This window comes from Nocardia sp. NPDC050408, assembly GCF_044458905.1.
GTDB lineage: Bacteria > Actinomycetota > Actinomycetes > Mycobacteriales > Mycobacteriaceae > Nocardia.
Map to the genome: position 1 here is coordinate 1 of NZ_JBITIL010000011.1, position 57,671 is coordinate 57,671.

Genomic DNA, 57,671 nt, shown 5'->3' on the forward strand with positions numbered 1-57,671 from the left:
CCGTCGCCGTGCCGGCGCTTCCTCCGCGCCGGCGCGGGGGGGGGGGGCGGGGGGGCCCCCCCCCCCCCACACCAGGGGGCCGCGAACACGCAGCGCCGAAGGCGCTGCCATTAAACAGAGCCGCGCGCTTCCTCTATGCCTGCGCGCGCATCTACCGCGATCGACTTGATGTTCGCGAAGGCCGTTCGGTAGCGCTCGATTTCGTGATCCTTGTCCAGATATACCGGACCGGTGAACGCCTCGACATAGACCACCGGCGGCTCGCGCAGTTCCGCCTGCGTATCGGCGAATTCGAGTAGTACGAACGGACCCGAATCCATGCCGTCGTGATAGCCGGAGTCCGAGGGCACCAACTGGATTCGCACATTCGGCAGGTCGCACATGCGCCGCAGGTGCGTCAGCTGTTCGACGGTCACCTCGACGCCGCCGACCCGCCGCCACAGCACCGACTCGCTGATCACCACATCCAAATGCAGTGGCGAATCCTTGCGCGTGAGCAACGCCTGCCTGGCCGTACGCAGCTGTACCCGCCGGTCGATTTCGGTCTCGGACGCATCCGGGCGCGCGGACTTCAGTAGCGCGCGGGTGTATGCCTCGGTCTGCAGCAGTCCGGGGATCAGCTCGTTCTCGTAGGTGGCCAGGGCGTGTGCGGCCTCCTCCAGACCGATGTACACCTCGAACCCCTCGGCGATCACATCGCTGTAGCCGGTCCACCATCCCCTGGCCTTGGTCTCCTTGGCCAGTGCGGTCAGCGGTTCGACGAGATCGGTTGGCGCACCGTAGATCTTGCACATGGCCTCGACGTCCAGGCTGCGCAGCGAGGTCTGCCCGGTTTCGATCCGCCAGATCTTGGCCTCGGACCATTCGAGCTGCTGGGCCGCCATCCGAGTGGTCATCCTGGCCCGATTGCGCAGATCACGCAGATGTCGGCCGAGTTGTCTGCGCGGCATGGTCGAGCCGGTCGTGCCCTGCGGTAAAGCCATGGTTCCCCCTCGCGATATCCGAACAGCATTGTTTCACAGTAAATCCGACACGGGCCACGACGAGTGGCCCAGGCACGCCAAAGGCGCAACGGCGACGAATAGGTTCTCGCAGGCGGCGATCCGGCAACTCAGCCCGGTTCTACTTGCGTGCGCCGCGCTTGCGGAAACGCCAGAACTGCACGGCACGAACGTCTTCGGAGAGCTGGTTGACCGGCTCGGCGACGTCCGCGAGCGCCTGGAACAGATCGTCGGCGAGATCGGCGATGTGCTCGACCTTGGTCGCCAGTTTGGACGCGTTCTCCAGGAATTCGAGCAGCAGGCGTACGACGGCCGCGATAGTCAGGCCGAGCGGTATGGCGATCAACGCGGCCAGCACGCCGAGCACCGCGGAGACCTGCCACATCAGCACCGTCAGTGCGATCGGGATGCCGATCGCGAAGGCAAGCCCGAGCATATAGGCAAGGGGCAGTAGCGTCCTGGTCGCCGGACGGTGGAACTGCACGTCGAGCAGGCCGCGGGCGGCATCGGCGGTCCAGGCACGGGGACTTTCGAAGGGTTCGGCCGGTTCGGGCTCCGCCGGGCGCGAGAACCGTTTGGACGCGGTCTCTTTCCAGGCGATCCAGCGTGATTCTGTTTCGAACCCTGCCGATGCCGGCGCGTCGACGCTATTGGCGTCGTCGGCCGCGCCGGTCGAATCGCTTCGTGATGCTGCGTGTCCACCCGTCGCCCGACCGCTCCCCGTCGAATCGCTACCACGATGCTCACTCATATTGCGATCCTTCCCCCAATTCGACGCCCGGCCAATAGGAGTGGGTTCACACAACACGTGCGCCCGCCATGACCCGGGGGCCGATCCCGGAGCCACCGGCACGGCCGATTAAAGGGGTGTCTCGGTGATAGCCGATCACTACCGGGTGAGACGAACCCGACAGTCACCAAGATCTTTTGTACAACCCGTAACGCCCACCCCACCCCGTCCCGATACCACCCACGTATGCAGGACCCAGATCTATCGGGGAATGGAGAAAGACAGTGCGCACCACGTTTCCGACTTCCGCATCGGCGGCAGAGATGACTGCCGCGGCGCAGGACTACATCCAGCGCGGGTGGACGATCGCTGAAACGACCAACGGAATCTGCCTGATCACGGACGAGGATCTGTCGGGTATCGAGATCAGCGGTGAGCTGGCCGGCGAGGTTCGCCGGTTCCTGCGCGCGAACAACCTGACCGGTCCGGTTATCGAGATTCCCGGCGCCGAGCGTCGCGAGATCCACTTGGTCACCGGCCTGCGCAAGGCCGCGATGGCGCTGGAGGCACTGCGCGAGGCGGGAGTCACCGTCTACACCGACGGTGACGGCATCCCGCTGCCGCCCACCCAGCTCACCACCGGCGAGGCTTGCTGGGGCGTGGCTCCCGGCGAGGCGCGCTGGATCCCGCCGGTAGTCGCGATCGGCGCGGCGGTTCGCTCGGCGCTCTCGCGTCGCACGACCGTCAATACCGTCGCCTGCTGAGCTCGTCCACTTAACCGGGCGGGGTCCGCACTGCCCTGACCGACTGAAGACCGGTATCCGTAGGAGTGGATACCGGTCTTTCGTGTTCCGGCTGACGCGGGAAGTTACCGGTCATTGTTGTTTCCTCATGCGCGCAGATCCATCGCGCGCGATGATGGGGGTTATGGCGCAGCTCACTGAAGACTCCCGGACGCTGTTGCGGACCTGCCCGCTATGCGAGGCGGTCTGCGGACTCGAGATCACCCTCGACTCGAACGACCATGTGACCTCGGTTCGTGGGGATCGACAGGATCCGTTCAGCAAGGGATTCATCTGCCCCAAGGGGGCCAGCTTCGGGCATCTCGACGAGGATCCGGACCGGCTGACCGAACCGATGATCCGCGACCGGTCCACCGATACCTGGCGCTGCGCCTCTTGGACCGAGGCATTCGATCTCATCGCCGCACGTTTTCCGGCGATCGTGGCCGAACACGGAAATCAGTCGGCGGCACTGTATCTCGGCAACCCGAACGCGCATACGGTCGCCGGAGCGCTGTATGTGCCGGTGCTGGTTCGCGCCCTCGCCACCAAGAATCTGTTTTCGGCGAGTACCGCCGATCAAATGCCCAAACAGGTGGCGAGCGGGTTGATGTTCGGCGATCCGCTGACCGTGCCGGTGCCGGATCTGGATCGCACCGATTATCTGCTGATGTTGGGGGCGAATCCGCTGGAATCCAACGGATCGCTGTGCACCGCACCGGATTTCCCGGGCCGGTTGAAGGCGCTGCGCAAGCGCGGCGGCAAATTCGTTGTGGTCGACCCGCGGGAAACGCGGACCGCGAAGCTCGCCGATGAGCATCTGTTCATCCGGCCGGGCAGCGATGCTTATCTGTTGTTCGGTGTCGTGCATACGTTGTTCGAACAAGGTCTGACAGATATTCGGCTGGATGTCGCGGGTCTCGACGAAGTTCGTGCGGCCGCCGCGGATTTCACGCCCGAGGTGGTTTCGGCTCGGACCGGAATTCCCGCCGAGACGGTTATCCGGATCGCGCAGGAGTTGGCGGCGGCGCCGACCGCGGCGGTATATGCGCGCATCGGCACCTGCACCGCCGAATTCGGCACGCTGACCCAGTGGTTGGTCGAGGTGCTCAATGTCCTGACCGGCAACCTGGACTCACCCGGCGGTGCCATGTTCGCCAAGGCTGCGGCGGGTGGTATCCCACGCACCAAGCCGTTCCGGACGGGACGCTGGGCCAGCCGGGTGCGCGAGCTGCCCGAGGCAATGGGCGAACTGCCGGTGGCCACCCTGGCCGATGAGATCACCACACCGGGGGCGGGGCAGGTGCGCGCGCTGGTGACCGTCGCGGGTAATCCGGTGCTGTCCGCGCCGAGTGGGGTCCGGTTGGACACGGCCTTCGCGCAGTTGGACTTCATGGTGAGTGTGGACCGGTATCTGAACGAGACCACCCGGCACGCGGATGTGATCCTGCCGCCACCGCGGCCGACGCAATCGCCGCATTACGACTTCGCGTTGCTGCAGTTCGCGGTTCGCAATTACGCGCGGTACTCGCGGCCGCTGGTCCCACTCGGCGACCGGCCTTCGGAGTCGGAGATCCTGGCCAGGCTCGGTGCGGCGCTCACCGGTAAGCCCGCCGGACCGGAAGCGCTGAGCGGCGTCGATGAACTGATCATCGCGGGCATGCTGCACAAGGCGGGTATACCGGAGCGGCGGCCCGAACTCATCGGGTCCAACAGCACCGAGCAGCGCATCGATCTGATGCTGCGGCTCGGACCGTATGGCGAGTGGAATGCCGGTGCGAGCGACGGCCCCGGAGACGGTAGCCTGCGTGACCACGAAGGGCCCCGGGAACACCGAGATCAATACCGCACGCTGAATCTGCAGGTGCTGCTGGACAATCCGCATGGTGTCGATCTCGGACCGCTGCAACCGCGCCTGCCCGGTGTGCTGCGGACGGCGTCCAAGCAGGTGGAATTGGCGCCGCAGCCGCTGCTCGACGATGTCGCGCGGCTGCGGGCCCGGCTCGCCGATGCGGCGCCGGATGTGGTGTTGATCGGCCGGCGGCAACTGCGATCCAACAACAGTTGGATGCACAATATCCCGGCGCTGGTCAGCGGTTCGAATACCTGCACGCTGCATATCAATCCGGCGGATGTGGCGCGGTTGGGGCTCGGCGATACCGCCGTGGTGAAGTCCGCCGCGGGGACGCTGACGGTACCGCTGGAGCCGACCGAGGCGATCATGCCGGGGGTGGTCAGCTTGCCGCACGGTTGGGGACATACCGACAGCACGCAGACGGTGGCCCGGGCGCATGCCGGGGTGAATGCCAATGTGCTGACCGATGATTCGGTGGTGGATGTGCCGTCCGGAAATGCGGTCTTCAACGGCGTTCCGGTGACCCTGACGCCTGCCTGAGCTGTGCTCGATCTGACCGGTCGCGAACTAAAGAATTCCGGCCGGTCGGATTTCAGCTAATCCGTGGAAACCCTTGCGCTAATTATAGATTCAGTGCATTCTCAACATGGATTTTTGCTGTGTTGCCAGACTAAAATGGACAGGATTTCGGTTTAGTCGCGGGCTCAGCGTCGAACCCGTTGCGGTGTGCCGGATTCCAGCTACCAGAGGGGGCGCCATGCCCGGTACACGTTGTGGCAGTGACGGTGAGCAGGAACTACAGGACAGGTACGGCACGCGGGACCGCGCCGAACGCTTCTACCAAGATCAAGTACTCGATCAACTGAACCCGACGATGATCGAATTCATCGCCAGGATGGATATGGCGTTCATCGCCACCGCGGACAAACACGGCGAATGCGACGCAAGCTTCCGCGCTGGCCTGCCCGGCTTTCTGCATGTGATCGACGAACGCACTCTTGCCTATCCGGAATACCGCGGCAACGGCGTGCACGCCAGCCTCGGCAACATCTTGGAGAACCCGCACGTAGGCATCCTGCTAATCGATTTCGTCCAGGATCTGATCGGACTGCACATCAACGGTTCGGCACGAATCGTCGACGACACCGCGCTGCGCCGCAATGTCCCCGAACTACCCGAGAACCTCAAGGGGCGAGCCGCGCAGCATTGGGTGGTGGTCGATGTGGAAGAGGCCTACATCCACTGCCGCAAACACATCCCGCATCTGGCCCCCGCGGCGCGCGAGCAGCGGGAGTGGGGGACGGACAACATCCGGGCGAAGGGTGGCGACTACTTCGGGGCGAAGGCGGCGCGGGCGGACTTGGTGCCGCGGTGATTCGCTGACGGTTCGTCCGCGGTCGAGGGCTGATGAGCTGCGACAGGCCGCAGCTTTAGTGGAGTTTGAAGATGACCAGGCGTTGCACGACGAAGTTGATGACCGTGGCGGTGCCCTGGGCGATGACGAAGGCGAGGGGCTGACGCCACCAGTCGCCGGGGAGCGTGGCGTAGAGCACGGCGTTGATGCCGACCTGGACGGCGAAGGTGACGGCGTACAGGAGCACCACGGCGATGAAGCGGGCGCGGCTCGGGGGCGCCTGGAAGGTCCAGCGGCGATTGATCAGGTAGGCGGTGGTGGTGCCCGCGATGAAGCTGATCGATTTCGCGACGCTGACCGGCAGGCCGATGAGGTTCAACAGGAAGCTGTAGATCCCGTAGTCGACGATGGCCGACAGGCCGCCGGTGAGGGTGAAGCGGACGATCTGCGTCTTCAGGTCGACGTCAGTTCCTGCCGGCTCGTCGACCAAGGGCAGTTCGGCCGGGAGCGGGAGGTGGGGTTCGGCTTGCACGCCGACGAGCGTAACGGGATGCCGCGGGACACGCGGGCCGAGCACCGATTGGACGTTTGTCCGGGGGAACGCGACCGTTGTCGGACCTCACATACCGGTGAGTACGGCGACGCCGACCGGATATCGGCTCATGCATGTAGCCTCTATGCCGATGTCCACGAAAGCTCCGACCGCCACCACAACCGGTAACTCCGGCAATGTCACCGACGGCACCTATGCGCTGCCGACGCAGACCAAGGCATTGACCGGGTGGGGTCGCACCGCACCAACATCTTCCGAAGTGCTCTCGACGAGCGATCCCGAACTGATCGCCAAGGCCGTCGCCATGGTCGCCGAGGACAACGACTCCAAGCCGGCCCACCTGCGTCGCGGCATCATCGCGCGCGGGCTCGGCCGCTCCTATGGCGATCACGCGCAGAACGCGGGCGGCCTCGTCGTCGATATGACGGCGCTGAACAATATCCACCGGATCGACCGGGATACCCGGATCGTCGATGTGGACGGCGGCGTCAGCCTGGACCAGCTCATGAAGGCCGCGCTGCCGTTCGGTCTGTGGGTCCCGGTGCTACCTGGTACACGTCAGGTGACGATCGGCGGCGCCATCGCCTCCGATATCCACGGTAAGAACCATCACAGCGAAGGCAGCTTCGGCAACCACGTACGCTCGATCGAGCTGCTCACCGCCGATGGCCAGGTGCAGCACATCACGCCCAAGCGCAATGCCAAGCTGTTCTGGGCGACCGTCGGGGGCAACGGACTCACCGGCATCATCCTGCGCGCGACCATCGAGATGGTGCCGACCGAGACGGCGTACTTCCTCAACGACGGCGTGAAGACCACCACGCTCGACGAGACCATCGCCGCGCACAGCGACGGCAGCGAGGCCAACTACACCTACTCGAGCGCGTGGTTCGACGTGATCAGTCCGCTGCCGAAGCTCGGCCGGGCCACCATCACCCGCGGCCGCCTCGCCAAGGTCGACGAACTACCCAAGCGCCTGCGTAAAAAGCCGCTGAAATTCGATGCGCCGCAACTGATGACGGTGCCCGATATCTTCCCGAACTGGACCATGAACAAGTTCACGCTCCAGGCCATCGGCGAGGCGTACTACGCCATGGGCGGCAACTACACCGGCAAGGTGCAGAATCTGACGCAGTTCTACCACCCGCTCGACATGATCGCGGAGTGGAACCGCGGCTACGGTTCCAACGGATTCCTGCAGTACCAGTTCGTGGTGCCGACCGAGGCAGTCGAGGAGTTCAAGCGGATCATCATCGATATCCAGGCCTCGGGGCACTACTCGGCGCTGAACGTTTTCAAGCTGTTCGGACCGGGTAACCCGGCACCGCTGAGCTTCCCGATGCCGGGCTGGAACATCTGCGTCGACTTCCCGATCAAGCCGGGTCTGAACGAGTTGGTGAGCGAGCTGGACCGCCGCGTCATGGAGTTCGGCGGGCGGCTGTACACCGCGAAGGATTCACGCACCACCGCGGAGACCTTCCACCAGATGTACCCGCGGATCGACGAGTGGATCAAGATCCGCCGGAGCGTCGATCCCACAGGCGTTTTCATGTCCGATATGGCGAGAAGGCTGGAGCTCCAGTGATTAATGCCGTAGGCAACCCGCAGACCATCCTGCTGCTGGGCGGTACCTCGGAGATCGGTTTGGCGATCTGCGCCGAGTACCTGCGCAAAAGTCCGGCGCGCATCATCCTGGCCGCACTGCCCGGTGATCCGCTGCGCGAGGACGCCGTCTCCGAACTGAAGGCGGCCGGTGCGACGCAGGTCGATGTCATCGACTTCGACGCACTCGATACCGAGAGCCATCCGAAGGTGATCGACGCGGCATGGGAAGGCGGCGATGTGGATGTCGCCATCGTCGCGTTCGCCCTGGACGGCGATCCGGAAGAGCTGTGGCAGAACCAGCGCAAGGCCGTGCAGGTCGCCGGAATCAATTACACCGCGGCGGTTTCGGTCGGTGTGCTGGTCGGCGAGAAGATGAAGAAGCAGGGCTTCGGGCGGATCATCGCGATGTCCTCGGTGGCCGGTGAGCGGGTGCGTCGCTCGAACTTCGTCTACGGCTCTACCAAGGCCGGGTTGGACGGCTTCTACCTCGGACTCGGCGAGGCACTGCGTCCGTACGGCCCCCGCGTGCTGGTGATCCGGCCTGGCATGGTGCGGACCAGGTTCTCCGCGCACGTCAAAGAGGCTCCGCTCACCGTCAATAAGGAAGATATCGCGGCGCTGGCGGTTTCGGCGTCGCAGCGGGGCAAGGAGCTCGTCTGGGCGCCCGGTACCTTCCGCTTCGTGATGATGATCCTGCGCCACATCCCGCGCCCGATCTTCCGCAAGCTGCCCATCTGATTTCCCCGAGCCGCACTTCGTCGACCGCGTCCCGTTGCGCGGCACGAGTGCGGCTCGTTCATATCCGCGATGCGATCCGGTCGATACCATCGACCCGGCTCCACGGCATGACGCCGAACTGATGCGGCCCATCCGCGACCCCCGAAGTTCGGCCCTGCTCCTGCGCAGGCGGACGACGTGGCAGGTTCGGAGCCGAGCTGATCATGGTCGACCTGGATACGGAGGCTTGGTGCGAGTGAGCGACTACCTGCGGACAACTCGCCGCCGGATCCCCGGCGATCAGCGCCGTGCGAGGCTTTGCCGACGGCCGGGCGGCGTCGGCACGACAGGTGTCGCGGACCGCGCATCGCTGGGCTTCGGCATCGCCCGACTGGCCGCAGACCCGGCGCACCGCATCGAAGATGGAGGACTCCGTTGAGCACCGTAATGACAGAGCGCTCCGGGGAGTCGGTGCCGACGCGCGGACGGGGAACCCTATTGATCCGGCATATCGGCTCCGGGGTGGGCGAAGCGGTGCTGGCCGCAGCGGTCGCGGCCGTGGTGGCTGCCGTTGGGCTGGTGGCGTTTTCGATGGTGCAGTGGCCCGCATTCAACTCGTCCAATGTGACGAGGTCGTTGACCACGGTCGGACAGGTCGGGGCCGCCGTGCTGCTCGGCGTGGCGATCTGGCTGGTGCGGACGCGGCGGTGGCCGTGGCTGGCGAAACTGCTGTCCTGGATCGGGATTTCAACGTTCGTCACGGTGACGTTGGGGATGCCGCTGGCGGCGACCAAGCTGTACCTGTTCGGCGTTTCGGTGGATCAGGAGTTCCGCACCGAATATCTGACACGGCTCACCGATAGCGCTGCGCTGCACGATATGACCTACGCCGACCTGCCGCCGTTCTATCCAGCCGGCTGGTTCTGGATCGGCGGTCGGGTGGCGAATGTGCTCGGGATGGACGGCTGGGAGGCGTTCAAGCCGTACGCCATCGGGTCGCTCACGGTGGTCGCGGTTATCGCACTCGTATTGTGGTCCAAGCTGATTCGCCCCGACTGGGCGATCGGGGTCAGTGCCGCGACGACCGCGGTGACGGTGGCCTATGCCGCGCCGGAGGCCTACAGCGCGGTTATCGTGCTGCTGCTGCCGCCCGCGTTGATTCTCGCGTGGGGTGCGCTGTACCGGCCGCTCGAGCGGTCGGCTACTTCCGCGGGTACTGCGGCATCGAGCGGAGCTGGCGCGTCAGGGGATGCAGCAGCCTCAGCTGGCGCCAGCGGAGCGGACAGTGGTGCGGCAGTCGGCACCGCTACCTCAGATGCCGCCAATTCAGCCAATGCCACCACCTCGGGCGCTGCCGCCACCTCAGGCCCTGCCGTCGCCTCTGGTGACGAAGCCGCAGCGGGCGGCGGCGCGGCGGCAGTCGGCACCGCTGCGGCCAGCGGAGCCGAAACGGCAGGGGGCTGGGGCGCGGTTATCGGGGCCGGACTGTTCCTTGGGATGGCGGCGTCGTTCTACACGTTGTATTTCGCGGTGGCGGCATTCGCTGTCGCGCTGATGGGGCTGCTTTCGGCGGGGCTCGCGGTGCGGGCACAGCGGGTGGCGAACCGAGCGCAACGCGGCGGGGCGGGTGCGGTGTGGCGGGCGGTTGTGCCGCCGCTGGTTCGGCTGGTTGTCATCGCGGCGATCGCGGGCCTGGTGGCACTGGTCGTCTGGCTGCCGTTCGTATTGAAGATGCTCAGCGGGACGATGCCGAGTTCGGGGACGGCATTCCACTATCTGCCCGAAGGCGGGGCGCAATTGCCGTTGCCGATGGCGGAGTTCTCGCTTTCCGGGGCGTTCTTCCTGCTCGGGACGGTGTGGCTGGTGCTGCGGGTGGCGTCGTCGCGGCGGGCGCAGGCGCTCGGGATCGGCGTGGTGGCGATCTACCTGTGGTGTCTGCTGTCGATGACGGCGACCGCGGCGGGTACGACCCTGCTCTCCTTCCGGTTGACGCCCGTGCTCGAAGTGCTGCTGGCGGCAGCCGGAGCATTCGGCTTCGTCGAGGGTGCGCGGGCGGCCTACCAGGCATTCAATGAGCCGGGGCGATTCAAGTTCGCCGTTGTGGTGGTCGCCACAGTCGGCGCGCTCGCGTTCACTCAGGACATTCCACAGGTGCTGAAGCCGGAGATCACCACCGCCTATACCGATACCGACGGCAACGGTGAGCGCGCCGACAAGCGCGCACCAGGCGCGGCGTCGTACTACCGCGAAATCGATGCGGCACTACTCGCACAGACCGGCCGTCCCCGCTCGGATTCAGTGGTCCTCACGGCCGACACCAGCTTCCTGTCCTTCTACCCGTACTACGGCTTCCAGGCGCTCACTTCGCACTATGCGAACCCCTTGGCCGATTTCGCGGGCCGCGCCGCCACCATCGAGTCGTGGAGCAAGCTGAATTCCTCCGCCGCCCTGGTGGACGCACTCGGCAAGAGCCCGTGGCGCGCACCGGACGCCTTCCTCTTCCGCAGCAGCGACGATGCCTACACCCTGCGCCTGGCCAAGGACGTCTACCCGAACGATCCCAATGTGAAGCGCTACACCGTGAGCTTCCCCAAGGAGCTCTTCGCGGACCCGCACTTCACCACGACCAATATCGGCCCTTTCACCTTGGTCGTCGTCAATCGTTGACTCCGTCCCCCGACTCATCGGCGCGGCCGGTGTGCTCGCTCGACGCATGATTTCGCGAGGATATGGGTAACTTCGTCGGGTACCGGCTAACCCAGCCAGCCCCTGACCCGCGGCCTCCAATGGCACTCGAGTCCGGGTCTGAAGGCACGGGAGAGGCGGGGCAGTTCACAGGGAATTCGGTTACGGTGGATCGCTGATCTGACTGACCATTGACTGGGAGAAGTTTGTTTTGCGGGTCGAGGCACCACCGGCAGTAGGCGTCGTCACAAGGGGATCGACACCGGCTGGCGAGGCCAGACCCGAGCAGCGCACCGCCAAGCGGAGACGGATTCGGGTCAACCGGAGTGATCTGGTCGCCTCGGTGACCTATCTCGCATCGGCCGTCACGGTGCTATCGGGACAGTGGCGCGATACACACAGCGGGTACCTGATCAAGAGCGGTCAGGACCAGACCATGTGGGAGTGGTTCTTCGCGGTCACCGCGCATTCGGTGGCACATCTACACAATCCGCTCGGCACGAATCTGCAGAACTTCCCGGCCGGGGTGAACATGATGGCCAATACGGCCATGTTCGGGGTCGGGGTGCCGTTGACACCGGTGACCCTGCTGTTCGGTCCGACCGTCACCTTCGTGCTCGTCCTCACCCTCGGCTTGGCCTCCACCGCGTTCGCCTGGTACTGGCTGTTCTCCCGGGAATTGGTGCAGTCCCGGCTGGCCGCCGGGATCGGCGGCCTGTTCTGCGGTTTCGCGCCCGCGATGATCTCCCATGCCAACGCCCACCCGAATTTCGTGCTGCTGGCACTGCTTCCGGTCATCGCACTGCTGTTGATCCGCATCGCGCGTCGTGCGACAGCTGCGGATACGACCGGGCCGCGCAGGCGAGTTCGCGATGCCGTCGCACTTGCCCTGCTGGTAGCGACGCAGATCGCGCTCGGCGAGGAACCGCTGCTGATCTTCGCGCTCGCCTTCGGACTATTCGGTGTCGTGTACTACCTGCGCACCCCGCGCGCCGGCTGGCGGGTTGTGCGGGCGCTCGCCCCGACCGTCGGATCGGCGGCGGTGATCACCTTGATGCTCACCGAAATTCCGCTGTGGTGGCAGTTCTTCGGACCGCAGAGCTATCGCTCGATCGACCACGGGCCGATGGGCAACGATCTGAAGGCCATCGTGCAGTTCCCCGCCGAATCACTCGGCGGCATGTTCGCGCCCGGCCAGTACGTGGCCATCAACGACACCGAGCAGAACGCCTATTTCGGCTGGCCACTGCTGCTGTTGCTGCTCGTCACGGTGGCACTGCTGTGGCGCGATCGGGTGGTCCGCGCCGCGGCCGCGGTGATGGTGGTCTTCGGGGTGCTGTCGCTGGGTGCGGTGGCCATGTTCGGCAAGCAGTCGACCGGGATCGAATTGCCTTGGCGCTGGGCCGAAAAGATCCCGCTGCTCAATACCGTGCTGGAGACCCGGCTGACCATGGCCGCGATTCCGGCCATCGCGGCGGTGCTGGCCTTGGCGACCCAGCGGGCGGTCACCTGGTGGCGGCAGTCGCCGGTCGACTGGCGCCCGCTCGCCTGGTTCCCGGCACTCGCCCTGGCCCTGGTTCCGCTTATCCCGACTGTCCTTCCGGTGGTCGAGCGCGCGCCGACGCCGGAATTCTTCGCCGAGGGGACGGTAAAGCAGTACGTGAGCGGCGGTTCGGTGGTTCTGGTGCCGCCGCCGCGCCCCGCCGGGGCGGTGGCCTTGCGCTGGCAGGCCGACGCCGGTTTCGATTTCCCGCTCGCCGGAGGCTATTTCGTCGGCCCCACCGGTGCGAACAAGAAGGGCATCTACGGACCGGACTTCCGCCCGACCACCGCCCTGCTCGTCGGTGCACTGGACACCGGTGTCGTCCCACCCATCGACGCCGACACCCGCGCGCAGGCACTCGACGATCTGCGCTTCTGGCAGGCCGACGTGGTGGTCCTGCCCACGACCAAGAACTCCGAGGCGCTACGCACCACCGTGACGCAACTGCTCGATATGGCGCCGCGCCAGGTCGATGACGTGTGGCTCTGGGACGTCCGGCCGCTGCGGTAGCACCGTGGATCATCTCGGTGGCGAGCGTCACCGATGCGGGTGGCTAGCATGGTCCCTCGTGCGACCGGACCGAACTTCTGCAGCGTTCACCCGCAACCGCCTGATCGCCCTCGTCTCCGGGTTGCTCGGATTCGTATTGGCACTGTTGACGCCGTTGCTTCCGGTGAAACAGGATCAGGCCGCGCTCGACTGGCCCCAGGCGGGCAGTGCAAGTGTCGAAGCGCCGCTGGTTTCCTATGTGCCGCTGCGACTGGATGCGACGCTGCCGTGCTCGGTTTTGACCGCGGCGGGATCAGGCACGGTGCTGTCGACCATTCCGCACGCCTCGAGTCAGGCCAGCGCGAAGGGACTGATCGTCTCGATCACCGACGGCACGCTCGCGGTGCTGCAGCGTGATGTGCCGCTGCTGTCCGCGCCGGTCGCGGAAATCACCGGGTGCGAGTCCGTCACCATCAGTACGACGGCGGCCGCGACGTCGGTCGAATTCGTCGGTGCGAAGCGCCAGGACGGTACGCCCTTCCGCAACACCATCACCCGCGATATCCGCCCGCAGGTGGTCGGCGTCTACACCGATCTGGATGCCACGAAGCTCGACGGCGCGAAGCTGCACGCCGATATCGATTCCCGCTTCTCCTCGACTCCGTCCGCGCTGAAGCTCGGTGCGATGATCGTCGCGGCGATCTGCACGATCATCGCGCTGGTTGCATTGCACCTGCTCGACAATGCCGACGGTCGCCGGGCGCGCCGGTTCCTGCCCGCGCATTGGTGGCGGTTCACCCTCGCCGATGCGGCGATACTCGGCATCCTGGTGCTGTGGCATTTCATCGGCGCGAACACCTCCGACGACGGCTACATCCTGAATATGGCTCGCGTCTCGGAGCATTCCGGGTACATGGCCAACTACTACCGTTGGTTCGCGGTGCCCGAGGCGCCGTTCGGCTGGTCCTACGAGGTGCTCGCCTGGATGACCAAGGTCTCCGACGCCAGCCCATGGATGCGGCTTCCCACACTGGCCGCCGGAATCGTGTGCTGGATGGTGATCAGCCGAGAGGTGCTGCCGCGCTTGGGCGCGCGGGTGCGCAGGCACAGGGTGGCACTGTGGACGGCCGGTCTGGTCTTCCTCGCCTTCTGGCTGCCCTATGACAACGGGTTGCGGCCCGAACCGCTTATCGCCGCGGGTGCGCTGCTGACCTGGTGCTCGATCGAACGGGCCATCGCGACCGGACGGCTGCTGCCCGCCGCGGTCGGTGTGCTGATCGCCGCGTTCTCGCTGGCTGCCGGTCCCACAGGGTTGATCTGCGTGGCGGCGCTGATCGCGGGTTCGCGGCCGGTGCTGCAGATCATTATTCGGCGGGCGCGTGATGCGGCGGGCACGCTGGCGGCACCGGATGCTGAGCGCGCCGGGAACCGGCCCCAGCCGGTTTCCGCAGGCAGCGCGAATTCGGTTGGGAGCGAAGGCGGATCGGATGCCGAGCAACCGACGGCCGTCGCTCTTCAGCGAGACCACAGTACGTCGCGCCTGGCCACTGTCTTCCGTTATGCGGCGCTGCTGGCACCTGGGCTAGCCGCGGGAACTCTCGTGCTGATCGTGGTTTTCGCCGATCAGACGCTGGCGACGGTCATGGAAGCCACCCGGGTGCGCACCCTCGTCGGGCCGAATGTGGCCTGGTTCGACGAGCGGACGCGGTGGGATTCGCTGCTGATGCTCTCGCCTGACGGGTCGCTGGCGCGGCGGTTCGGTGTGCTGGTCATGCTGCTGTGCCTGCTGGTGTGTGTGCTGCAGGTGCTGCGCAAGGGGCGGATCCCGGGGACCTCGCGTGGACCGTCGGTGCGGATTCTGGGCATCGTCTTCGCCTCACTGCTGCTGATGATGTTCACGCCGACCAAATGGACCCACCACTTCGGTGTTTACGCCGGGCTGGCCGGGTCGCTGGCGGCGCTGGCGGCGGTTGCGGTGGGCACCAATGGGATTCGCTCGCCACGCAACCGGGCACTGTTCGCGGCGGCCGTGCTGTTCCTGCTGGCGATCACGTTCACCGGATCCAATGGTTGGTGGTACGTATCCAGTTACGGTGTGCCGTGGTGGGACAAGGCGCCGCTGGTCGCGGGTAAGGGCCTGTCCACGCTGTTCCTCGGGCTCAGCGGAGTGGCGCTGATCGTCGCGGTGTGGCTGCACTATCGCGAGCCGTACCGCGAGAAGACCGATGCGCCACGCCATTTCGAGCGTTACGCCTCCGCGCCGTTGACGATCGCGGCGGCGCTACTCGTGCTGTTCGAGGTGGCGTCGCTGGCCAAGGCGGCGGTCACGCAGTACCCGGCGTACTCGATCGCCAAGTCGAATCTCGAATCGCTGAGCGGCAATACCTGTGCACTCGCCAACGAGGTGCTGGTGGAGACCGATACCGCGAATTCGCTGCTGCTTCCCTACACCGGCTCCCCCGCCGACGGATTGTCCGCGGAATCGAAGGGATTCACGCCCAACGGCGTGGCCGCCGACCTCACCGCCGATGCCGAGGAAACGGTCACCGGCGGTGCGAATTCGGTGAACAAGGATTCGAAGAACAAGACCACCAATACAACCGGTGCGGGCACCGGCGGCGGCAGCAGTCAGCAGGCCGGAATCAACGGCAGCACAGTGTCATTGCCGTTCGGCCTGGATTCGGCACGAACCCCGATCATGGGCAGCTACCAGGAGGGGGCCGATCAGCAGCAGGCCGAACTCACCTCGCAGTGGTACCGCCTCGATCTGACCGACAGCATGCGCAACGATCCGGCCTACCAGGTTCTCGCCATTACCGCGGCGGGCCGGATCCGCTCGGTCGACGCCGACGGCGTGCTCACCTACGGACAGGAGCTGCACCTGGAGTACGGCGTGCGCGCAGCGGACGGCGAGGTGCAGACGCTCGGTTCGGTGGATCCGCTCGATATCGGCCCCGCACCGTCCTGGCGCAATCTCCGTGTGCCACTGGACAAGTTGCCCGCCGGAGTGAATGCGGTGCGTTTGGTCGCGGTCGACAACGACATCACCCAGAAGCAGTGGTTGGCCATCACCCCGCCCCGGCTGCCGCATCTGGCCACGCTGAATTCCGTTGTCGGCGAAACCGCTCCGGTCCTGCTGGATTGGCACGTCGGCCTGGCATTCCCCTGCCAGCGCCCGTTCGACCACCACGACGGCGTCGCCGAGGTCCCCAAGTGGCGGATCCTGCCCGACCGCGTCGGCTCCGATGCCTCCAACGCCTGGCAGGACGATATCGGCGGCGGCCCCCTCGGCTGGACCGGTCTACTCCTGAAATCCCAGACCATCCCCACCTACCTCGGCCACAACTGGACCCGAGACTGGGGCTCCCTGGAACAATTCACCCCCTACGACACCACCGCCACCCCCGCGACCATCGCCACCACCGTGAAATCCATCAACGGCTGGAAGAAATCGGACCCGATCCGAGCCCGATAGCCCACTACGCGAAGGGCATTCCAGGGCTAGGGGATGAGAACTTCCGGTCCGACCTGCTCGCTCGCCGGGGCCCGCGACGGATCGATCAGCCGACTAGGTCGCTGGGATCGGTATTGGCTCCACACAGCACGACACCGATTCGTTCACCGTCGCGTGGCTGGTATGCCCGGGTTGCCAGCGCCGCCAAGCCGGTCGCCGAGCCGTGTTCGACGACGAGTCGATACCGCTCCCACAGCTGCCGCCGCGCCCGTACGATCGCTTCGTCGTCGACGACTACCGAGCGCACGTCTGTGGCCTTGGCCCAGGCCAGCGCGGCAGCGGAAACCCTTGGCGCGCCGAGAGAATCGGCCGCGATGGAATCCACGTCCACGTCGAGCACCGTATCGGCAGCCAATGCGGCATTGAGCGCCCGGCTGCCATCGGGTTCCGTGCCGACCACCCGAATGCCGAAATGGTCGGCGACCGCGGCGATTCCGGAGAACATGCCGCCCGCGCCAACCGCGAGGACGATTGTGTCCAACCCAGCAACCGCGTCAACGAATTCGAGCAGAATGGTGCCAGCGCCAGCCGAGGTCAGGGTGTCGTCGTAGGTGTAGGCGTCGATCGCACCGGTGCCGGCCATGAACTCGTGGGCGGATTCCCTTGCGTGGTCCTGCGTTTCGCCTGACAACCGAACCTCAGCGCCCAAAGCACGCAGCCGCGCCACCTTGGCCCGACGCGTTGAACCGGCCAGGAAGACCGTCGCCGGCACGTCGAATACCCTTGCCGCCCAAGCGAATCCGATATCGGCATTGGCGCCGGTAGCGGACACGATACCGGCATCCGGCATGGTCCCGTTTTCGATCAGTACCGCCATCAGGTTGGCCGCGCCGCGAGCCTTGAAAGATCCAGTGTGCTGCAGGAATTCGAGTCCCAGGAAAATCTCGGCGCCGCCCGTCTCGGTCGACGGCCGGAGGGAGCCGGCCGCCTGCTCGTCATCCGATTGCCTGCCCATCGGCGCGATGGTCAAGGGCCGCACTATACCGGCAATACGGTCGGCGGCCGCCTCGACCTCACCAAAGGTAGGAGTGCGCATCCGACGGTTCTCCTCATCGATCACAGGTTTCCGTCGACGCCGCCAGGTCCGGCAAGACCCGGCGTGATCGCACATGCCCCCATCTCAATACCGTCCGGTACTTTAATCGCAGCTAGCCGAGTCGGCACTGTGAGCCTCGAACCGCCGACGCACACCGCCCTCGGCCTGATTACCCCGCGCCGAGGGCGGCTTGCGGCCTTCACACAGTCGCCGTGCCCGCACTCCACCGATCGAGCGCGGCATATGCGGGCTGCCACTGATCGCGATACGCGGCACGCACCGGCTCCGGCAGCGGGGCGAGCAGCACTTGGACCGTCTGCTCGTCGGCACCGTCCAACAGCCACGGAATCAGTTGCGGAGCAGCGGGGCCGATGCGACTGCCGTGCAACTGACCGAACGCTTGCCACTGCTCCGGTGTCACGACCGCCTGAATCAGCGGCAATGCCTCGCCCTCCTCGTGCTTCAGGTGCCCGGTCAACCCGGTCGCCAAGGCGTCGAGCAGACCGCCGAGGCGTTCCGGGCCACTGTCAGGATCGGCGAAGGTCGCATCGATCTGCTCGAGCAGCGGATCGATGACGGCGTGCTCGGCCTCCATCGCGTCCAGTAGTGCCAACTCGTCGGGTCGCTCGGCGAGCGTCTGCCGCATCACCGGCCACAGCGCATCGTCCTCGGCGGTGTGGTGCACCAGAAGGGATTTGGTGAACATTTGCCAACCGGCAGCGGTGGCGAGGATCTTGCGCGGATCGTCGTCGATCCGATCGGCGATTTCGGCGATGTATTCGAGTTCGCGCCGCAGCGCACTGTGCATGGCGTACATCGTCGTCATGTCGAGGGTCACGGGTTTCTCCTGATGGAACGGTATGGATCGGTTGCGCCAACGGGGTCGACGCTCACGGACGCGCCGCTTCCGGCGGCGGTGCGGAGAGCAGGGCGTGCAAGATGCCCCGCCCGATCCGCCAGGTCGCCCCGATCGGGTCGGGACTCGGATCGCGGCGCGCCGTCGGCCGCATCGCCCATGAAGCGGCCGCGAACCCGGCGAGAACCATCGCGGGCATGGCGAATTTGCGTGGATTGCCGTTCGCCAAGTGCGAGGCCGCGCCGCCGAGATAGACGGCGAGGGATCCGGCGTAGGCCCACTCCTTGAGCCGCGGCATTCCCGGGGCCAGCAGCACTGCGGCCATGGGCAGTTTGCAGATGCCTTGAATCGTCAAGAAATACCTGGGGTAGCCCAACTGATCGAAGGTTTCGACCGCGAACGGCTCCCGGGTCAGATCCCACATGCCGCCTTTGACCATCTCGGCGGCGACCGGCATAGTCGTCACCCAGTACGCGGCGGTCCGGATCCGGGAAAGTGCATCTGATCTCGAGTTCTGAGCAGTCATCGCAATATTCCGCTCAGGCCCAGCTGGCGCCCGCGGGCTCCTTGATACTGGTATTGAGGCGATTGAAGAAGTTGGTCAGCGCGATCATGAGAATGACTGCGGAGAGCTGGTTTTCGTCGTAGTGATCGGCGATCTCGTCCCACACGACGTCCGGCACGGCATCCTCGGACTTGTCGGCGATCCGGGTGGCGACCTCTGCCAGCAGCAGCGCCGCGCGCTCGGCCGCACTGAACTCAGCGGATTCTCGCCACGCGGCGACGGCGAACAGCTTCTCGTCGCCGACCCCCGCCTTACGACCGCCCGCCAGATGTGAGTGCACACAGGCGCTGCACCCGTTGATCTGGCTGACCCGCAGTGCAACCAATTCCAGCAGTTCGGCGGAAACTCCACCCTGATAAGTCGCCTTGTAGAGGGTGTTGATTCCCTTCATCGCGTCAGGCAGGACCATAGCGGGGTTCTTCATGCGAGCGTTCATGTCAGGTGTTCCTCTCGGGGAGTTGATAATTCGAAATCAGTGCCGGATGTGGGCCTGCAGGTCGAGCCAGTCGGCGAAGCCCGGACCGGACAGGACGGCATCCGGCCCGGGGAGCAGAGCGCCGCTCTCGTACAGGTCCCGGTCGGGGTTGGCCGGATCGCTGACCTCCTCGATCGGCCTGTCGTCTCCGCGTCGCGCGTTCACCAGACGGGCCATCTCGGCCAGGTATTCGGCGCGCGGTCCGGCAATCTCCGGGAACGGACCTCCTTGGTGCGCCGACCACGCGCCGGTCGCGAATTCGGCCAGCTGTTCGGCGACCGCGCGTGCGGAGACCAGTTGGGTACGCATCTTCGGGATATAGATCACCGAACCTTGTGCGCCCCACCGCATCATCTGTTCGACAAGCTCGTGGAACTGCGCGGCCCGCAGAATTCGCGTCGGCACCGGACCCGCCAGCAGTGCCTGCTCGTGCACCAGCTTCGCGGCGTTGTATCCAGCGGTGGAGCCGTCGATGCCGATGATGGACACAGCCACGATCCGGCGCACTCCGGCCGCCTGCGCGGCCGCGTGCAGGTTACGGGCCGAGGCGGTGAAGAAGTCGGTGGCTGCCTGCTGTTCGAAGGAGGGCGTGCTCGACGCGTCGATCACTGCGGTCACGCCGTGGAACGCTTCGGCGAGTCCTGCACCGGTGACCACATCCACTCCGGTCGACCGTGACATCGCCACGACCTTGTGCCCTGTCTCGGTGAGCACGTCTACGATGTGGCGGCCGAGCCGTCCGGTGGCGCCCGCTACCGCGATCGTGCTGTCTTGCGTAGTCATTCCGCTTCCTTTGTGTCGTGGGCGTGGTCCGTATGCCGGACCAACGGCCAGTCGATGTCCACTCGTCCGGCCAGGACGAGGTAGTTGTCGAAGATCGCCAGCGCCACGTGAGCGATGACGTCGACGAGTTCGGTGGGCGCCAGTTCCGTCTGGGCGGTGGAAAGTTCGTGGTCGGTGATCGCGCCGCGGCGGCGGATCAGTGCCGCCGCAAAGGCCAGGATCGCCGCGTATTTCGGATCGTCGGCCGCGCCGAATCGGGCGTCGCTGAGCTCGTCCTCGGTCATCCCCGCGAGGCGGCTGCCGAGGAAGCTGTGCGCCGAAAGGCAGTAGTCACACCCGTGCTCCTGGGCGACCAGCAGCCCGAGAGCAGAACGTGCGAACGCCGGCATCTCACTGCCGCCCAGCGCTTCGGTGAGGGCGACATACCCCCGCAGGGCGGCAGGGCTTTGCGCCATCACCTTGACGTTATTCGGTGTGACGCCGAACAGCTGCTGGCTGACAGTGAAGAGGTGTCCGGCAGCATCATCCGCGTTCTCCGGGTCTATCGGGGGTATTTGCGGCATGGGAACAGCGTGTTACGGCCCGTTGATACTTTTGCGATGCCTTCACGATGGGTGTTGTATGGAGCCGAGATGGGTGTGCGTTTTACGGTCCTCGGACCAATGAAAATCGTGGTTGACGGTCGCGAGTCGGCCGCGGCGCCGAGACATCGGGCAGTGTTCGCCTATCTCCTGGTCAATGTCGGAAGAGTGTGCAGCGCAGACCGAATCATCGAGGCCATCTGGGGCACGGATCCCCCGGACACTGCGCGCTCGCAGATCCACGCCGCGGTGACGGCGATCCGCAAGGTGTTGCGCGAAACGGACGCGGCGCAGGTACTGCAGACCAGATCCGCCGGATACGTTGCGCTGCCGGAGCCGGGGCAGTTCGATCTCGAGGAATTCACCAGCCGGGTCGGTGTCGGCCAATCGCTGGTCGGCACCGACCCCGAGGCCGCGGTGGCGGAACTGCGCGCGGCACTGGCGCTGTGGCACGGCGAGGCGCTCGCCGATCTGAACGCCGACTACGTCGCGCCCGCGCGGCGCCGCCTGCAGGACAAGCAGTTAGCGACGTTCGAGCAGTTGACCGAGGTGGAACTCGGGCTGGGCAGGCACGAGGCGGTGCTCGACGAGTTGGCAGCGATGGTGACCGCAAACCCGCTGCGGGAGAAGCTGGCCGGGCAACTGATACTCGCACTGCATCGAGCGGGACGACAGGTCGATGCGCTCGCGGCCGCACGATCGTTCCGGACGGCACTCGCACAGGCGCAGGGTCTGGATCCGGGACGCGCATTCGTCGCGCTGGAGCAGGCAGTATTGCGGGACGACGGCGAACCGGCCACACGCGTAACCGCACTGGCCGCACACACCGAACCCGTACCACGTTGTGCGAACTTCTTGCCGTACGACATACCGGATTTCGCGGGCCGAAGCGCCGAACTCGAACATCTACTCGCACCACTCACCGGCACCGCGGCGACCATCTCCACGATCGACGGCATGGCGGGCATCGGCAAGACCGCGCTTGCCGTACATACCGCACACCGAGTAGCCGCCCGATTCCCCGACGGTCAGCTGTTCATCGACCTCCAAGCGCACACGATCGACCGCCAACCGATCGCGACGGATGCGGCGCTGGAAATCCTGTTGCGCCAGATCGGAATTCCCGCCGAACGCATTCCGCAGACCACCGCCGATCGCGGCGCGCTATGGCGGTCGGAACTGGCCGGGCGGCGAGTGGTCGCGGTGCTGGACAACGCTGTGGATGCCGATCAAGTCCGGCCGCTGCTGCCCGGCGGGACGGACAGTCTCATCCTGATAACCAGCAGGCGGCGGCTGGTCAACCTGGATGGTGCTCGGGCATTGTCGGTCGATCCACTGCCTGCGCGCGATGCTGTCGACCTCTTCGACCGGATCGTCGGCGAACGCGCCACCGCCGAACCGCTCGCGGTGCTGGACGTGCTGCACCTGTGCGGGTTCCTGCCATTGGCGGTGCGGATCGCCGCCGCTCGACTACTGCACCGCCCGCAGTGGACCGTCGGCTATCTGGCGGGACGGCTGCGTGGGGAGCGGCGCAGGCTGGCCGAATTGTCCACGGCCGAACGAGGTGTCGTGGCCGCGTTCAACCTCTCCTATCGGCAGCTTCGCGCGGACGGGCAGCGGATGTTCCGGCTGCTCGGCCTGCACCCCGGGCGGGACATCGATCCCGGCGGCGCGGCGGCGCTGGCCGATATCTCGCCGGACGACGCCGAAATGCTGTTGGAAGACCTCCTCGACGTTCACGTGATAGCTCAATACGAGCCCGGCCGCTACACCTTTCACGACCTGCTGCGCCAGCATGCCCGCGCCATTGTGTCGGCGGACGAATCCGACGATGCCCGAACCGCCGCGCTGTCACGGCTTTTCGACCACTACGTGCACACCGCGCGGGCAGCGGTGGATCTGCTGTTCCCCTACAGCGCCGATCACCGCCAACCGCTGCCGTCCGCCGCGGCCCAGGTGACGACGCTGGACGACACCGAGGACGCGGCCGAGTGGCTCGATGCCGAACGCGAAAACCTCATCGCCACTGCGGCTTACGCGTCCAACAACGGGATGCCCGCGCACGCCAGGGACTCGGCTGAAACCCTACGTCCCTATCTCGACGGCAACTCCCGCCACTCCGATGCCGCACGCTTGCATCAGGTGGCACTGCTGGCGAGCAGACAGCTGGCCGACTCGCTCGGCGAGGCCAGAGCGTTGACCGACCTGGGCTGGGCCTGCTGGCGACAAGGCGATTACGAGTGGGCGACCACGCATTCGCTAGCGGCACTGCGGATTGCCCGCGCGTCCGGGGATCGCTATCAAGAGGCCAGAGCGCTGAACACGCTCGGCAATGTGGCGTGGCGTAAACGGGACTACGACGAGGCCAGGCGATACCTGCGCGACGCGCTCGATCTCGCCAACCGTCTGGGCAACCGAGTCGGCGAGGCGCACGTGCTCGGCAACCTCGGCATGCTGCTCGGCGCCGACAACAACCAGTACCGCAACGCCCGCGAACATCTCGACCGCGCGCTGGCACTGCACTGCGAGGTGGGCAATCAGCGCGGCGAGGCGTTGGTGCTGAACTATCTGGGATCGCTGTGCCGCCGCAACGACCTGCTGGACGAGGCCAGAGACAACCACTCCCGGGCCCGTGACCTGTATCGGATGCTGGGCAGTCATGGCGACGAAGCGTCCGCGCTCAACGGCCTCGGCGAGACAGCCTACACCGCAGGCGATCCTGGCTCCGCCGTCGAAAAGCACAGCACCGCACTGGCGTTGGCCGAGCAGGCATTGAATGTGCCCGAGCGAGCGCGCGCCAACGACGGGCTGGCTCGCGCGTACCGAGATCTCGGTGACGTCGGTCGAGCACGCGAATACGCCGGTATCGCGATGAGTCTGTACGCGGATCTCGGCGTCCCGGAGGCCGGCGATATGCGCGCTTTCCTGGAAATGCTCGCAGACTCCGATTAGCCCCAATCGCTACGGCGGTCAGAGTCGGCCGGGTGTCGTATCGGCGAAATGTGACGTCACGATCCTGCTTGTCTGCGTTGACCGGTAGGCCACGACGCGCACGCTGCGCTCGGACTTCGGCGCGCCGAACTTGCGGCGGTCGTTGTCGACTTCCACGCGTTTTCGGGGGCTAGGGGACGAGGACGAGGCGGCCGCGGAGGCCACCTGCCGAGAGGCGCTGGTGGGCGGCGGTTACCGCAGCCAAGGGGTATGTTTCGGCTACGCGGAGGGTGAGGTGGCCTTTGTCGACCAGCGCGACGAGTTCGGCGAGTTGGGGGCGGTCGGCGTGGACCAGGACGGTGGTTACCTTGGTGCCACGCAAGGGAATCGGGGTGTTGGGGACGCTGATGGAGACGAAGCGGCCGCGGGCACGAACGGCGGCGAGGGTTTCGGGGCCGAGGGCCGCGGCGTCGAGGGCCGCGTCGACGCCGCCGGGGACGAGGGCTCGGACGGCATCCGGCAGGTCGGCTTCGCGGGGGACGAAATCGGTGGCACCGAGGGCACGCATGACAGGTTCGTCGGCGGTCGAGGCCGATGCGATTACTCGGATGCCTTGTGCGGCAGCCAGTTCGACGGCATAGCCGCCTACCGCGCCTGCCGCGCCGGTAATGAGAAGGCAGTCGGCGGGAGTCAGTTCGAGGGCGGCGAGGGCCTGTACCGCGGTGAGGCCGTTCAACGGGATTGTGGCCGCAGCCTCGGCGGGGACGGAAGTCGGTGCTGGGGTGACGTTTTGGGCTTCGAGCACGATGTAGTCGGCTTGGGCGGCCAACGCGACGTCTAGGCGGTCGCTGATGCCGATGACGGCTTGGCCCACGGTGAATTCGTCGACACCCGCGCCGATGGCATCAATGACACCGGCGACATCCCATCCGATTCCCCACTGCTCGCGCGGGGCGGCGAACGGAGTCCCGCCGACACCATTGCGGACCATGAGGTCTACCGGATTAACCGTCGCCGCAGCTACTTTCACCCGAACCGTACCGGGCCCCGGCTCGGGCGTGGGCACCTCGATGATCTCCGCGACCGCCTCCAGGCCAGCTCGACGGACTACTACTGCACGCATGGCAATCCTTATCGCTTGTCGGGTTACGTCGACAAACCTAGGCGAGCTACTATCTGTCAGATAGTAGTTACCCAGGAGTGCGTAACGGGCAGCAGGGGAAGCAGATGGCGACAACCACCGCGGCACAACGCCGTGAACTGGCAAAACAGCAATACGACGCCTACGTGGCCGAATGCCCGACGCGCCAACTTCTCGACCGGATCAGCGATAAATGGGTCAGCCTGATACTCAACGCCCTCACCGACGGGCCGCTGCGCTACGCCGAGATCAACCGCGTCATCTCCGGCGTCAGCCCCAAAATGCTCACCCAAACCCTGCGCACCCTCGAACGCGACGGGCTACTCGAACGCCGGATCACCGCCGAGGTGCCGGTCCGCGTCGACTACGAACTCACCGCACTCGGCCATAGCCTGCAACCTGTGATGCGCGCCATAAAAACGTGGGCCGAGGAGCGCATGGACGATGTGCTCGCGGCCCGCGCACGTTACGACGGTGAACCAGCGTGACCATGTCGTAAAAGTTGACCGCGAAAGCCTTCCCACTCGTGAAGCTGGCCTTAACCTTTTATTCATGACCGCGGCCTTCGAAGATATGGATCTGCGCGACCTCGTCGGACTGCTCACCGAGGATGAACAACGGGAGCTTCGACCGGCGCTGCTGCGTGTGTTATCCCGCCAAACCCCGCAGGAGCTACTCCGTCGTGAACTAGGCCTTCGTATGACGAAGGTCTGACGCCGCCGGATCACCGAACACCATCCACCAGGCCGTTGCGCCGGCCAGTACAGCCGACGCCGCGGCCTTTCGTCGTTAAAGGGCGCTGTTGAACTGAGCGGCCGGCACCGGATTGTGTGTCGGGTTTCCTTGGCATCCGGACACGAGTGGGCGCTGAGGACAACTCGGTCCTCGAAACGAGAACAGGCCCGCCGAATTCGACGGGCCTGTCTGTCTACGACCTAGAACACACGCAGCTGTCCGGGCGACCAGAGTCCCGAACGACTGGCCGTACCTGTATCCAACTTGGCCGGAACCGCATTCGGGTAGTACTGGTCGTACCGCTCCAACGAACCCCAGTCCCGCGCCCAGTCGTGCTTCAGATACGTCGGAATGGTGCTCGACTTCGCCAGCATCTGACTGAAGCCGAGGAGACCACCGAATTCCTCGGCCTGCCAGGTATTCGTCGAGCTGATGGCCAGCGGCCTATCCGGCAGGATCCGGTAACCGGGCACCTCGGCCACACCGTTCTTGTGGTCCAGTGGCCGCTGGCACGGGAACTGCAGCCCGACCGCCCAGTCCAGCAGCACCGGCTGCTCGGAGCCGATAAAGCTATTGAGAGTGGCCAACTTCGGCATCCGCGGCGGGGTGAACGCCAGCCACTGATCGCCGATCAGAATCGGGTCATTGGCGACAATGCGCACCGCATCGGCATCGGGTGCGAGCTCGTCGAGCGGAATGCGCAGATTGCGCCACGACGGGAACGGACCGATATCGCGCGGCAGGTAGGTGCCGAGCATCTGCACACTGCCGTCGGGCAGGTGCTTGCCGTAGTCGACGGTCAGCGACTGGCCGTACCGGGTATCGCCGGTGTCGTCGACGGACAGGATGCGGCCCGCGGCCGAAATGACCACCAGCGGATGATCATCCGAGCGCGGTGCCAGCTGGTACCAGCTGGAGACCAGATGCGCGGGCTGCTGCACGCCGCCCTGGTAGCTGCCCATCACCGGCGTGGTGGCCGGGTCGAGGCCGAAGGGCAGGGTGGCCCGGCTGCCGTTGACACCGGTCGCGCCGTAACCGCCGTCGGTGCCCGCGTTCTGACCGTCCGCGCCGACCGGACCGACCGACTGGGTGGAGGTATTGCCGGTACCCGGCTTCACCTCGATGGTGTCGGCGCTGAGCTTCTCGGGCACACCGTTCGGATCGAAGCCGACCGGATCGGCGCCGGCCAGCGGATCACCGTTCTTCGGCGGATTCGCCGGATCGATGATCGGTGTGAGCATGCCGTTGCCCTTGTTCACATCCGGTTCCACCAGCACGTCATTGGCAAGACCGCACGAATTACCCTGCACCGCATCGAAATTCGAGCGTGCGAGCGAATAGGCCGGGTACTGCGCCACCGCACCCTTGACCAGCGAGAACACCTCGAGCAGCACCATCAGCGCGGCGACGACGGTCAGCGGGATCGCGGCGAACTTGCGAATCCGCTTGCCGCGCACGGACTTCGCCGACGGCTGCGGCCTGGTGTAATCCTCGCGCAGCGCCGACCAGGCGACCAGTGCCAGCGCCAGCCCGAACAGCACCAGCATGAACGTGTTCGACTGGTAGCCGTGCAGCGAGATCCGCTTGTCGAACCACGGCACGCCGAAGCTGGACACGTACCAGTAGCCGTTGATGCCCGAGAAGGCGACCGCGAGCACGAACAGCAATCCGGCGAGGAAGATCGCCCGGTTCTTCCTGGCCCGCAACGCACTTGCCGAAACCGCCACCGCGGTGACCGCGGCCAGTGATCCGGCGATGCCCGCGTACGCGCCGAAGTGATGGGTCCACTTCGTCGGGTTGAACATCATGAAGAAGATGGTTCCGAAGACAACGCCCATCAGCCGCCAGGTCGGACCGCTGGCGATGCCGGGAACCTGCCTGCGCCGCAGCAGTACCAGCATGGTGGTGAACAGGCACAGCAGCATCATCAGGAAAGCGAACCGGCGCGAAAGCGATCCGTCGACGGTCTCCACGAACAGGTAGTAGTAGCGCAGGTAGTCCTCGTACCAGGCCAGATTCGGACCGGTCACCTGCCGAACCCGGTTGGCCTCCTGGATACCGGCGAAGGTCTGGTCGCTGTAGACCACGATCAGCACCAGCAGACCCGCCGCCGCGATCGGCGCGAGCAGCGGCAGCGTCGAACCCCACTTGCCCACCCCCTGCGCCGCGAACTGCCGATGCCGCCGCACCACGATCCGCACCAGCGGCCGGATACCGGCGAGCAGCGCCGCCACACACATCAGACCGGTCGGCGCCGCCGCCAAGGTGAACGCGGCCACCAGAATCGCCACCGCTGCGGGCAACAGACGACCCGTCGCGATGGCCCGCTCGATCGACACCCAGGTCAGCAGCGCGCCGAGCGCGACGATCGGCTCCGAGCGCAGACCGTTGTCGAACGGCAGCCAGAACGCCAGGAAGACCAGTCCACCGGTCCACAGCGCCACCTTGCTGTTGCGCACCCCGCGTCCGAGCCGGGGCACCACCTCGCGGCTGATCACCATCCAACAGAGAATCGCGCAGAACAGCGCGGGCAACCGGACCCATGGGCTCGCGGTGGAGATCTCCGAGAAGGCCTGGATGACGTAGTAGTACCAGCCGAATGGGGCCTCCGGCACGCCGTACCAGCGGAAGTAGTTGGCCATATAGCCCGCGTGCGGCGCCACCCGCACCATGCTCAGGATGTAGCCGTCATCGGAGGTATTGGCACCCACGAAATGCCACAGCAGCAGTGTGCCGACGACCGCGCCGTCCGCCCAGTTCGGCTTCAGCCAGTTGGCGGGCAGGAACCGGCGGTGCCCGCGCCCGTCACTGCCGTCGAGCCGAGCCAGTGCGCCGAGCGCGATCAGCGTGCACAGCACCGCCGCGATCATCGCGATCAACTTGACCGGCGCCGGGCTGGAGGAGAACCGCGTGTCCACCGTCATATGGAACGAGAGGCCGCTGGGCACCGCGCCCTTCAGATCGGTGAAGACACCGACCACCTGCGGCCGCAGATCACCGCTGAGCTGCCCCTCGACCGGTACCTCGACTTTCTGCGTCGTCCCGGGCGCCGCGCCCTCGACCGGCCGCTCGATCGTCGTGGTCACCCCCTCGAACGCAGCCCTGGTCCGATCGACATCGGACCTGATGGTGATCGACGTGCACGCGCCCAGCTGTGCACGCTCGGCCGAGGCGACCACGGCATTGCGGTCGACCACATCCACCGTGGTGTCCGAGACCCGCACGAACATCGCCTCGAGCGAGGCCCGGTCGCCCTGCGGCGGCGCGGTGGCCAGCAGCATCCCGCCGTAACTCGGCAGCTGCTCGACCGCAGCGCACGGAATGCTGGCGGTGAGGTCGATCGGCACCTGCGACATCAACGGCGCCTGCACGCTGTTGAGGGCGCCGTCCTGCGGCCAATTCAGCGTCGCGGTGGTCTGGCTGACCGGTAAGAACGGAGCTGCCAGCGCGAGCAGCGCGCCGAGCACGCCGGCGACCAGCGCGACGAGGCGCGCGGTTCGGAAATCGCTCGGTGCGACTTCGGGCGCGGCGGGCGGTTTTGTCAAGACAGCGGTAGCGGCGTCGGGCACGGTTGGCAATGCTAGCTGTGTTGGATTTGCCGCGCCTGCGGCACGGCGTGTTCTCGGCCCATGCTCGATCTCGCTGCGCTCGAAACCGGAGCTGAGCCGCGTGGTCGGCAACGCCGGTATGTGCGGCGACCAGGGAATTGGTGTGGCTGCACAGCGCCCACACGGGCGCGGCGTATAACGCTGGCGGCCCGTCACGCTCAGTAAAGTCGACCCGAACTGCTGACCAGTTGCCATGGGGATGGAAAGGTGGACTTTATGACAAAGGTGAATCTCGAAACCAACTACGGACAGATCGTGCTGGAGCTCGACGACGCGAAGGCCCCGAACACCGTCGCGAACTTCGTGAATTACGTGAACGCCGGCCACTACAACGGCACCATCTTCCACCGCGTCATTCCGGGTTTCATGATCCAGGGCGGTGGCTTCACCCCCGAGATGCAGCAGAAGGGCACGCAGGCCCCGATTCAGAACGAAGCGAACAACGGCCTGAAGAACGACAAGTACACCGTCGCGATGGCCCGCACCAACGACCCGCATTCGGCCACCGCGCAGTTCTTCATCAATGTCTCCGATAACGGCTTCCTGAACCACTCCGCACCGACCCCGCAGGGCTGGGGCTACACGGTCTTCGGCAAGGTCGCCGAGGGCTCGGAGGTGGTCGACAAGATCGCCGCGGTCTCTACCGGTTCGGCGGGCATGCACCAGGACGTGCCGCAGGACGACGTCATCATCGAGTCGGCAAAAATCGCCTGACTTCCCCGCCACGCAACAGAATCGGGCCGCACCCCAATCGGGGATGCGGCCCGACCCGTCAGAGCGGCAGGAGGTGGTGTTTGCGGGGGTTGCGGATGAGTGCCTTATCGCGCAGCAGGTGCAGGGCGCGACGGAGTTCCAGGCGGGTGGTCGACGGCTCGATGACGGCGTCGATATAGCCGCGCTCGGCCGCGACCCACGGGGTCGCCATGGTCGCGTTGTAGAAGTCGATCATCTGCTGACGCACCGCGGCGCGCTGATCCTCCGGCGCCGCTTCGATCTGCTTGCGGCCGATCAGGCTGACCGCACTTTCCGCGCCCATAACCGCGATCCGCGCGGTCGGCCAGGCCAGATTCACATCCGCACCGAGCTGTTTCGAACCCATCACCGCGTATCCGCCGCCATAGGACTTGCGGATAACCACGGTCACCTTCGGCACGGTGGCCTCGACATAGGAGAACAGGAAGCGGCCGCCGCGCTTGATGACGCCGATCTTCTCCTGTTCCACACCGGGTAGGAATCCCGGTGTGTCGACAACGAATACCAGTGGAATCTCGAACGCGTCGCACATCCGCACGAAGTGCGCGGCCTTATCCGAGGCCCTCGCATCGAGCGCACCGGCGTACACCATCGGCTGATTCGCGACCACACCGACGCTGTGGCCGTCCACCCGGGCGAATCCGGTGATGACATTGCGCCCCGCCGTGGCGCCGATCTCGTGGAAATCACCGTCGTCGAATATGCGCAACAAGATGTCGTGCATGTCGTACGCGGCATTATCCGAGTCCGGGACAATCGAATTCAGTTCCAGATCCGATTCGGTGACCTGCGGCTCCAGACCCGGATTCACGATCGGCGGCCGTTCCGTGCAGCTCGTCGGCAGGAAGCCCAAATACGCGCGCACCCATTCGAACGCGGACTGCTCATCATCGGCGACGTGATGGATATTGCCGTACTGCGCTTGGCTATTGGCGCCGCCGAGTTCCTCGAGGCTGACATCCTCGCCGGTGACCTCCCGGATAACGCCGGGCCCGGTGACGAACATGTAGGCCTCGCCGGTAGCCACCACCACGTCGGTATTGATCGGCGCGTACACCGCTCCGCCCGCGCACTTGCCGAGAATCATCGAAACCTGCGGCACCATGCCCGATAGCGGCTCGGCGCGGGAACCCAGCTCGGCGTACCAGGCCAGGGAGGTCACCGCCTCCTGCACCCGGGCGCCGCCGGAATCGTTGATGCCGACCACCGGGCAGCCGACCTTGGTCGCGAACTCCAGGACCGCGGCAACCTTGCGGCCGAACATTTCCCCGACCGAACCGCCGTAGACGGTCTGGTCGTGCGAGAAAACCGCCACCGGCCTGCCCTCGACAAGGCCGTGCCCGGTGACCACGCCGTCGCCGTACAGTGCCGTCGGATCGCCCGGCTTACGCACCAGCGCACCGATTTCCACGAAGGTACCCGGATCGAGCAGCATATTGATCCGGTCGCGGGCGCTCGGAATTCCCTTTTTAGCCCGCTTCGCCACCCCCGCTTCGCCCGCCGGTTCCTGCGCTAATTCAAGTCTTTTGCGCAGATCGGCAAGTTTCTCGGCAGTAGTGCTCACTTCGACCCTCTCATCAGGTTGCACGCACCCCTAAGGGGCAATCACAGCAAGTCTCGCGGTGAGGTCGGCTCCGATCTTTCCGATCCTCGGCTCGTCAACGATCTGGAGATGGTCACCCGGGATATGAATAACCTCGAGGTTCGGAATGTATTCATCCCAACCACCATTGGGTCGACGATCCGCGTACCGCGGCTCCAACTCGATCATGCCGTCGTGGTAGCGATCGGCGAGATAAAGCACCACATCGCCCTCGTAGTGACTCGGCGTGGTCTTGGCCAGGTGGCGTCCCTCGATCCACGAGGTGCGCTGATGCTCGAGCACACCCCCGGGAATCTTGGTGCCACTGATCTTGATCAGATCCGACACCATCTTGAACTGCTCCTCGTCCGAGGCCGCGGCAAGCTCTTCCAACTGCTCCTGCGGGAGTTCACCTTCCACGCCGTAGGTCTTTTTGGCGAAGGCCTGATAGCGCTGGATCCGTCGGACCCGCTCCTGCGGGCTGTTGTTCTCGCCCTCGGTCGGGATGGCCAGGTCGATCAGGCCGACGACGCGCACATCGGCCCCCTCGGCGCGCAGCAGCTGCGCGACCTGCAGAGCGAAAACCGCGCCGAGCGACCAGCCGTACAGCACGTACGGACCGTTGCCTTGGATCTTGCGGAGTTCGGGCAGGTATTGGCGTGCCCGCGCGGCGATATCGCCCTCGACGCGCTCGAAACCGTACATCGGGGTATCGGCCGGAAGCCGCTTCAGCAGCGGTTCGTAGACCAGTGTGTTGCCGCCCGATGGGTGGAATACGAAGACCGGCACCGCATTCGAACCCTCGGCGCGCACCCGCAGCGGACGCACGAACCCATCCACATCGGCACCGCTGTTCTGCAGTTCGCGCACGATATCGGCGAGCTGCTCGATGGTCTCGCAGTCGAGCACATCATCGACGGTCACCTCGGCCTTGACCCGCTCGGTCAGTCGCGTCGCCAACTTCTCGGCAACCTCTTCTTCGAGGATCGGCAGAGTATTGAAGATGCCACCCGCCGACTTACCCGTCACGATCGCCCAGGTAGCGAAGGTCAATCGCTCGGCGGCATCGCGCGGCGGGACATCGTCCTCGTCGGCACCGGCGGGCTGCCCACCGAAGATCGCGGCGGCGTCGGCGGGAGCCGCGGCAGCAGCCACGGCCTCGGCCGCGCCGACCGAGGTCGTGTTCTCGGTATCCAGAGCGCGTTCGATCGCGGCCTGGTCGGCCTCGGCCGCAGCGGCCTGCTCGGGAGTGGCCGGGGCAGGCGCGGCGGTACCAGCGGCAGCACCGGTGATACCGGCAGCCGTCTCCGCCTCAACGACAATATTCTCGGCCTCCGCCTGCACCGAAGTGTTCTCGGCATCGAGCGAAACCCCTTCGGCACCAGCAGCATCAGCCACCGCGGCAGCCGGATCTGCACCTGCCGCGACCGCCGCGCGCGCCGCAGCGATGAATCCGCCGTCGACCGCGATCTCCTCACCGGCCGCCTGCTTATCGGCGATCGCCTGCACCTCGTCACGGTGCTCGATGGCATAGCGCAGCACCTTGCCGACCTCGTTCAGGTTGGCATCGCGCACGGCCTGAATCTGCAGCTGCGGAATATCGAATTCGTATTCGACCCGGTTCTTGATGCGCATGGCCATCAGCGAATCGAGGCCGAGCTCCATCAGCGGGATCTCCATCGGCAGATCCTCGACCGCATAGCCCATCGACTCGGCGACGATCAGCGCCAGCCGCTCCTCCAGGGGCTGCGTACCCGCCGGATCCCAACGCTCACCGAAGGTTTCGACGACCTCGAGATCGGCATCCCCGGTGCTCGCGACCTCGGTCCCCGGAACCGCGGCTGCGACAACGGGTTCGGGCAGCGGCGCACCCGAGGCGACGACCGCCTCGAACAGCAGCTGGAAGTTCGCGCCCTCGCGCGCGTGCACCTGCACCGACGCACCGCCGAGGTGCGGGATCAGCGTGGTGGTCAGTGTTCCGGTGTTCGGCAGCACCGCGTGCGGGACCGAAGCGCCCAACGACACGTCGCTGAGTACCTGTGTCGCAGCGGATTTCACCAGCGCCGCGAGATCGGTGACGGCTGAGGCCTGCACCTCCCACACGTGCCGGCCGTCCGGCAGCGCGACATGCGCACCGGGCACCCGGGCATTGCCGCTGCCACCGGCCATCTTCGCCTTCGGCCAGTACTGCTTGCGCAGGAACGCGGTCCGCGGAATATCGGCGTAGTCGCCAGCGGGCAGCAGCGACGGCAGATCGACACGATGTCCGTGCACGTAAAGCTGTGCCAGCGCGGAGATTACGCCCGCCGACTCGTCTTCCTTGCGCTTGAGGGTCGGGATGAGCTGCGCATCGTGCACACCCGCCGCGAAGGTCGTGCCCAGAACCTGCATCAGCGCAACGGAATTCGGCGCCAACTCCAAGAAGGTGGTGTGGCCGTTGTCCACTGCGAGCTTCACCGCATTGGTGAAGTACACCGAGTGGCGCATGTTCTTGACCCAGTAGTCCTCATCGTGCACCGGGTCGCTGCCGGGCCGGTAGAACTCTTCCTTGTTGACGGTCGAATACAGTCCCGCCGTCAACTTGGTCGGCTCGATACCGGCCAGCTCCGCCGCCAACTCGCCGAGCAGCGGATCCATCTGCGAGGTGTGTCCCGCGCCCCGGGTCTGCAGCACTCGGGCGAATTTGCCCGCCTGCTCGACCTTCGCCACGATCGCCGCGACCTGATCCTGCGGACCGCCGATCACGGTATTCGTCGGCGCCGCGTACACCGCGCATTCGACATCCGGATAGTCGACCAGCAGCGTCTCGACATCGGCGGCACTCAGCTCGACCAGCGCCATATTGCGCACATCGTCATCGCTGATCATCGCCTCGCCCTCGCCCATCAGGCGCGAGCGGGCGCAGATCACGCGCACCGCATCCTCGAGCACGAGACCACCGGAGATATAGGCCCCGGCCACCTCACCCATCGAATGGCCCACCACCGCATCGGGTCGCGCACCGTGCGCACGCAGCAGTGCGGCCAGACCGATCTGAATGGTGAAGATGCCGACCTGCGAGGTGCCGACGTTGTAATCCTGGGCGTCGTCCAGGATCATCTCGCGCACCGAATACCCGGCCTCGTCCTGCACCAGCTCGTCGACCTCGTCGACGGTCTTGCGGAAGATCGAATTCTCCAGATAGAGCTGCTTACCCATCTTGCGGTGCTGCGCACCGAATCCGGACAGCACCCAGACCGGGCCCTGCGCGACGGGCGCGTCCGCGGTGAACACACCGGCCCCGGGCTTGCCCGCGGCGATCGCACGCAGACCGGCAACGGCCTCTTCATGGGTCTTGGCGATGACCACGCCACGTGAACGCCAATGGCTACGCTTGGCCAGCGAGCGTGCCACATCCGCGAGCGGAGTGTCGCGGCCTTTCTCAGTCTCCAGCCAGTCGGCCAGTTCCGCGGCAGCGCGGCGGCGACGCGAAGGCAGGTAGGCCGATACCGCAAGGATCACCGGCAGCGGTTCGGCCCGCTCGGTCGACTCCCATTCCGCAACGGCCGCTACGTCTGCCGCGACCTGCTCGGCACTTTCGGCGACTATTTCGGCGGCCTCCGCTACCACATCTGTGGTCTCGTAGTCCGTATCGACCATTTGGTTCCGGTCTGCCGCCTCGTCGACCTCGGCGACGAGATCCGTAGTCTCGTGATCCGAGCCGAGGGTTTCGTTCTGGTCAACCGCAGCCGAAGTCGGCTTGTATTCCTGGATGACAACGTGGGCGTTGGTACCACCGAAACCGAAGCCGGAAACACCGATGGTCGCGGTGCCGCTGTAGCGCGGGAATTCCGACGGCTCGTCGACGACCTTCAGGTGAGCCTGCTCGAACGGGATATACGGGTTCGGCCCGGCGTAGTTGACGTTCGGCGGCAGTACGTTGTTCTGCAGCGCCATGACCACCTTGGCCAGGCTGGCAGCGCCCGCGCCGGACTCCAGGTGCCCGAAGTTCGTCTTCGCCGAGCCGAGCAGCGCGGGCTTGTCGTCGTCGCGACCGCGACCGACCACCCGGCCGAGCGCATCGGCCTCGATCGGGTCACCGAGCAGCGTGCCGGTGCCGTGGGCCTCGATGTAGTCGACCGTGGACGGCGCGATGCCTGCATCCCGATAGGCCCGGCGCAGTACATCGGCCTGCGCATCCGGGTTCGGTGCGACGATGCCGTTGGACCGGCCATCGGAATTGATCGCCGAGCCCTTGATCACCGCGAGAATGCGATCACCATCACGTTCGGCATCGGCCAGCCGCTTGAGCACCACCAGACCGGCGCCCTCGGAACGGACCATGCCGTCGGCATCGGAGGAGAACGCCTTGATGCGGCCGTTCTTGGCGACCGCGCCGATCGAGTCGAAGCCGAGAGTGATCGCGGGCGCGAGCAACATGTTCACGCCGCCGGCCAGTGCCAGGTCGGCGTCACCGTCGCGCAGTGCGCGCACCGCTTGGTGCACCGCGACCAGGGTGGACGAGCAGGCAGTATCGACAGCGACAGAGGGGCCGCGGAAGTCGTAGAAGTAGGAGATCCGGTTGGCGATGATGCCAGAGGATCCACCGGTCAGCGCGTACGCATCAGCCGAGGCGGGTGCACTCGGATCGGACTGACCCAAGCCGAGGGCGGACACCAACTGGAAGTCGTTGGTAGAAGTACCGACGAAAACACCGACCGACTCACCCTTGAGCTCGCTTGCGGGAATCCTGGCGTGCTCCAATGCTTCCCAGGCCAGCTCCATCATCAAGCGCTGCTGCGGATCGACCCGCTCGACCTCGATCGGAGACATAGCGAAGAACTCCGCATCGAAGCCCTTGACTACGTCTTGGTCGAGGTAGCCGCCCAAGGTGTTGCCCTCGGCGACCTTCGCGGCCACCGCCGGGTCGTCGGTGAACTCGTCCCAACGCCCCTCTGGGCGCTCCCGGATCGCGTCACCGCGGTTGATCAGGAATTCCCAGGTCGACTCCGGCGTATCGCCCGCACCGGGCAGCCGGGTGGACAGGCCGACGATCGCGATGTCGTGCGCATCGCCCGGCTGGTACCCGGCCGTGTAGAACGAGTCGTTACCCGACTCCTCCGGCAACTCCGGCTCACCATTGATGACGACCTCGGCCAGCGACGCGATAGTCGGATGCTGATAGACGACCGTCGCCGTCAGCACGACACCGGTCAGCTCTTCGATATCACCGCCGAGGGCGATGGCATCGCGTGAGGCCAGCCCGAACTCCTCCATCGGCCGGTCCACCGTGATCTGCTCGATCGGTTGACCGGTCGCGTCGGCTACCCAGCGCCGCAGCCACTCCCGCAGCTCCGCGACCGACATATCGGTCGTCGCGGCGGGTGGCGAAGCCTGCCTGGCGTCAGTGGTATCGACCGCGTCCGCATCGGCGGGCACGATCTCGGTCGTCTGGTCGGGCGTGCCCTCGTTGTCAGCCATCAGTTCCTCAAGCTACCTGTCTGCGTACCGGGCACGCCGTGAATCGACCCCCGGCGTGGAAAGCCACGCCGAGCGTCGATATTCGGATCGAGCCACCCTCGGGCAATTACTCTTCCGGTGCATCGGGGAAGGCCTGCTGGGTGTAACCACCCCGCAGCGTTCCCTCCAGATAAGCAGTCTTGCAGGCGCGTCGAGCGATCTTTCCGCTGGAGGTCCGTGGAATCGAACCAGCGGGGACCAAGAGCACGTCGCGCACGGTCACGCCGTGGCGCTGGGAAATGGCCGCGCGGACCGCGTCGCCGATCGGCAGCGGGTCGGCCTTACCGGCGCCCGGTCCGCGCTCGGCCACAATGACCAGCTGCTCGGAGGCGTCGTCGGCATCGAAGCTCAGGCCGGAATGGCTGCCCTGTTCGAATACCTCGGCGGGCAGTTGGTTCGCGGGCACCGAGAACGCGGCGACGAAACCGGGGCGCAGCGCCTTCGAGGCCTCCTGCGCGGAGAACTCGAGGTCCTGCGGGTAGTGATTGCGGCCGTCGACGATCACGAGGTCCTTCACCCGACCCGTGATGTACAGCTCGCCCTCGTAGTACACGCCGTAGTCGCCGGTGCGCATCCAGTTGGCGTCGAGCGCGGTGCCCTCGGTGCGGCTGCCCTCGGACAGGCGGTGGGCGACCTTGTTGTGGAAGGTCGCTGCGGTCTCGTCCGGACGACCCCAGTAGCCGATGCCCATATTGTTGCCGTGCAGCCAGATCTCACCGACCTGACCGTCGGCCAGCTCGTGCCCGCCACCGTCGGAATCGACGGTCTCCGGATCGACGATGGCGGCCCATTGCGACAGCGCGACATAACCGCAGGAGACCTGAGCGATGGCGTTCTCGGCGCCCTGCTCGACCCTGATCATGCGGCCTGCGTTGAGCTCGTTGCGGTCGACGTAGACGACCTTGGCCTCGTCCTCGGCCTTGGTCGCGGAGACGAACAGCGTCGCCTCGGCCATGCCGTAGCAGGGCTTGATCGCGGTCTTGGGCAGGCCGTACGGGGCGAACGCATCGTTGAACTTCTTCATCGACGAGGTGGTCACCGGCTCACTGCCGTTGATCAGGCCGATGACATTCGACAGGTCCAGCGATTCGCCGTTCTTCGGCAGACCACGCGCGGCGGCGTGCTCGAAGGCGAAGTTCGGTGCGGCGGCGAAGGTTCCGGCGCCGTCGTTGTGTGCGGCCAGTTCCTTGATCCAGCGGTACGGGCGGCGCACGAACGCGCTCGGCGACATGATGGTGATGTACTTGCCGCCGACCGCGGGCAGGATCACCGTCAGCAGGCCCATATCGTGGAACAGCGGCAGCCAGGTGACACCGCGCGAGTTCCAGTCCAGGTTGATCGCGTCGACCATCTGCAGCAGATTGGTGCCGACCGCCCGGTGGGTGATCTCGACACCGGCCGGGACGCGCGTGGAGCCCGAGGTGTACTGCAGGTAGGCGATGTCATCGACGGCGACATCGGGTCGCACCCAGCTCTCGCCAACGGCGTCCGGGATCGCGTCGACCGCGATGATGCGCGGACGCTGGGCGGCGGGCAGCGAGCGGAAGAACTGGCGCACACCGGCCGCGGAGGAGCTCGCGGTCAGAATGGCCGAGGGTTCGCAGTCGCCGAGCACCGCGTGCAGGCGGTCGGTGTGGCCCGGCTCGTCCGGGTCGAACAGCGGCACCGAGATGGTGCCCGCGTAGATCGCGGCGAAGAAGGAGATCACGTAATCCAGGCCCTGCGGGGCGAGGATCGCGACCCGGTCACCCGGGTTGGTCACCTGTTGCAGTCGAGCGGCCACCGCGCGCAGCCGAATACCGAACTCACGCCACGTCAGCTCCTGCGCCTCACCGTCACGCTCGCGCGAATAGTCGATGTAGCGGTACGCGAGGGTGTTCGCGTCGTTGCGGGTGTGCTTCTCGACGTGGTCCACCAGGGTGTGATCATCGGGAATACGGATGTTCCCGGTCTCATCCAGGTAATCGTCGAAAGTCTCTTCCATTCCTTCATCTCCTCCGAGGCACACGCAGCAAGACGGCGACAACGCCGCTGTTACCTGTGAGGCCCCGACTCGCTATCGCCCGCGGGTGCTCTACATGCAAGAGCCAGCCTGCAGATTTTATTGCGGTCTGCGCGGTAGACCGCTATCGGCTAGATGTTCTCAAACCAGAGTCATGTTACAGAGAAGACCGGGTCACTCCCCCCGCAGCAGCGGAATAATCGGCGCGAACGCGTCCATCTGGGTTGGGAACACACCGACATAGGACATCGATGTGAGTTGCCGCACCTGACGGATCTGTTCGGCGATCTCCTCGAACGTGCCGATCGCCACATATGGCGAGGCGAGGATTTCCTCGACCGACAGTTTTACGTCGACCTCGAGGTCCGGGTGCAGTCCACGATCGATGGCCGACAACGCCATCTCGGCGGTCTTCTCCCGATCGTCGGTGATGACGATCGCGGTAATGGCCCAGTTCAGCTCGATATCGGCGAAACGCTCACCCGCGGCTTCCTTGATCAGGTTCACCTTCTCGATGGTCTTTTCCAAGGTGATCCCGGACAGCAGTCCCTTGCCGTTCTTGGTGGTGACCGGAACGACCGAGATGATATCGGCGTGCTTGGCGGCCAGTCGCAGCATCTTCGGGCCGCCGCCGCCGGTGCAGATCGGCGGGCGCGGGCCCTGCCGCGGCCGTGGCGTGCCCTTGACACCGTGCACCTGGTAGTACTTGCCCTCGAAGGTGCATTCCTGGCCACGCAGCAGCACATCGAGGATGCTCAGGGTCTCGTCCAACTTCGCAAGGCGCACACCCGGCGATTCGTATGGCAGACCAGCGGCGACGAATTCGTCCTGCTTCCAGCCCGCGCCGATGCCGACCTCGAGGCGGCCCTTGGACAGCACGTCGATGGTGGCCAGGTCCTTGGCCAGCACCACCGGATGCCGGAAACCATTGGCCAGCACCGAGGTTCCCAGCCGGATCCGCTCGGTGGCCTGGGTCAGCGCACCGAGTGCGGCGATCGGGCCGATCTGGTCACCCAGGTGATCGGGCACGACGAAGGTGTCGAAGCCGTATTCCTCGGCCGTCTGCGCGGTCTGGACGAACTTCCTGGCCCCGCCCTCTTGCTTATTTCCCTCGCCCGCGGCCGCGAAGCGGAAGGGCCGCAGCGGAGTACCCAGCGCGGTCAACTCGGCATCCGCGTCAGGGCTCGCCGTGGTGGCCGGTGCAGTGCCGTTTCGAGCGACCCGCAAGCGATCGCTAGCGGCGGCTTCTGTCATGAACTCATGCTCCTGGCTGTAAGGAAATGTGGGCGCGACGCCCGGCCGCATCGTGCCCACACTTCTGGGGGCTCGAGGGCCGGCATCGCGATCATCAGGCGCACTTTACAGCGTTGTGGTGTGTAGTTGCCCGGGCTTGCGTCACTAGCACCGCGATCAGGCGGGTTTCATGTGACCGGTCACCAAGGAAACAACTGATTTCGTGCGCCCATGGGTAACTCGCCGGGTACGCCCAGCGGCTCACCCGCACTCGACCGTCGGTCCGCGACGGCACTGTCGAGGCTCCCATGACCGGTAAAGGCCCGGGGAGGCGGTCAAGCATGCGCCGGGTGGGGCGCTGCTTCGATCAAACCTTCGGCCCAGTTCACTGTCCACTGTGTCGCGGTGGTGCCATCGCCGTCCACCACGTAACCGTTGTAGAGGCTGTGCACCGGGTTGCCCACCGCGCGGACGAGGGTCAGCACGCTGCCCACGATGTTCAGGGGACTCAACGCGTCGTGCGGCGAATCGCAGATCAGATCACCCGGCGCGCAGATGGTGTAGGTGCGATCGGCGAGCGAGCCGAAACCACCTTCCCTTGCGCCGGTCATCGTGATCCCGGGCACCTTCAACCCGTTGAGCGCGATCTCGGCGCCGACTCCGGCGGGCGCGGTGCCGATCTGGATGGCCTGCCCCGGCCCAGTGTCACCGGTGCGGCGACCGTCGGCGATCAGCATGACGCCCAGCACCTTGTCCGCGGGTACCGGCCCCTTGCCCACGCCGATCTGGTTGGCGATATCGCCCGCGATCACCGCGCCCTGGGAGAACCCGGCGAGCACATACGTGGTCAGCGGACAGTCGCGGTACCGATTCGACATCGCGTCGAGCGCACGCTGCCAGCCCTCGGAGCGGCTGTTGTTGTAGGACTGCTGACCGTCCGGCGGAATGGCGATCGGATTGGAGAACTGCGCGACGTACGGAACGGTGTATACATCGAGCCGCCCCTCCGAGAACTGTTGCGACACCGGCCCGGAGACGTTGAGCATCAACGAGATCGGATTGGCCGTCGGATTGTGCGGATCGTCGTTGCTATTCGATTCCCAGGTACCGGGTATCGAAATCATCTGCACATCGGGGCACCAGGCCGGCTGGGAGGTCGGCGGCGGCGGCGGCTTCGGGCCGGGCTTCGGCTTGCGCAGTGGACCGGCGAGCACGAACCACAGCAGCAGCGCGATGACGAGGACGAGCACCACCAGACCGATGAAGAGCAGACATCCCGCCGGTTTTCGGGGCCGGCGGGAGGCCGAACCGAGACGCGCACTCACTGGCAGTACGTCGCCTTAGCCGTATCGATGTAGATCCTTCCGGCCTTCTCCACTGGCATCTTCGCCGGATCGAAGGACGGATCCGATCCGGCCATGGCCGAGACGAAGGTCATCAGATCCTGATCGGAGGCATTCGCCGCGATGCCCTGGCAGACGTAGGAGCCGATGCTCAGCGCGATATCCGGGGTGGACGGGGTGATGCCCGCGGCCTTGAGCGCGTCGAGGAACTTCTTGTCCTTGTCGGTGAGCTTCGAGGTGTCCTCGGGGGCGGCATTGGTCGGGACGGGCTGCGGACGCTCCGGCGTCGCCGTATCGGTGGGCGTCTCGGGGGCCTGCGACGGCTGACCGGTCGCAGCGGCGCTGGTCGAGGCGGGGGTGGGCGCCGCCGTCGTGGTGTGCGACAGAGTCGGCGTACTCGTGGCCGTCGAATCGTTATTGCCACAAGCGGCGAGCAAGCCGGTAGCGGCGATCCCCACGACTACGCCGATAACCTTTCCGCGGGTCCGATGCATGAATTCGTGTCCTCGATCTGTTCACTAAGGGGTCGGGTCGCCACCCAGGCTAGAGGAAAGCCAACCATAGGTGCAGTCGGTCAGCAAACAGACCGGTTGGGATCAAATACCGTGAACTTCGGGCTTGCCATCGTGCACGGTTATGAATCCGGTCTGGAAATTCTGCTGGGTGCCGCCGGGAATGGCGAACTGGTCACTGGTCGGATACCCGAGCCTGCCGTTCTCATAGCCGACCACCGACCACATATCCATGATCGGACCCGAACGCACCGCCCACGCACCCGAGAGCGGGCTCCAGTAGATATTTCCGCCCTCGAACTTGCTGTAGCGTCCGAAATCCTTGCTCGGGGCCTCGGCGGCGGTAGGGAAACCGAGTTGGCTGTTCTCATAACCCAATTCGGCGTACTTGCCCAGGATCATCCCCTGCACATGATGCGCGCCGGTCTTCGCGCTGTAGTAGAGCGGGCCGTTTTCGAAGGGCTGGACTACACCGTCCTTATTGGGGGCCTTGGTCTCCGGCCCGGTGGGATATCCGGCCGGACCGCTCTCGAAGCCCTGCCTGCCCCATTCGTCGAGAATGGCGCCGCGCACCACCTGGGCGCCGGTTCGCGCAGTCCAGTAGAGCAGGCCGTTCTGGAAGGCCTGCATGCGTCCGCGGCCATCCGGCAGCCCGCGCTCGTCATCGGTGGGCAGGCCGAGCGAACCGCTCGGGCCGAGCGCGGCCTGGTAGCCGCCGCCGATCATGCCGCCGACCGCGTGCGCCCCGTCGGCCTGCGAATAGAAGACCCGACCGCCCTTGAAGTCCTGCGCGATGCCGCCCGCCACCGGGTACTCACCGGTCAGGCATTCACCGAGCCAGCCGTTGCCGCTGGCCAGCGCGGCGATCGCGCCCCCGGTCTGGCACGGCGGTTTGTTCGGGTCGACCCCGAGCGCGGCGGCGGCCTGCGGCCAGGACTGCCGCATTTCGAAATCCCAGTACGGCCACGAATGCGTACCGGAGGGACGGTAATTCACCTGGGCGGGGATGGAGAGCTTGGCGAGTTTGGTCACGAAGTTCTGCGAGGTCAGCCGGGATAGGATCTCCAAGCCCATGCCCGCGTAATTGGTGCTTACCCCGGGAATGCCGCTGGCCAGGTCGAACGGCCCGGTCGAGCCGTTACCGCTGGAGATATACAGGCTGACGCCCTTGAGCTTGTCCGCCAACGCATATGGGTCGTGGCTGTCCCATTCCGGACCGCCCGGCGGACCCCACATGGCGGCCGAATCGAAGCCGCCCGCATCGTGCATGGCGAACTGGATCGCCTGCGGCATGCCGAGGGTGGTCGTGGTCAGCACGCCGGAGTACGACGCGGCGTATTTCGCGAAGTTCGGATTGCGGCCGGCCAGGAACATCGCGGCCGTGCCGCCCATCGAAATGCCTTCCATGCCACGCACCTCCGTGGTCCGCCACTGGCTCTCCAGTAGCGGCGGAAGTTCTTTGGTCAGAAAGGTCTCCCATTTGTAGTTGCGACCGTTGTCCGGCTGCAGCCAGTCGGAGTAGAAGCTGGACTGACCGCCGACCGGCAGCACCACCGTGACGTTCTTATCGGCGTAGAAATCCACCGCACCGGCGTCGTGGGTCCAGCCGCTCTCCTCCTCGGTGGCCCGCAGACCGTCGAGCATGAACAGGGCCGGGAACCTGGCCTCCGGGTGGGCGTTCCAATCCCGGGCCAGCAGCAGCTGCACCTGGATGGGGTTGGCCATCGACGGTGAATTGATCCACAGCGCGACCCGTCGATCGGTCAGCCACACCACCCGCTGCATCGTCGCGCCGACGGCCGCAGCGACGGCGGGCTGGGCGTTTGCCGGCGCGGTCGCCGGGGAAATGCTGGATGCGAGTGGGATCACGATGGCGATGGCGAGCAGCGCGACCCGGCCGCGGGCCACACGCCCGTCACGCCGCCCGCGCCGCCCCCGTCTGCCGAATGCGAGTGCTGCCACATGTGTTTCCTACCCCGGTTGCGGCGCGGTAGCCGGTAGACACGCGGATAGGCTTTTCCGCCTTCAAACGCGAAACGGCGCCATCTGCTTCCGTTCGGAAGCAGATGGCGCCGTTCGGCGTCTAGACCCTCAGCTCACCAACCGCCGGTGGCGTCGAGGATGCCGTTGTGGGAGTTCCACAGCTCACCCTCCCAGTACTTCCACGAGTGGGTACCCGCGGCCGGGAAGTCGAACGTGGCCGGAATGCCGAGCGAGCCCAGGCGAGACTGGAACGCGCGGGTGTTCACCAGCGAGAGCGCCTCCAGCGCCATACCGTTGGCGGTGTTGAAGTAGCCGACAGCCGAGTTCGGGTTGTCGTACTGCCCCGGCAGACCGCTGGCCGCCGAGATGTACATCGGCAGACCACGCAGCTGCGGCGCGAAGACGAACGGGTCCATCCGCAGCCACTGCGAGCTCCACGGCGCGGCCATCGAGTCCACGTTGTAGCGGCCGGCATCCAGCATCGCGATGCGGATCGCCTCACGCATACCCGGCGCGGAGATGTTCAGGTAGCCGGAGTAGGACGCGGCGTACTTGAACTGGTCGCGGTGATAGGCGGCCAGTGCCAGCGCGGCCGAACCACCCATCGAGAGACCGACAACCGCGTTGTTCGTGCGCGACACACCGTAGCCCTCGAGGAAGGCGGGGAGTTCCCTGGTGAGGAAGGTCTCCCACTTGTAGGTGGTCTTCTGGCCGTTGGTGTTGCTCGGGCTGTACCAGTCGGCATAGAAGCTCGACTGGCCGCCGACCGGCATGATCAGCGAGATGTTGTCGTTGCCGAACTGCTGGAGGGCGTTCGTCTCGAACGACCACGCATTGCGGTCGTCACGTGCCCGCAAGCCGTCGAGCAGATACAGCGCCGCGTTACCGCCGCGCGCTGCCCACTGCACCTGGACCTTGATCGGCCCCATCTGGGACGGGACCATCAGGTCCTCGAAGCCGCCCGACGGCGTCCGCAGCGCGGGGCCGTGCACCGGCGCGGCCAAGGCAACGGTCGGGCCCGTCACGCCTGCGGCGATCGGTAGCGCCAACGCCGCGGCACCGACAGCCAGAATTCGATTCCGCCAACCACGAGGCGTGCCCCGCCGTCCCGACTTGGTTCTCTTCGGCGCGGCCGCCCTGCCGAAACCCATGAATCCTGCTCTCTTTCTGCTGTTGTGGTGTCGCCCGTAGCCCTTGCGGGCCGGGCAACACCCGTGCTGCCAACGAGACGCGCGTCACATGCGAACCGGTACCCGACATTCCGGCACAAGAGACGGCGCTACAACGATCTGGTCACACTTGCGCTCGCTGGAGGTTATTCGACATGCGAAGCCTTAGCAAGACCGGGGTATTCGAGTGACCGAATTCCGCCCGTTCACAAGCTGTGATCGTGCGGAGACCTTATCGCGTTCGTCCGGAGATGTCGTGTCGGAACGGGAATTTCGGACAAAGATTAGGGGGTCACTAGGGAGTCCCAATCCTTGCCCGGGAGTACCGGCTCGGATCCGGCACCATCCCGAGTGCTCGGTCGGCCCAGTAGCACCAGGCGTGCACGCCGACCGCGGGGTAGCGCAAGACCGCGTTCCTCGGGCCTGGGGATCCAGCCGGACCCGGAAGGCATGGGTCGTGATCGGCTCCAGCAATGCCAGCCGCAGCGCCATGCGCATACCTGGGCACCGAAATATTCAAGTAGCCCGAAAACGAACCGGCATAGCGGAATTGGTCCGGGTGATATACCGCTAGCGTCAGCGTCGCACTGCCGCCCACAACAGATATTCCACTTCGGCAGATCTCGGTTTCGATCTCCCAGCCGCTGAGATCGGCAGCGGCTATTCCGGAGGGCAGTGCCAATGCCACTCCGACCACCGACCGCTGCAGCCAACCACTGGCAACTAGTTCGCGAGGCCGCATCGATTCGACCTTCCGCCCATGCGAGCGCCGTTCGCTGTTGTCGCGCATGAGGATCGACACTCCGCACCGATGCCTCCCGCGCACAGAAGGTCTCAGCGTTATCGCTCTTCTATAGGCAAATCTTCGGACCGCACCCGAACGAAATGCCGCCGCCGTGCCGGACCGTGAGGAAATCCGGAGAATTTGTCGCTGCGGACTCCAACTACGGACCGAAATCGGACATACCGCGCCGAACACTTCCCAGCGATCACCCAGACAACAAGCGAACAAATAGATGAATCCGGACAAAACAAACGGACCGCCTGGCGTCCAGGCGGTCCGATCGGTGCGTAAAACTAACCGATGTTGGCGGAGAGGTCCGGGAGCATGCGGTTGAACTCGTCCTGCCAGTTGTTCCAGGCGTGGACGCCATAGGCCGGGAAATCGTAGACGGCATTACCGCCACCCAGCGTCGCCATGCGCACCTGGAAGGCCCGAGTGTTGGCCAGCGCCAACGATTCCAGGCCCATGCCGTAGAGCGTGTTGAAGCTCGGGCCGTCCTGAGAGGTCGGCAATCCGCTCGCCGCGGCAATCCAGAGCCTGGTGCCGTTACGCACCAGGTTGGGGGCGAAGACGAACGGGTCCATCCGCAGCCACTGTGGGCCCCACGGCGGCGCCATCGAGTCCACGTTGTAGCCGCCCGCGTCCAGCATCGCCGCCCGGATTGCCTCACGCATACCTGGCGCGGAGTTGTTCAGGAAGCCGGAGTACGAACCCGCGAACCTGAATTGGTCCGGATGATAGGCAGCCAGTGTGAGTGCGGCGCTTCCGCCCATGGACAGCCCGAAGACACCGTTGCCGTTCGGGTTGAACCCGAGCCGGTCGCGCAGCGCCCAGCGCAGATCATTGGTCAGGAAGGTCTCCCACTGATACCGATAACTCTTGCCGGGACCACCCGAGAGCGCGTTCATCGCGCCGGAGCCGGAGTTCGAGCCGGAGCCCGCGGGAACCCCGAAGAACTCACTGGGCGCGTTCCAGTCGGCGTAGAAGCTCGACATGCCACCGACTGGCATGACGACGTTGATATTCCAACTCGCCATCTGCTCGGCGACGTTGGTCTCGATCTCCCAGCCGTTCAACGTCTCCGGAGCGCGCAGGCCGTCGAGCGCGTACACAACACGGTTGGTATTGCCGTCCGCGGCCCGTAGCACTCGGGTCTTGATCGGGCCCATGCTGGAGTCGACCCAGAAGTCGAAGGCCGCCGGGTCGAAGCCAGCCGATGCGGTGGCGCCGATGCCCGCCACGGAGATCCCGAGCGGTAACAGCATGGCCGTCGCCACGCCGAACACCAATTTCTTTGCCCAGTAACCCGAGGCAGATCCTGGGTCCCGACGCGGGGGCCTACGTTTCCAGCGCACACTTCGCATTCGACTCGACCTTTCATCCGGACGGCCAGCCAGCAAATAGTTAGCGACTTCGGCCGACCCCTCATCGGGCATACAGACGCACCGTCCTACTCAAAACGGACGATTCGACCTCTATGCATGCTCTTTGTACATCAACCTCCAGCAAATGCTTCTATGTTGCTGGAAAGTGATTCACCCCACAACTACCGAAGGCATCACGCAGCTGATTCGTTGTCAACGGGGGTTTCGGACGGATGCGAGCAAACAAAAAAACCGCCTGGCGTGCGAACACGCCAGGCGGTTTCGAGCAGGTCTCGGATTACCCGATGTTGGCGGAGAGGTCCGGGATCATGCGGTAGACCTCGGACTCCCAGTTGTGCCAGTTGTGGATGCCGACAGAGGGGAAGCTGTAGGTGACATTCTGCGCACCCAGTGTCGCCATCCGGACCTGGAAGGCCCGGGTGTTGACCAGCGCGAGTGCCTCCAGCGGCGTGCCCTGGATGACATCGATCGGCGAGCTGGCATCGGCCGGACCGGGCAGTGCGCTGCCGGCGGCAACCCAGAGCCTGGTGCCGTTCTGGATCAGTCGCGGCGCGAAGACGAACGGGTCCATGCGCAGCCACTGCGGGCCCCACGGCGGCGCCATCGCATCGATGTTGTAGCCACCAGCGCTGATCATCGCGACGCGCAGCGCCTCGCGCATACCCGGTGCGGAGATGTTCAGGTAGCCGGAATACGAACCGGCGTAGACGAACTGGTCCGGGTGGTAGGCCGAGAGCGTCAGCGCGGCGCTGCCGCCCATGGACAGGCCGAAGACGCCGTTGCGGGTGGGGCTGAAGCCGAGGCGATCACGCAGGGCATTGCGCAGATCGCTGGTCAGGAAGGTCTCCCACTTGTAGGTGTTCGACTTGCCGAGAGTCTCGTTCCAACCCGAGGAGCCGGTCATCGCGGACCCGGAGGAAGAACCGTTGGCCGAACCCGACGAACCGGTGCTCAGGCCGAGGAAGTTACCCGGCGCGTTCCAGTCCGCGTAGAAGCTGGACGGGCCGCCGACCGGCATGACCACATTGATATTCCACTTGGTCAGTTCACGGGCGACCTCGGTATCGTTCTCCCAGCCGCTCAGGTCACCGCGGGCCCGCATACCGTCGAGCGCGTAGACCACGCGGCCGGTATTGCCGTCCGCGGCGCGGAAGATCCGCGACTTGATCGGACCCATGCTGGAGTCGACCCAGAAATCGAAGCCGTCCGGGTTGAACGCAGCCGACGCGGAACCCGCCGGACCTGCTACTGACACCCCGAGCGGCAGCAAGATAGCCAGCGACATCAGCACCGACCGCTTGAGCCACGAACTGGCTCTACGGGTTTTCAGACGTCCATTCTGCGTCCTTCGCCCGATCACGCCTCGCATCTGGTTTACGGCCTTTCGTTATGCGGTCGTACTACGACCGCGTCTCTACGTTGACCACTGGATGGGCCATGTCGAATCGGACGCCCCGACGGGCGTTCCCACGTACCATATCGCTTCATCGATGCGGTGACGTTATCAAAAAGAGATAAAGCGATATGCGCCACGTTTATTTGCCCTGGTCAGTGAAAGAACTGAGCCCACGGAGATCCATGGGCCCAGTGTGACAGGAGTTGCGTCTTACCTTTGCGGTTGAGGATACGGGTCAACTAACCCACACCGCTCGATCTCGTACTTCGGCACGCGATCGATCCGGTATTTCGCGAAATGCAGTGCGTGGATCAGGTTGTGCTTGAAGCGGCCCCAGGTGAGCGGATCACGGTAGGAGATATTCAGTGCCACGGTCTCCGGGCAGCTCATGGCGGTACGCGCCTGGGTAACCCACTTCTCGTCCATGTACCAGGGCATCCACGGATGCCGGTCGACCATGCCGAGATCCACCACGACCCAGTCCGGATACAGGCTCTTGTCGTGGCCGATCCGGCCGTCGGTGAGCCGGTCGGTGTGCGCGGCCAGCGGATAGGCCAAGCCCATCTGGTCGATGACGCGCACGTCCAGCGGGACGTTCATACTGGTCATGCCGAGGTTCAGGAAGTAGACGGTATGTCCGGCGCCACCCTCGGGAATCGGCTGCGGCGGCGGCGCGATGTACCAGAACATGAACGACGGCGAGTTCAGCAGGAGACCGCCGTCGGGGGTTTCGGCGATGTTGTTCACCATGGCCCGCACGCGCGGGTAGTCCAGGTAGTCCTCAGCCAGGATCGGATGGTCGTGGCCGGTATTGAGGACGTAGTAGACGCGCTCGTCGACGATGCCGGAGGAACTGATCTTGGTGCCGGACTTGATGGCCGTGGTGTTGGCCGCGAACAGCGCCCAGCCCGCGGTGCCGAGCAGCGCGAGCGCGATCACCGCAAAGGACCAATTCTTGGCTGTCACCGCTCGCAGGCCGCCCTCGGGCAGCCGCAGCGGCACCACGGCGACCGGCAGCAGTAGGCAGAACAGCTGCGGCAGCAGCATCCGGCCGTGCATGAAGTCACCGCCGACGCGCAGGGCGTAGATCGTGAGGACGAATCCGCTGCCGAGCACGAGCGCGACCACCGCGCTCGGCGAGTGCAGCCATTCACGGACCCGGCGCACCGTCCAGCCGCGCTCGGCGGATTCCTTGGCGGAACGCGACGAGCGGCCCGCGACCACACCGAGCACCAGCAGCACCAGCAGCGGCACCCACAGGTAGTACGGACCGACCAGATCCCACAGGTATTTGCAGCCCTGACCCCACTTGGCGCCGCCCGCGTCCTTGGCGACCGCGGTATTCGGATAGGGCAGGCCGTAGTAGCCCATCCGCCAGACCTGGTAGCACATCGGCACCAGTCCGGCGGCGGCAACGATCAAGCCGCGCAAAACGATCGGGTGCAGCCGGGACCGCGGCATCGGGGCCAGGAAGATCATCAGCAGCGACAGCGCGCCGACCAGCGTCATCTCCGGACGGATCAGCGGTGCGAGGCCGGCGAGGAACACCAGCCCGAACAGCGCGGGCAGCTTCACTCGCTCGGTCTGGCTCCAGCGCACCAGTTGCCACCACAGCAGACCCAGCCAGCAGATGACCAGACCGCTCTCCAGACCGGAGGTGGCGTAGTCACGGGCGGGCGGCAGGGCGATGTAGACGAATACGCCCGCCGGCAGCAGCAGCGCCGTTTTCGTACCGCCCCACAGCCGTGCGGCGCCGAGCATGGCGAAGACGATCGCCGACATCGACACCGTCAGCGCGACACCGAGTACGACGTACTCCAGCCTGGCCTTGGTGAGCCAGCTGAAGAACCACACCAGATAGGTCCACGCGGTACTGGTATTGGTCTCGACGCGCTCGCCCTCGTTGAAAACCGGCCCGTTGCCCGCCAACAGGTTCCGCACCGTGCGCAGCACGATGAGGCCGTCGTCGGCGATCCAACGTCGCTGCCAGGCGCCGACCGAAAATAGGACGACAGTGAGTGCGATCCCACCGACGAAGGTGGCTCGGGATAGCCTGGCGAACCACAAGGCCGAACGAGCCGGCCCTTCGGCCGGCTCCTTCGTTACTTGTTCTGTTCGCTCCACTCCCTCTACCAACAGTTCGTCAGGTGAGATAGACAGCGACACCTACCGCTCCGATCCAGGCGATTGCGAGGAACTGGAGGATGCGATCCCCCAGCGCGATCTCTTCGGGTTCACCGGCCTCGCCGCCATCGACGTCGACCGCGTAACGCAGGATTGCGATGGTAAACGGAATCATCGAGATTGCGAACCAATTGGTGTGCTTCAGATTGTCCTGTTGGAACGCCCACAGGCCGTAGAACACCACTACCGCGGTCGCGGCGAGAGTCCAGATGAAGCGGAGATACGTCGGTGTGTAGTACTCCAGCGACTTGCGGATCTTGGCGCCGGTGCTCAGCGCGATCTGCAGTTCGGCGTAGCGCTTACCCGCGGCCATGAACAGCGAGCCGAACGCCATGATCAGCAGGAACCATTGCGACAGCTCGATATTCGCGGCCGCACCACCGGCGACCGCGCGCAGCAGGAAGCCCGAGGACACGATGCAGATATCCAGCACCGCCTGGTGCTTGAGGCCGAAGCAGTAGGCCAGCTGGATGCCGATATAGACGGTCATCACCACGGCCAGATGCCAGGAGGCCAGGAACGATCCGGCGATCGAGCCGAGCAGCAGCACCATCGAGAGCAGGTACGCCAGGTTTACCGGGACGATGCCCGCGGCGATCGGGCGGTATCGCTTGGTCGGGTGCGCCCGGTCGGCCTCGACGTCGAGTGCGTCGTTCACCAGGTAGATGCCCGAGGCCGCCATGCAGAAGACCACGAACGCGAGCCCAACGTGACCGAGCACGGTCAAGTCGGTGGCCGTATCGGGACCGGCGGCCAGTGGCGCGGCGAGCACCAGCACGTTCTTGACCCACTGACGCGGGCGGACCGCCTTGAACAGCCCGCCGGGCAGTGTCTTGGGCGGGCCTTTGACTACTGCTTCGGCTAGGTCCGTGCTGGTCGGCTCTTCACTCATGTCAACCAAGGTCTTTTCTTGTGCGGTCACTATCGAGTCTCTTTTCGGCGGCAAGCACAACAGCGGCGGACGCGGCGCCGAGCGCGGAACCGGCGAGCACGTCGGAGGGATAGTGCACCCCGAGCACAACCCGGGAGAGCAGCATCGGTGGGACGAGCACCGCAGGCAAGGGTAGCCCGGTCAGTCTGCCGAGCAACACCGCCGCTGCCGTCGTCGAGGTCGCGTGCGAGGACGGGAAGCTCAGTTTGCTCGGCGTCGAGACGTTGACCTGCACCGATGGATCATTGGGCCGCGGGCGACGGACGATGCGCTTGATGACGATCGATGCGGCGTGCGCACCGACCGCGCCGACCGCGACCCCGGCCCACTGCCGACGCCGCGGTTTGTCGACGAGCCAGCCCGCCGCCGCGATGCCGATCCAGCCGAGCGCGTGCTCACCGAAATGCGACATGCCACGCGCGGCCTTGATCACCTCGGGCTTGGTGCCGATGGTGGCCTGAACCGCGTTGATGATCTTGACTTCGGGCGGTTGCGGCGCCGACGGCACCGCGGATACCGGGCCGCCGTGTCCGTTCGCACTCGGGCGTACCGCGGTGTTGTCGTCCGCGGCGGTGGCTTCCAGACTCACTACTGCTCATCCTTCGTGTCGATACCGAAGACGTTCTCCCAGGCCGCCGTGCTGGTCAGCGTCGGGTGTGCGGCGCGGTAGCGCTGCTGCATCTCCGGGAAGCGGGCCGCCAACTCCTTGCGCAGCCGCATGGCCTCCTTGAACAGGCCGAGGGCCTGACGCGGATCGCGCTTGCGGTAGACCACGCCACGGCCGTCCGCGGTGGTGACGGTGACGCCGTCGATCTGCGAGAGTAGGAACCAACGGGCGTCCAGCGTAGGCACATTCAGCTGCGGACGCTCATGATGCTCGGCATGTGCCGCGCGGAAGTTGTGCACGACGCCCTTGGCCAGGCGGACCACTTTGGCGATCGGATTCGCCGGTTCACCGACCGCGCCGACGCCGATGTGGCTGGCCAGCGGCAGTTCGGTGGACGACGGCAGGATGACCGCATCCGGGTACTGCTTGCGTATTTCGTGCACCGCGCCGAGCGCGCTCGGCAGCAACTGGAACAGGCGCTCCGGTCCGGCGAGGAAGTCCTTGATCGCCAAGTTCTGGATGGCGACCGTCGAATACTCCAGGCAGAGTAGGTGTTTCAGGGTGGCCTTGACGGTGTTGACGACCATGCCGCGCCCGTTGCCCGGCAGATGCAGCGAGGCGACCACCAGACGGTTGCGCAGGTGGAAGTACGCCTGCCAGTCGATCGCGTCGTCCTTATCGCTCCAGGCCATATGCCAGACGGCCGCACCGGGCAGAGTGACCGTGGAGTATCCGTGATCGCGGGCGCGCAGCCCGTATTCGACGTCGTCCCACTTCAGGAACAGCGGCAGCGGCTGACCGATCTCCTCGGCGACCTGACGCGGGATCACACAGGTCCACCAGCCATTGAAGTCGACGTCGATGCGCCGGTGCAGCAGCTTCGAGTTGTCGCGATCCTTGAGCGGGTACTTCGAGAAATCGTGGTCGTATTCGACATTCGGCGCGGAGGTCCACATGAAGATGCCGCGGTCCACGACCTCACCCATGCTGTGCAGGTGTGAGCGCTCCTGCAGGTTGAGCATCTGCCCGCCGACCAGCATGGGCGATTTGGCGAAGCGGGCGAAGGCCAACGCGCGCAGGATCGAATCGGGTTCGATCTCGATATCGTCGTCCATGTAGACGATGTACTGGGCGTCGGTGGTCTTCAGCGCCTCGTACATGACCCGGCTGTAGCCACCCGAACCGCCCAGGTTGGGCTGATTGCGAATGGCGAGCCGATCGCCGAGCACCGCGGCGGCCTCGGTGAAGCCGGGCTCGTCGACCACCTTGCGGTTGCCCTGATCGGCGACGATGACCGCGGCGATCTTCTCCAGCACCAGCGGATCCGAGCCCAGCGCGCCAAGGGTTTTCACCAGATCGCTCGGCCGGTTGAAGGTCGGCATGCCGACCGCGATTGTGCCCGCACCGGGCGCCTCGACCGGTGCGTACCAACCACCCGAGAGCAGCGTGACCGCCGTATCGGTGGTGATGTCGAACCAGATCCAGCCGCCGTCCTCGAATGGGCCGAGATCGGCTTCGAATTCCACATGCACCGATTCGGTAGCAGTGTTGGATCGGCGGCGCTCCCTGGTCCCTCCGTGGTCACGCTCGGCGGCCTCATCCGGGCCCTGCGCTCCCGCGAGCGCGACCGCGAATTCCTTGCCCTGCACGTGGATTCGCGAGCCATCCGCCTTCGAGCGGTAGACGTCCACGCGACCGTGCCCGGCAAGCTCGAGCCGCAGCACAACCGACTTCAGCATGCTCCAGCGACGCCAGTAGCTCGCGGGCAGCGCGTTGAAGTAGGTGCAGAACGACACCTCCGACTCCGCGCCCACCGACAGCGAGGTACGGGTGGTGGCGTGTGCACGCCGGGCATTGGTCGGCGACTCCTCCAGGTAGAGGGTGCGCACGTCCAGCGGTTCACCCGGTCGGGGCAGGATAATGCGCTGTAGCAGCGACTTCGCGCGGGTTTCGGTGGTCATGTCTTCCAAAATCGATTGGGAGGTCATTCGTTGCTTTCAGCGTCAGTGCGGGACACCCGCACCCGGTCGGCTTCGATGAGCGGGGCTTCGCCAGTGTCGCTCATCTACGCCTCCTGGTCCGAAAGAGGCTCGCCCGACTCCAGGTGCGGCCGGAGGACATTGTCGAACATGCTGAGCGCGCTGCCGATCGCCATATGCATATCCAGGTACTGGTAGGTGCCGAGGCGACCACCGAAAAGCACCTTCGCCGTCGCGGTTTCCTTTTTCGCCAGCTCGCGGTACGCGGTGAGCTTGGCGCGGTCCTCCGGTGTATTGATCGGGTAGTACGGCTCGTCACCGGTCTGCGCGAAGCGGGAGTATTCGCGCATGATCACGGTCTTGTCGTTCGGGTAGCTATCGCGCTCCGGGTGGAAGTGCCGCGGTTCGATAATGCGGGTGTACGGCACATCCGAATCGTTGTAATTCATGACCGAGGTGCCCTGGAAGTCGCCGGTTTCGAGCACTTCGGTCTCGAAATCGATGGTGCGCCAGCCGAGTTCGCCCTCGCTGTAGTCGAAGTAGCGGTCCACCGGTCCGGTGTAGACGACCGGGGCATCCGGGTTCTCGGCGCGGATCTGCTCGCGCACGTCGAACCAGTCGGTGTTGAGCCGGACCTCGATGAGCTCGGAGGCGGCCATATTCTCCAGCCACTTCGTGTAACCCTCTTTGGGCAGACCCTCGTAGGTGTCGTTGAAGTAGCGGTTGTCGAAGGTGTAGCGCACCGGCAGGCGGGTGATATTGCCGGCGGGCAGTTCCTTCGGATCGGTCTGCCACTGCTTGGCGGTGTAATCGCGGACGAACGCCTCGTAGAGCGGACGGCCGATCAGCGAGATCGCCTTCTCCTCGAGGTTCTGCGCGTCCTTGGTCTCGACCTCCGAGGCCTGTTCGGCGATCAGCTTGCGCGCCTGTTCGGGGGTGAAGTAGCGGCCGAAGAACTGGGAGATCAGACCCAGGCCCATCGGGAACTGATAGGCCTGCCCCTTGTGCATCGCGAAGACCCGGTGCTGGTAGCCGGTGAATTCGGTGAACTGGGTCACGTAGTCCCACACCCGCTTGTTCGAGGTGTGGAACAGGTGCGCCCCGTACTTGTGCACCTCGATCCCGGTCTGCGGCTCCGGCTCCGAGTAGGCGTTGCCGCCGAGGTGGTAGCGACGATCGATCACTAATACCCGTTTACCGAGCAGTTTGGCGGCGCGCTCGGCGACGGTCAGCCCGAAGAATCCGGAGCCGACGACGATCAGATCGAACTGTGAGGCGGAGTTTGCGGAGTTACCCGGGGACGATGCGACGGTCACGGGTGCCCAGCGTATCGGAAGTCCGCCCGCGGGCCGGGTGGAGTCACGACCTGCGCGCAGTCACCGACGGATGCCATCGGGATTTCTCCTGGTGTTAGCCGAAACGACCACGTCGCGGCAACTCGGCGGCTATTACATATTCACCCAAACTGATCATCTGTCCAGTTTCGTGGACTCGCGTTGGTTCGGCGACTACACCAACGCTGACCCTTTCGAGCGACCCCATGCGCCGCACCGTCTTCGCCTTCGTGGGTATCAGCGCCTCGCGCGGACCGCGTGCGATATCTCGGGCGAGGCGGCCCACAGTATCCATCAGCTCCGCCGCGGGTACGACCTCCGCGACCAAGCCGATGCGCAGTGCCTCGGCGGCATCGATGCATCGGCCCGACAGGGTGAGATAGCAGGCGGCCGCACCGCCGACCAGCTCGACCCATATCTCGGCCTCGAATCGGGAGTCGTACCGCAGGGCGATCCGGCGGCCGCCACCCTGAACTACTCCGGAAAGCCGATGTCCGACTCGACGGCGTCGCGGTCGGTGTACATGCGCCAATAGTGGTCGCCCAGTTCGTCATTGGTCATCCGGACGATCTCGAGCCCGGCCGGGAACAGTTCCGGCTGCTCGTCGACCAGGCGCTCGGCCTTGCTGTTGCCGATCAGCGCGCCGATATTGAGCAGGCCGACATAGACGCCGGTGCCTTGCAGTTCGACGGCGAGCTGGCGAATGTAGGTGCGCTGCGCGCCGAGCGCGACACCGAAATTGGACAGATATGGGACCGGATACCTGTCCGAATATCCGGATGAGAACAGGAGTGCCCCTTCACCGCGCTCGATCATCGTGGGCGCGAGCGCGCGGGTCATCCAGATCGGTGAATAGACCTTCAATTCCAGCGGGATGCGCAGATCAGCGGCATCGACATCGAGGGTCGTCGGGATGCGATTGACCGCGTCACCCGCCGCGCCATGCATCGCGACGTCGATCTGCCCGAACTTGTCGGTGATGTCATCGACCACGCCGTACAGCTGCTTCTCATCGGTGAGATCGGCCGGGAAGGCCGCGGCCTCGATGCCCTCGGCGGCCAGTTCCGCCACGTGCGCGCGGGCCTTCTCCGGATTCCGTCCGATGACCGCCACACGGAACCCTTCCCGGCCGAACCGCCGTCCGGTCCCCATGCCGAGCCCTGGGCCGAAGCCGAATATCGCGATCGTCTTGGTCATACTTCCTCGCTAAGTTGAGTAGTGGTTCAAGTTAGCGTCGACGGTAGCATTAAGTTGAACCTATGCTCAAGATAAATCCGGTATCGGATTTGTAGGATCGGCGAATGCCCGTGGACAAGCCGTTACGCAGCGACGCCCAACGCAATCGGGACGCGCTCGTCAACGCCGCCCGCGAGGTCTTCGAGGAACGCGGCCTGGACGCACCACTCAAGGAGATCGCCGCCCGCGCCGGCGTGGCCATCGGCACGCTCTACAACCG

The 57,671-nt window shown here is 65.5% G+C and carries 41 protein-coding genes and 1 pseudogene (1 of these 42 running past the window's edge); 13 read left to right on the forward strand and 29 right to left on the reverse strand.

The annotated features are described in order from the left end of the window. Positions 1-110: 110 nt before the first annotated feature. Positions 111-983 (reverse strand): helix-turn-helix domain-containing protein, encoded by an 873-nt coding sequence (locus tag ACIBJI_RS27240; protein ID WP_397086481.1) that lies wholly within the window; start codon positions 981-983, stop codon positions 111-113. 139 nt (positions 984-1,122) lie between these two features. Further along, a complete protein-coding gene (locus tag ACIBJI_RS27245; protein WP_364349542.1) occupies positions 1,123-1,752 on the reverse strand; it encodes a DUF4282 domain-containing protein in 630 nt (209 codons plus the stop codon). A gap of 263 nt (positions 1,753-2,015) precedes the next feature. On the opposite strand from ACIBJI_RS27245, the gene ACIBJI_RS27250 reads away from it, so the two are divergent. The 3 genes from ACIBJI_RS27250 to ACIBJI_RS27260 all read left to right on the forward strand — a co-directional run bounded on the left by ACIBJI_RS27250 (position 2,016) and on the right by ACIBJI_RS27260 (position 5,743). Next, positions 2,016-2,495, forward strand: coding sequence for a hypothetical protein (locus tag ACIBJI_RS27250; protein WP_364349539.1), 480 nt, complete (start codon positions 2,016-2,018; stop codon positions 2,493-2,495). A 163-nt stretch (positions 2,496-2,658) separates the two neighbouring features. Continuing rightward, complete coding sequence (locus tag ACIBJI_RS27255) at positions 2,659-4,908, forward strand: molybdopterin-dependent oxidoreductase (protein WP_364349536.1); 2,250 nt, start codon at positions 2,659-2,661, stop codon at positions 4,906-4,908. A gap of 217 nt (positions 4,909-5,125) precedes the next feature. Next, entirely contained in the window at positions 5,126-5,743 is a 618-nt protein-coding gene (locus ACIBJI_RS27260) for a pyridoxamine 5'-phosphate oxidase family protein (RefSeq protein ID WP_364349533.1), read from the forward strand. 55 nt (positions 5,744-5,798) lie between these two features. Here the strand turns inward: ACIBJI_RS27260 and ACIBJI_RS27265 are convergent, their stop codons facing one another. Continuing rightward, positions 5,799-6,254: a GtrA family protein gene (locus ACIBJI_RS27265; RefSeq protein WP_364349530.1), complete on the reverse strand. Its 456-nt coding sequence runs from the start codon at positions 6,252-6,254 to the stop codon at positions 5,799-5,801. Between the two features lie 151 nt (positions 6,255-6,405). On the opposite strand from ACIBJI_RS27265, the gene ACIBJI_RS27270 reads away from it, so the two are divergent. The 5 genes from ACIBJI_RS27270 (at position 6,406) to ACIBJI_RS27290 (ending at position 16,789) form a co-directional block, all read left to right on the forward strand. Beyond that, positions 6,406-7,860 carry an FAD-binding oxidoreductase gene (locus ACIBJI_RS27270; RefSeq protein ID WP_364349527.1) on the forward strand — a complete coding sequence of 485 codons (1,455 nt, stop codon included), beginning with the start codon at positions 6,406-6,408 and terminating at the stop codon, positions 7,858-7,860. Next, a complete protein-coding gene (locus ACIBJI_RS27275) occupies positions 7,857-8,618 on the forward strand; it encodes a decaprenylphospho-beta-D-erythro-pentofuranosid-2-ulose 2-reductase (protein ID WP_062980951.1) in 762 nt (253 codons plus the stop codon). The genes ACIBJI_RS27270 and ACIBJI_RS27275 overlap by 4 nt, the downstream gene beginning before the upstream one ends. A gap of 426 nt (positions 8,619-9,044) precedes the next feature. Beyond that, positions 9,045-11,264, forward strand: coding sequence for an arabinofuranosyltransferase (locus ACIBJI_RS27280; protein WP_397086649.1), 2,220 nt, complete (start codon positions 9,045-9,047; stop codon positions 11,262-11,264). A gap of 229 nt (positions 11,265-11,493) precedes the next feature. Beyond that, positions 11,494-13,335, forward strand: coding sequence for a glycosyl transferase (locus ACIBJI_RS27285; protein WP_397086484.1), 1,842 nt, complete (start codon positions 11,494-11,496; stop codon positions 13,333-13,335). Between the two features lie 58 nt (positions 13,336-13,393). Beyond that, on the forward strand, positions 13,394-16,789 hold the full coding sequence (locus ACIBJI_RS27290; RefSeq protein ID WP_397086486.1) for an arabinosyltransferase domain-containing protein: 3,396 nt from the start codon (positions 13,394-13,396) through the stop codon (positions 16,787-16,789). Positions 16,790-16,874: 85 nt separating this feature from the next. Here ACIBJI_RS27290 and ACIBJI_RS27295 read toward each other — a convergent pair whose 3' ends face one another. The 6 genes from ACIBJI_RS27295 to ACIBJI_RS27320 form a co-directional block, all read right to left on the reverse strand. Continuing rightward, a complete protein-coding gene (locus tag ACIBJI_RS27295; protein ID WP_397086488.1) occupies positions 16,875-17,864 on the reverse strand; it encodes a pyridoxal-phosphate dependent enzyme in 990 nt (329 codons plus the stop codon). Between the two features lie 199 nt (positions 17,865-18,063). Beyond that, complete coding sequence (locus tag ACIBJI_RS27300) at positions 18,064-18,702, reverse strand: hemerythrin domain-containing protein (RefSeq protein WP_364349514.1); 639 nt, start codon at positions 18,700-18,702, stop codon at positions 18,064-18,066. Between the two features lie 52 nt (positions 18,703-18,754). Next, positions 18,755-19,246 (reverse strand): DoxX family protein, encoded by a 492-nt coding sequence (locus ACIBJI_RS27305; RefSeq protein WP_397086490.1) that lies wholly within the window; start codon positions 19,244-19,246, stop codon positions 18,755-18,757. Positions 19,247-19,259: 13 nt separating this feature from the next. Then, on the reverse strand, positions 19,260-19,721 hold the full coding sequence (locus ACIBJI_RS27310; protein WP_364349508.1) for a carboxymuconolactone decarboxylase family protein: 462 nt from the start codon (positions 19,719-19,721) through the stop codon (positions 19,260-19,262). 36 nt (positions 19,722-19,757) lie between these two features. Beyond that, on the reverse strand, positions 19,758-20,543 hold the full coding sequence (locus tag ACIBJI_RS27315) for an NAD(P)H-binding protein (protein ID WP_364349505.1): 786 nt from the start codon (positions 20,541-20,543) through the stop codon (positions 19,758-19,760). Continuing rightward, the gene (locus ACIBJI_RS27320; RefSeq protein ID WP_364349502.1) at positions 20,540-21,106 is read right to left on the reverse strand and encodes a carboxymuconolactone decarboxylase family protein; all 567 of its coding nucleotides are present in this window, start codon (positions 21,104-21,106) and stop codon (positions 20,540-20,542) included. Before ACIBJI_RS27320 ends, ACIBJI_RS27315 begins: the two co-directional genes overlap by 4 nt. 99 nt (positions 21,107-21,205) lie before the next feature. On the opposite strand from ACIBJI_RS27320, the gene ACIBJI_RS27325 reads away from it, so the two are divergent. After that, positions 21,206-24,076: a BTAD domain-containing putative transcriptional regulator gene (locus tag ACIBJI_RS27325; protein ID WP_397086492.1), complete on the forward strand. Its 2,871-nt coding sequence runs from the start codon at positions 21,206-21,208 to the stop codon at positions 24,074-24,076. A 169-nt stretch (positions 24,077-24,245) separates the two neighbouring features. Here the strand turns inward: ACIBJI_RS27325 and ACIBJI_RS27330 are convergent, their stop codons facing one another. Beyond that, positions 24,246-25,178, reverse strand: coding sequence for an NADP-dependent oxidoreductase (locus ACIBJI_RS27330; RefSeq protein ID WP_397086494.1), 933 nt, complete (start codon positions 25,176-25,178; stop codon positions 24,246-24,248). A gap of 104 nt (positions 25,179-25,282) precedes the next feature. On the opposite strand from ACIBJI_RS27330, the gene ACIBJI_RS27335 reads away from it, so the two are divergent. Both ACIBJI_RS27335 and ACIBJI_RS27340 read left to right on the forward strand, forming a co-directional pair. After that, the gene (locus ACIBJI_RS27335) at positions 25,283-25,684 is read left to right on the forward strand and encodes a helix-turn-helix domain-containing protein (protein ID WP_364349494.1); all 402 of its coding nucleotides are present in this window, start codon (positions 25,283-25,285) and stop codon (positions 25,682-25,684) included. A gap of 64 nt (positions 25,685-25,748) precedes the next feature. Beyond that, entirely contained in the window at positions 25,749-25,910 is a 162-nt protein-coding gene (locus ACIBJI_RS27340) for a hypothetical protein (protein ID WP_364349491.1), read from the forward strand. Between the two features lie 221 nt (positions 25,911-26,131). Here ACIBJI_RS27340 and ACIBJI_RS27345 read toward each other — a convergent pair whose 3' ends face one another. Next, positions 26,132-29,500: an arabinosyltransferase domain-containing protein gene (locus ACIBJI_RS27345; protein WP_397086496.1), complete on the reverse strand. Its 3,369-nt coding sequence runs from the start codon at positions 29,498-29,500 to the stop codon at positions 26,132-26,134. Between the two features lie 255 nt (positions 29,501-29,755). Here ACIBJI_RS27345 and ACIBJI_RS27350 point away from each other — a divergent pair, with 255 nt between their 5' ends. Continuing rightward, complete coding sequence (locus tag ACIBJI_RS27350) at positions 29,756-30,253, forward strand: peptidylprolyl isomerase (RefSeq protein ID WP_364349488.1); 498 nt, start codon at positions 29,756-29,758, stop codon at positions 30,251-30,253. A 58-nt stretch (positions 30,254-30,311) separates the two neighbouring features. On the opposite strand, the gene ACIBJI_RS27355 is transcribed toward ACIBJI_RS27350, so the two are convergent. The 18 genes and pseudogenes from ACIBJI_RS27355 to ACIBJI_RS27440 form a co-directional block, all read right to left on the reverse strand. Further along, the gene (locus ACIBJI_RS27355; protein ID WP_364349485.1) at positions 30,312-31,856 is read right to left on the reverse strand and encodes an acyl-CoA carboxylase subunit beta; all 1,545 of its coding nucleotides are present in this window, start codon (positions 31,854-31,856) and stop codon (positions 30,312-30,314) included. Between the two features lie 30 nt (positions 31,857-31,886). Further along, positions 31,887-37,334 (reverse strand): polyketide synthase Pks13, encoded by a 5,448-nt coding sequence (gene pks13, locus ACIBJI_RS27360; protein ID WP_397086498.1) that lies wholly within the window; start codon positions 37,332-37,334, stop codon positions 31,887-31,889. Positions 37,335-37,440: 106 nt separating this feature from the next. Further along, complete coding sequence (gene fadD32 / locus ACIBJI_RS27365; protein ID WP_397086500.1) at positions 37,441-39,357, reverse strand: long-chain-fatty-acid--AMP ligase FadD32; 1,917 nt, start codon at positions 39,355-39,357, stop codon at positions 37,441-37,443. A 192-nt stretch (positions 39,358-39,549) separates the two neighbouring features. Then, complete coding sequence (locus ACIBJI_RS27370; protein ID WP_397086502.1) at positions 39,550-40,629, reverse strand: LLM class F420-dependent oxidoreductase; 1,080 nt, start codon at positions 40,627-40,629, stop codon at positions 39,550-39,552. A 314-nt stretch (positions 40,630-40,943) separates the two neighbouring features. Next, on the reverse strand, positions 40,944-41,933 hold the full coding sequence (locus tag ACIBJI_RS27375) for a cutinase family protein (RefSeq protein ID WP_364349476.1): 990 nt from the start codon (positions 41,931-41,933) through the stop codon (positions 40,944-40,946). Next, positions 41,930-42,445: a DUF732 domain-containing protein gene (locus ACIBJI_RS27380; protein ID WP_364349473.1), complete on the reverse strand. Its 516-nt coding sequence runs from the start codon at positions 42,443-42,445 to the stop codon at positions 41,930-41,932. Before ACIBJI_RS27380 ends, ACIBJI_RS27375 begins: the two co-directional genes overlap by 4 nt. Positions 42,446-42,547: 102 nt before the next feature. Further along, positions 42,548-44,425, reverse strand: coding sequence for an alpha/beta hydrolase-fold protein (locus tag ACIBJI_RS27385; protein WP_397086505.1), 1,878 nt, complete (start codon positions 44,423-44,425; stop codon positions 42,548-42,550). A gap of 134 nt (positions 44,426-44,559) precedes the next feature. Continuing rightward, a complete protein-coding gene (locus tag ACIBJI_RS27390) occupies positions 44,560-45,597 on the reverse strand; it encodes an alpha/beta hydrolase family protein (protein ID WP_364349467.1) in 1,038 nt (345 codons plus the stop codon). Positions 45,598-45,910: 313 nt separating this feature from the next. Next, positions 45,911-46,213: pseudogene (locus ACIBJI_RS27395) on the reverse strand (alpha/beta hydrolase-fold protein); the annotation flags it as partial. Positions 46,214-46,692: 479 nt separating this feature from the next. Then, positions 46,693-47,664 carry an alpha/beta hydrolase gene (locus ACIBJI_RS27400; protein WP_396958355.1) on the reverse strand — a complete coding sequence of 324 codons (972 nt, stop codon included), beginning with the start codon at positions 47,662-47,664 and terminating at the stop codon, positions 46,693-46,695. Between the two features lie 397 nt (positions 47,665-48,061). Then, positions 48,062-49,153, reverse strand: coding sequence for an alpha/beta hydrolase (locus tag ACIBJI_RS27405; RefSeq protein ID WP_397086507.1), 1,092 nt, complete (start codon positions 49,151-49,153; stop codon positions 48,062-48,064). A gap of 237 nt (positions 49,154-49,390) precedes the next feature. Continuing rightward, the gene (zomB, locus tag ACIBJI_RS27410) at positions 49,391-51,316 is read right to left on the reverse strand and encodes a flagellar motor control protein ZomB (protein WP_397086651.1); all 1,926 of its coding nucleotides are present in this window, start codon (positions 51,314-51,316) and stop codon (positions 49,391-49,393) included. A 7-nt stretch (positions 51,317-51,323) separates the two neighbouring features. Further along, positions 51,324-52,256: a decaprenyl-phosphate phosphoribosyltransferase gene (locus tag ACIBJI_RS27415; RefSeq protein WP_364349455.1), complete on the reverse strand. Its 933-nt coding sequence runs from the start codon at positions 52,254-52,256 to the stop codon at positions 51,324-51,326. 1 nt (position 52,257) lies between these two features. Beyond that, the gene (locus tag ACIBJI_RS27420; protein WP_040685888.1) at positions 52,258-52,803 is read right to left on the reverse strand and encodes a phosphatase PAP2 family protein; all 546 of its coding nucleotides are present in this window, start codon (positions 52,801-52,803) and stop codon (positions 52,258-52,260) included. Between the two features lie 80 nt (positions 52,804-52,883). Then, on the reverse strand, positions 52,884-54,890 hold the full coding sequence (locus tag ACIBJI_RS27425) for a glycosyltransferase (RefSeq protein WP_397086509.1): 2,007 nt from the start codon (positions 54,888-54,890) through the stop codon (positions 52,884-52,886). Positions 54,891-54,967: 77 nt separating this feature from the next. Beyond that, positions 54,968-56,197 carry a UDP-galactopyranose mutase gene (gene glf / locus ACIBJI_RS27430; protein ID WP_364349451.1) on the reverse strand — a complete coding sequence of 410 codons (1,230 nt, stop codon included), beginning with the start codon at positions 56,195-56,197 and terminating at the stop codon, positions 54,968-54,970. A gap of 94 nt (positions 56,198-56,291) precedes the next feature. After that, positions 56,292-56,747, reverse strand: coding sequence for an enoyl-CoA hydratase/isomerase family protein (locus ACIBJI_RS27435; RefSeq protein WP_397086511.1), 456 nt, complete (start codon positions 56,745-56,747; stop codon positions 56,292-56,294). Then, entirely contained in the window at positions 56,690-57,412 is a 723-nt protein-coding gene (locus ACIBJI_RS27440) for an SDR family oxidoreductase (RefSeq protein WP_364349446.1), read from the reverse strand. The genes ACIBJI_RS27435 and ACIBJI_RS27440 overlap by 58 nt, the downstream gene beginning before the upstream one ends. 104 nt (positions 57,413-57,516) lie before the next feature. Between ACIBJI_RS27440 and ACIBJI_RS27445 the strand changes: the two genes are divergently transcribed. Further along, positions 57,517-57,671, forward strand: partial view of a helix-turn-helix domain-containing protein gene (locus tag ACIBJI_RS27445; protein ID WP_364349443.1) — the start only. The gene runs 472 nt beyond the window's last position; the window shows 155 of its 627 coding nt (coding positions 1-155); it begins with the start codon at positions 57,517-57,519; its stop codon lies off the right edge, out of view.

Bases quoted from the DNA above. Each gene is read 5' to 3' on its own strand.
- ACIBJI_RS27240 (WP_397086481.1), bottom strand. From the start codon at position 983: ATGGCTTTACCGCAGGGCACGACCGGCTCGACCATGCCGCGCAGACAA.
- ACIBJI_RS27245 (WP_364349542.1), bottom strand. From the start codon at position 1,752: ATGAGTGAGCATCGTGGTAGCGATTCGACGGGGAGCGGTCGGGCGACG.
- ACIBJI_RS27255 (WP_364349536.1), top strand. From the start codon at position 2,659: ATGGCGCAGCTCACTGAAGACTCCCGGACGCTGTTGCGGACCTGCCCG.
- ACIBJI_RS27260 (WP_364349533.1), top strand. From the start codon at position 5,126: ATGCCCGGTACACGTTGTGGCAGTGACGGTGAGCAGGAACTACAGGAC.
- ACIBJI_RS27270 (WP_364349527.1), top strand. From the start codon at position 6,406: ATGTCCACGAAAGCTCCGACCGCCACCACAACCGGTAACTCCGGCAAT.
- ACIBJI_RS27280 (WP_397086649.1), top strand. From the start codon at position 9,045: ATGACAGAGCGCTCCGGGGAGTCGGTGCCGACGCGCGGACGGGGAACC.
- ACIBJI_RS27295 (WP_397086488.1), bottom strand. From the start codon at position 17,864: ATGCGCACTCCTACCTTTGGTGAGGTCGAGGCGGCCGCCGACCGTATT.
- ACIBJI_RS27305 (WP_397086490.1), bottom strand. From the start codon at position 19,246: ATGACTGCTCAGAACTCGAGATCAGATGCACTTTCCCGGATCCGGACC.
- ACIBJI_RS27310 (WP_364349508.1), bottom strand. From the start codon at position 19,721: ATGAACGCTCGCATGAAGAACCCCGCTATGGTCCTGCCTGACGCGATG.
- ACIBJI_RS27315 (WP_364349505.1), bottom strand. From the start codon at position 20,543: ATGACTACGCAAGACAGCACGATCGCGGTAGCGGGCGCCACCGGACGG.
- ACIBJI_RS27320 (WP_364349502.1), bottom strand. From the start codon at position 21,106: ATGCCGCAAATACCCCCGATAGACCCGGAGAACGCGGATGATGCTGCC.
- ACIBJI_RS27325 (WP_397086492.1), top strand. From the start codon at position 21,206: ATGAAAATCGTGGTTGACGGTCGCGAGTCGGCCGCGGCGCCGAGACAT.
- ACIBJI_RS27330 (WP_397086494.1), bottom strand. From the start codon at position 25,178: ATGCGTGCAGTAGTAGTCCGTCGAGCTGGCCTGGAGGCGGTCGCGGAG.
- ACIBJI_RS27335 (WP_364349494.1), top strand. From the start codon at position 25,283: ATGGCGACAACCACCGCGGCACAACGCCGTGAACTGGCAAAACAGCAA.
- ACIBJI_RS27340 (WP_364349491.1), top strand. From the start codon at position 25,749: ATGACCGCGGCCTTCGAAGATATGGATCTGCGCGACCTCGTCGGACTG.
- ACIBJI_RS27350 (WP_364349488.1), top strand. From the start codon at position 29,756: ATGACAAAGGTGAATCTCGAAACCAACTACGGACAGATCGTGCTGGAG.
- pks13 (WP_397086498.1), bottom strand. From the start codon at position 37,334: ATGGCTGACAACGAGGGCACGCCCGACCAGACGACCGAGATCGTGCCC.
- fadD32 (WP_397086500.1), bottom strand. From the start codon at position 39,357: ATGGAAGAGACTTTCGACGATTACCTGGATGAGACCGGGAACATCCGT.
- ACIBJI_RS27370 (WP_397086502.1), bottom strand. From the start codon at position 40,629: ATGACAGAAGCCGCCGCTAGCGATCGCTTGCGGGTCGCTCGAAACGGC.
- ACIBJI_RS27380 (WP_364349473.1), bottom strand. From the start codon at position 42,445: ATGCATCGGACCCGCGGAAAGGTTATCGGCGTAGTCGTGGGGATCGCC.
- ACIBJI_RS27390 (WP_364349467.1), bottom strand. From the start codon at position 45,597: ATGGGTTTCGGCAGGGCGGCCGCGCCGAAGAGAACCAAGTCGGGACGG.
- ACIBJI_RS27400 (WP_396958355.1), bottom strand. From the start codon at position 47,664: ATGCTGTTACCGCTCGGGATCTCCGTGGCGGGCATCGGCGCCACCGCA.
- ACIBJI_RS27405 (WP_397086507.1), bottom strand. From the start codon at position 49,153: ATGCGAGGCGTGATCGGGCGAAGGACGCAGAATGGACGTCTGAAAACC.
- ACIBJI_RS27415 (WP_364349455.1), bottom strand. From the start codon at position 52,256: ATGAGTGAAGAGCCGACCAGCACGGACCTAGCCGAAGCAGTAGTCAAA.
- ACIBJI_RS27425 (WP_397086509.1), bottom strand. From the start codon at position 54,890: ATGACCTCCCAATCGATTTTGGAAGACATGACCACCGAAACCCGCGCG.
- ACIBJI_RS27440 (WP_364349446.1), bottom strand. From the start codon at position 57,412: ATGACCAAGACGATCGCGATATTCGGCTTCGGCCCAGGGCTCGGCATG.